We start from the raw sequence: 57,671 nt of genomic DNA, 5'->3' as shown, positions 1-57,671 counted from the left end.
CACCTGGGATCCGACCAACTACGCCCTCAAGACGTATGTGGACGGCAAGATCCAGGCACTGGTTGGTACCGCGCCCTCGACCCTGGACACGCTCCAGGAAATCGTGGCGCAGATGCAGTCGGACGAGAGTGGCTTTGCCGCCCTGACGACCACGGTTTCGGGCAAGCTCACCGCGAGCATGAACCTGAACGACCTGGCCGACAAGGCTCAGGCTCGCATCAACCTGGGCGTCACCTTCGCCAACCCGACCAGCAAGTCCGGAATGACGGCGGTCAATGGCTCGGCCGTGACCTACATGCGGTCGGACGCGGCTCCCGCGATCGATCCGGCAATCGCGCCGACTTGGACTGGCAAGCACATCTTCCAGTACAACTCTGGACAGACCTACAGCTTCAACTCATCGACGTATAGCGGACTCACGGTCTACTGTACTGATGGTGGGGCGGCGTTCATGAGCTTCCATCGCGGCGGTTATGCGCTGCAGGTTGGTTTGGATGGTGACAACTGGTTCAGGTTTGGTGGTTGGTCGGACGGTGCGACGTATCGATTGGCCATCGGCGCTGGTGGTCTGATCTACACGCCTGGCGGTTTTGGCGCTGCGACCACGGCTGTAGCCGGGCAGGTTCGCGCATCAGGCGACATCATCTACGGGCTGTCGGATGAACGTCTGAAGGACGACATCCAGATCATCGAAGATGCGCTGGAGAAGATCGAGCAGCTCGACGGCGTGACGTGGCTTCAGAATGACCTTGCGCGTGCTGTCGGCGCACCCAAGCAGGACGGGCGCAAGTCCGGTCTGTTGGCGCAGCAGCTCAAGAAGGTCTTGCCGGAAGCCGTCTGTCTCGCTCCGTTCGATTCGGACAAGAACCTGAAGAGCAAGTCCGGCGAGAACTACCTGTCGATCCAGTACGAGCAGACCGCCGGCCTGTTCGTTGAGGCCATCAAGGCGCTGAAACGCAGGAACGACTCGTTGGAGGATCGTCTCGCTAAGCTCGAAGCGAAGCTGGGGGTCTAAGAGATGGCCGTTCCTGCATCAGGAGCGGTCGCCTTCTCGACCGTCAACTCCGTCTTCGGCTACGGCATCGCGATGAGCAGCTACGTCGGCCGGGTCTACTACTACTACGATTCGACCTGGGGCGTGCTCTCTGGGACTTTCCCCGGCTCGAACTTCCCGATGTCCCTGTTCTACGGGAAATCGAACCACGACGAATGGAACTGCGCCTGCGACTGCAATTGCGCGTGCAGTAAGTGAGGATCAATGACCAAGGCGCCGAGCAGCATCTTCAGCTACCGAGTCAACCATTGCAGCCCTGATGGGTGGGCTCTGGTCGAATACCGGCACGAGACGCTCGGCAGCCTGGTCAAGAAGGTCTTCATCCCGCTGAACCATTCGGCCGAGGAACAGCGCGGCGCCATCGTCATGCAGTTCCCCTCGCAAACCTTCCACGCGAGATACCTCGAAATATTGGCGCGGGATGCAGCTCTGGCTCCCGCGTCAATGGAAGGACAATTCACGCACCGCATCGATCGTCCAATGGAAGATCCGGTCGGTCTGCCCATGGAAACCCCAAAGGTGTAGCGATGCAGTTCAGGCGCATCCGTTTTGAGAACTTCACCGTCACGATCTTCACGGCGCATGCCGGCGAGGAGCGCATCTGCCCGCCGTCCGAATTGACGCGAGGCATGACCGCTGCCGACGCTCCGGCAATCGCCCATCTGCTCGAAGGGAAGGATGACGCCCGGCCGCTCCACACGATCCCGGTCTACACCAAGGGCGGCTTCGAGGCCCTCGGCGGCGATCACGCGCCGGACCCGCGGCCCGCTGGCAGCGGCGCCACTCAGTTCGTGAGGGGCATCGACAACTATCGCCTCCGCTCTACCGCGGAAGGTAGCGAATATCACTGCATCACCCCTAAGAGCAAAACGCCCGTGTTCTGGGAGCGCTCATTCGTCTCCGGCAAGTCCGGCGACACGTTCGAGATGCTGCCGAACCAATTCATCTACATCGCGGAGGGCTCCATCGAGCTGGCCGGCCAAACCTTCGTCGGCCCAACGATGCTGGAGATCACCAAGCCTTACACGGCCAAGATCACCGAGCCGGTGATGGGCGCCAAGCTCTGGTGCTGAAAGGAGCACAATGCCCACGATCCGCTTTTTGACGCCTGCTGACTTCGGCGACATGTGCGACATCATCGACAAGCATAGCAGCGGAATGGGCGCCTGGTGCAACGATCGGACTGCCCCAGAGAGGCAGAACTTCCGCCAGCTCGCGAAGGACCATGTGGATCTTTGCTTTGAGCACGCGATGTCGAACTTCTGGGGCTACTTCGACGACGCCGGCAAGCTCGTCGCCTGGGTCAACTGCACTCGCTGGGCTGACCCCATCAACATCACCATCCGAACCGTGATCGAGGACCCGGATGCAGACCTGCCGCGCCGCGATGGCGCAGTCTGGTCGGATGCCGCCGTCGATCTCGTGAACTGGGGCATCGGTTTCTTCTGGTCCGAAGGAGTCGAAAGCTTCTGGTGCAGGCTCTTCGCTGGCAAGGAAGACCGGCATATCTCGGCTCACCCAAACTGCATGCTGACCCAGTACCAGCGGGAAAAGGTCTACTTCATCCGGGCGGGCGAGCAGCCGCCGCCCGAGTACCGGAGGGTCAGCTGGTCGCCGTTCGACGATGCAACGGCGATCTACCGGTTCTCCGACCCACTGCCGCTGCTGGCCTACCTCGAACTCGAAAGTGCAAATGATCCGACTGGAAATGCTGAGTAGGGACGGAGAGGTCGTGCCTCTGTTCTATGACCAGCACACCTCACGTCTGCTCGACCAAGACGGATTTCAGGCCGTCGACTTCACCAACAACCCGCTCTACGACCCCGAGCCCGTGCAGGCCCGGCCGTTCATCGCGGTGGACTACGATCAGCCAGGCCGCAAGGTGCGCCAGGTCAAGAAGCTGAAGATCCAGCTCGGCCTCGGCTGCAACTATTCCTGCGCCTACTGTCTCCAGGCGGCTCAGATCCACAAGGCTGCGGCGTCCTCGACAAGGGACGCGAGCGAGTTTCTCGCCAACATCGACAGCTGGATCGCCGATCCGGAGGGGATGGAGAAGCTGGAGTTCTGGGGCGGAGAGCCGCTGCTCTACTGGAAGAAGATCGAGATCCTGGCTCCGGCGCTGATCGAAAAGTTCCCGAACTCGAGGTTCTCGATCATCACGAACGGCACGCTGCTCACGCGGGAGATTGTCGATCAGCTCAAGGCCTGGAATTTCTCCATGGCCATCAGCCACGATGGTCCAGGCCAGCAGGTGCGCGGCGATGACCCCTTCGAAGACCCGAACAAGTTCGCGTTCATTCAGTATGCCTACCGGACCTTCCATCCGCGGTTTTCATTCAACGCGGTGCTGACGCCTGCAAGTCATGACGTCAACGCCATCATCGACTGGTTCGAGGATTACTTCCCGGGCTGTAACGTCGGATTTGAAGGCGTCGTTCACAGCTACGCCAGCGATCCGTCATCGATTTTCTCGATCGATCAGTTGGGCCAGTTCAGCGATTTGCTGTCCCGCCAGCTGACTGACGGATCTGCGCTGCGTTCGCCGGCCATTCATGACAAGCTGAAGCGTGCGGTCAGCTCGATGGTCAACGAGCGCTCCTCGGAGTCGCTGTTCCAGAAGTGCGGCATGGATATGCCGGAGTATCTGGCGGTCGACCTGAAGGGCAACGTGATGACCTGCCAGAACGTGGGCGCCAACGGCAATCACAAGATCGGGCACGTCGACGATTTCGAGAACATCGCGCTCAACACCTCCAAGCACTGGAGCAAGCGGCCGGAATGCCAGAGCTGCCCCGTGCTGCAGCTTTGCCAGGGCGCCTGCATGTACCAGGGCGGAGATAACTGGACGCACAGCTGCAACGCTGAGTTCTACTACAACCTGGCCTTCTTCAGGGCTGCTCTCTTTATCCTAACCGGACGATGGATGGTCGGCTTCAGCGGTGACATCGTCAGGCCGAAACTGAAGAAGGATCGAGATGTCGAAGTTCGTTGATCTGGCTCAAAAGCTGGCCAACATCCCGCACCTGTACCTCAGGTCGTTCGACGTGCATCAGCTCCAATCCGAGCTGAACTCGATCGACCCGGCTTTGTTCGTGCCGTTTCGGTCCAAGAGCCGACACACGAAGCATCTTGCGAAGTTCTGGCACGGCCTGTCTCTGATCTCGCCGGGCGGCTCCGTCCACGACGATCTGACCGAGGAGGAATACGCATCCAGGACAGACTCGAGGTGGACGCCTATCGCCGAGGAGTGCCCCTACATCAAGGATGTGGTCACCGAGCTTGGTGGAGAGGGACAGCGTGTCAGGCTGATGTGCGTAAGGGCTGGCGGAAGCTTTCCCTGGCATCGACACGGATCGGAAATTTCGATGATCGCTGGGATCAGGAACGGGACGATGCGCCCGAACTGGTACGAGGTGGTCGTTCATGTTCCGATCAGGTCGAACCCTCAGGTCAGCTACGAGGTCATCGAGACGTCGGTCTACGAGTTGAGCGATTACTCAGCCGGCATCGATATTCACAAGCGCAACTATCCAGAAGGTGAGGCCTGGTCCTTCAACGCCGCCCACTACCACAACGTATTCAACAGGTCCGCGACCGAAGACCGCTACTCCATCATGCTGACGCTGGACCTCAGGATGAGGAAGACATTCGACATCGTGTCGAAGGCGGTCGAGCGCTACGAGGGGCCGATACTGACAGGGCTCTGAAATGGAAACCGTCCTTGCTTCGGGACCGCCCGACGTTCTCGAAGACTCTTTCCGAGCTGCCACTAACGAGGATTGGACTCGTGATTGGCAGATCAAAAACGATGGCGTCATCGTGCCGATCCAGTCGGGCTGGAAGCTGTACATGCAGCTCCAGGACACTGTGACGGGCGACATCGCCATCATGTGTTCAACCGACAACGGTCGGCTCTTGGTCATCGACCAGGACGCCGGCAAGTTTGGACTGAGAGTGAAGCAGGCCGACGCCGGCCAGGTCCCTCCCAGCTCCTACGTCTATGACATCGTCCTCGTCGCTGGCGATGGCATCTACCGCCTCGTCGCAGGCTCAATCGCGGTCGACGCCGGCATCACAATCGTGCCCGGCCAGGAGAAGTGGACTCACTATCCGCTGATCCAGCGACCGTAACCACCGCCAACAACTCCACCCTTCCAGCCGCCCCTTCCGGGCGGCTTTTTTGTTTGGGAGCAACTACGTGACTGTTCAATATCTCCACGGCATCGAGACGATCGAACTCGATAGCCCCTCCGGCCCGGTCGAGACCGTCAAGTCGAACGTGATCGGCTTGGTCGGTACGGCGCCCGACGCAGACCCGGATATCTTCCCGCTCAATACTCCGGTGGCTGTGTTCTCTGACGCGCTCAAGGCCGGCCAGCTCAAGAGCGCCGGTACGCTGCTCGATGGCGTGGACGCAATCTTCAGCCAGAAGTCGGCTGTCGTCGTCGTGGTCCGCGTTGCCGAAGGCGTGAGCCAGGAAGAGACCTGGTCGAACGCTGTCGGTTCGCCGACCGGCAAGACCGGCGTCTGGTCGCTGCTCAAGGCGCGCCCGATGCTTCAGGTCATCCCGAAGCTGCTCGTCGCTCCGGGCCTCACCAGCGGTCGGCCGACCAACGGTGTGAAGAACCTCGTCATCGGCGACGATGGCGACGGCTACGTCCTCGCCACCACGTCCATCAACATCGCCGCTCCCCCGGCGGGTGGCCGTCAGGCGAAGGCCGTGCCCCAGGTGGTCGGCGGCAAGCTGACCGGCGCGATCATCACCGACCCGGGCTACGGCTATACCGGAGCTGCTCCGGCTGTGACCGTCACGGGCGCCGGCACGGGCGCTGCGGTCACCGCGACCCTCGGCCACGTCGCCAACCCGGTTGGCGTGTCGCTCGCCTCGATCGTCGATCGCCTCCGCGCGGTGGCGTTTCTGGACGGTCCGGGCACCAACTACGACGATGCGGTCGAGTACCGCAACGACTATGGCAGCCAGCGCATCTTGATCGTCGACCCCGGCGTTCTGAGCTGGGATACCGAGAACTCCATCTACGTGACGAAGCCTGCTTCGGCCTACGCGGCCGGCATCCAGGCGCGAATCGATGAGGAGAAGGGCTTCTGGTACTCGTTTTCGAACGAGGTCATCCAGAACATCGGTGGCCCAGGCCGTCCGGTCGACTTCATGCCGAACGACCGCGACTGCGAAGCGAACATGCTGAACTCCAACCAGGTCACGACCATCATCCACGATGATGGCTTCCGGTTCTGGGGTCTGCGTGGCACCGGCACTGACCCGCTCTGGGCGCAGCTCTCGGTTCGCCGCACCGCGGACATGGTCTACGAGAGCCTGGAGCGCGCTGAGCGTTCCCGCCTCGACAAGCCGTTCAGCTACCAGCTGCTCTCCGGCATCCAGGGCGACGTCAACTCTTACCTCCGTCTGCTCCGCTCGCGCGGCGCGCTGATCGGCGGCAAGTGCTGGCTCGATCCGACCGTCAACACCCCGGCGACCTTCGCTGCGGGCGAACTGACTGTCGACTTCGATCTCGAGCCCCCGGCCTGCTTGGAGCACCTCCAGTTCCGCGCTCGCCGCAACCCGCAGTACTACACGGACTTCATCGAGGAGTTCGCGCGGGCGATCACCAACGCCTAAGCGCTGGTCACCAACAACCACCACCAAAACCAAGAGCTAGTCACGAGCCGCTCGGTCCTACGGGGCCGGGCGCGCTCAGAGCTGGCCCCGCAAATTCGGACAGTAGCTTGAGTGGATTTTCTGCCTGACAGCGGCGAGGATTCTTGCTGCGAATCAGGAGCGAAGATGACGAAGAAGAGCCGCCGGACGCATTCTCCGGCATTCAAGGCGAAGGTTGCTTTGGCTGCGGTCAAAGGCGACAAGACACTGGCGGAGCTGGCGCAACTGTTTGATGTTCATCCGAACCAGATCACGATCTGGAAAAACCAGCTCCTGGAAGGCGCCGCCGGCGTGTTTGGGCATGACAAGACATCGGCCGAGACGCCGGTCGATTTGAAGGCGTTACATGCCAAGATCGGCGAGCTGGCGTTGGAAAACGATTTTTTGTCCGGCGCGCTCACCAAGGCGGGCCTGCTGAGCGCAAAGCGATGATCGACCGCGATCATGATCTTTCTATCGTGCGCCAGGCGAAGGTCCTGAAGCTGGCTCGCAGCACGGTCTACTATGAACCTCGGCCAGTTTCGGCCGAGGACCTTGCCTTGATGCGTCGGCTCGATGAGCTGCATCTCGATTATCCCTTCGCGGGAGCGCGTATGCTGCGATCGTTGCTGCGGCGGGAGGGCGTATACGCCGGTCGCCGCCACATCGCGACGCTGATGAAGCGCATGGGGATCGAGGCGGTCTATCGTCGCCCGAACACGAGCAAGCCGGCTCCGGGTCACAAGATCTACCCGTACCTGTTGCGCGGATTGAAGATCGAGCGGCCCGACCATGCGTGGGCAATGGACATCACCTACATTCCGATGCGGCGTGGCTTCGTCTATCTCGCGGCGGTCGTCGATGTGTTCAGCCGACGGGTCCTGGCCCATCGCGTCTCGATCACAATGGAGGCGGCCTTCTGCGTCGAAGCGGTCCAGGAGGCGTTGGCGAAGCACGGCAGGCCCGAGATTTTCAACACGGATCAGGGCAGCCAGTTCACCAGCCTCGAGTTCACCGATGTGCTGCTGGACGCGAAGATCGCCATCAGCATGGACGGCAAGGGCGCCTGGCGCGACAACGTGTTTGTCGAGCGGCTCTGGCGCACGGTCAAATACGAAGAAGTATATCTCCGCGCCTACGACAGCGTGTCCGAGGCGCGAGCGTCAATTGCCAAGTATCTGGCCTTCTACAATCAGGGACGCCCTCACTCGAGCCTTGACGGGCGCACGCCTGACGAGGCTTACTTCGGCACGCAAGCTATGGTGATGGCCGCATGACCGTCGCCGACGGTTTTGTCGTCGCTCTGGTCGGGCTACGCCCTCCCGACGCAACGACAAAACCGTAAAGCCCCGCGTTCAGCATAACCCGGCAGGAATCCACTTAAATCCAGCGGGGCGCTGTCCAAACAACCGGGGCCAGCTCTCTCTGGCTTGGCTGGAGACATCTATGGCTAACCTTCGCGACTCCAACATTTTCCAGGACTTCACGGTCTGGATCCAAGACGTGGGCAAGATCGGCGAGGCCCCCGAGTTTCAGCCCCCGGAAATAAACATCGCGGTCGAAGAGTTCCGCGGTGGCGGCATGGACGGCACGGTCGAAATCCCGTTCGGCGTCGAAAAGATCGAGTTCGACTTCCAGCTCCACACCTGGGACGAACAGGTCTGGCAGAACCTCGGCTACGGCCCTGGCTCGCTCGACGTGCCCGTGACCTTCCGCGGCTACCTGATCACTCCGGGCGGTGCTGAGAAGGGTCTGATCATCACGACCAGCTCGCTGATCAAGTCCGTCAAGCCGGGCAAGGTCTCCGCAGGCAAGAAGGTCGAAATGACCATCAGCCTCGTGGCGAACTACTACGCCCAGTACATCGACGGCGACAACGATCCGGTCATCGAGATCGACGTCTTCAACAAGGTCACCAACATCGGCGGCACCGATCGCAGCGCGAATGCGCGGCGCCTCCTGGGCTTCACCTACTAAGCCCTGACCCCACACGCCAACCAACCTGAGGCCTCGCCATCCCGGCGGGGCCTTTTCTTTTACCCCACAACATAGGTGTGCAAACCCATGACTGAGAACCTTTTCGAACTGAAACATCCCTTCGAGTATCGCGGCGCGAGCTACAACAAGTTCACGCCCCGCCGGCCGAAGGTGCGTGACCTCCGCAACTTCATCAAGAACGTCGACAAGGACGGCGTCGGCGCGATGGAGAAGGTGCTCGCTGACCTCTGCGAGATCGACGAGAAGGTCATCGCCGAGATCGACATCGAGGACTTCGCTCCGATGAAGCACTGGTTCGAGGGTTTTTTGAAACCCATGCTGAGCGCATCGGACGAATAATCCCTGACGCTTTCCCGATCTTCGAGCGGTTCGGATGGACCCTCGAAGCGGTGGAGAACATGGAGTTCTTCGACTTCTGTCTGGTGGCAGACGGTGTCGCAGAACTCAACAAGCGAGACGCTGAAATAGCGGCAAAGGCTCGGGGCGGGAAATAGCCCCGAGCTTCTTTTTTGATTCCACAGGGAGCGGTTTGTGTCCGACAATCTCGACATCAAGGCAAAGGTAGGCCTAGAAAACGACCTCTCTCCCGAACTGCGCCGCGTCGTCGAGGACATCAAGCGGTTCGAGAAGCAGGTCAACAACCTCAAGAAATCCTTTGCCAACCCGCTCCGGGGATCGATCATCGACCCGAAGACGCTCGGCGATGTCCAGGCCTCCCTCGGCCAGACCGGCAAGAAATTCAACAGACTCACCCGCGACCAGATGGCTTGGGCGCGAGAGCAGAAGCGCATCGGTCAACTGACGACCGACACGTGGGTCGATGTCACCAACCAGATCAACGACACGGTCAAGGCCTTCGATAAGGCGACCGGCAACAAGAAGAAGGCTCTCGCCCGCCAGCTCAAGGAAGACATCGGATACGCCCGCGCGTTCCGGTACGTCTATCAGGGCGAGCACGAGCGCTACCTGCGGTCCGTCGAGCGGCGCGATGCTGCGGAGGCCCGCTACGGTTTGATGCGCCAGAAGCGTGAGGAAGCGCAGGCCCGCGTCAGGCAGAGAGCGCAGGACAAGGAAGCGAAGGCCCAGCTCCGAGAGGCTCAAAGGCAGGAGCGTGAGGCGAGGCGGCGCGCTGAGGAAGCAGCCAGAGAAGAGCGCCGCCAAATGCGTATGCGTGAGCGCGAGCAGCGCGTTCACATGGAGAACATGGTCAGGGCTCGTCGCGCTGTCTTCCGCAGTATCAGCCGCGTCGGCAACGCCGTAAGCCCCTGGAGTCCAGGCGGTCGTGGCGGTCTCGCCGCAGCCGTTGGCATCGGAGGCTTGGTCATGGGTGGCCATTCGGCCATCGCGTCGGCCAACGACCTCGATCGGGCGGAGATGAACGCTCGCATCAACATGCAGAGCACCGACGCCCGAAAGCTCCGCGACGAATGGGCTCTGCCCAAGGCTGTAGAGCTGGGTGAGAATCCGGCGAAGCTGATGACCGGCGCCGTGGAAGCGGCCAAGGCCGGTGTCCCGGAAAACCTGGCGGCTCAGACTTCCGAAATGGTCATGGCGCTCTCGAAGGCCTTCGGCATCGAGCAGGACCAGGCCCTCGAAGGTATGGGCTACGCCATCGCGCAGGAAATCGGTGCCGGACGTATGGGCACCGACTCGATCAATCCGATCCGCAAGCTCGGCAACATCACCGCCTATCTGGCGGCCAAGACCAACGCTCGTCCCGACCAGATGATCAGCTTCATGCGAACCGGCATGGGCTCCGGTGCCATGCTCGGCATGAACCAGGAGTCGACGCTGGCGTTCGGTGCGGCGGCGATCATGGCCGGTGCTCAGGGTTCGCAGGCTTCGCGTGCGCTCCAGCACTACAACGAGCGCATCGCTGGGCTGACCAACCGGGCTGACGCGATCCGCCACAAGAGCAATCGCTCCAAGGAAGACCGCGAGTTCCTCGCGTTGCCGGGCCAGCTCGGCTACGGCTCGTACAAGGACATCGAGGACAAGGTCCGAAAGAACCCGAACACCGAGCTGTTCAACCTGATCAAGTCGTTCGGCAAGATCAGCGATCCGCTGAAGCGCATTCAGGGCATGGATGAAATCTTCGGTCAGGAGTTCGGTCGTATCCTCGCCAACCTAATCTCGTCTCCCAAGATGATGGATGAGGCGCAGAAGTTCGTGAAGGAAGCGTCTGGCCAGACAGCTGACAACGACTTCCTCAGCCACACGATGACCGAATACATGCGGAGCTTGGATTACTTCCTATCCCGCGTGAAGGCGGTCTGGACCATCATCAAGGATGAGCTGGGCGACACGCTTAAGCCGTCTTTATCGAGGAGTTCAGCAACTGGGTTGCTGACTGGTACAAGGCGGTCGGCACTTCGGGCCTCAAGGATCGGTTCAAAGCCATCCTGCAAGGCCTGACCGAAGGCTTCCTCGGCCGGCCTGGCTCGTTCCGCGACCTGCTCGAGTCCATGTTCGGCAAGCCCGGACAGGGCAGTGCCGGCGCGGTGGAGAGCTTCAAGGCTTCCGCGAAGGGCTTCGCCGAAGGCATCAAGGCGGTCTTCGACTCGGTCATGTCGGTCGGCAAGGCGATCATGGGGATGTTCGGCAAGAACTCCTCCGATCCTGAAGCTGTCGGCAAGTTCGTCGGCGAAATCGTCGCGCTCGTCGCCGCCCTGGGGCTCCTGTCCCCGGTCATCGGCGTGCTCACCGCATTCGCAACCACCATCACGTCCATCGCCGCTGCACTGGCAACCATGTCGGCTGCCGGGTGGTTCGGTGGCGGCGCTGCTGGTGCTGCCGGCGCTGCCGGTGCAGCTGGCGCTGGTAGCCGTCTCGGCCTCCTCGGCCGTCTGGGCGCGTGGGGCGGTGGCTGGTGGCTCGGAAGCAAGATCTTCGGCCCGAATGGCGAGAACAACCAGTCCATCAAGGACCAGAATGCTCTCCAGGATCTCTATCGATCCGAGCGTCTGAAGAACGACAAGGATCGCGGCGCTTACGAGATCCAGAAGCAGATGCGGCGTAACGGCCTGCCGACTGTCGAGGGGCTCGACCCCTCGCTGCTGCACCGTAGCTCCTACTCGGGAGCGACCGACTTCTCCGGTCGTCGCCGCAGCCAGGTCGATGACCTCGCCGAGCAGCTGAAGAAGTTCGGCGGCAACGTCGAGCGCGCGGCGTTCATCTCTTCGCCGATGGGTAGCTTCTCGCGTCTCGGCACTGGATCGGGCGGCGGTGGCGTCATCGCCTCCGTTCCGTCATCGCTGTCGGCTGGTGGCGGTGGCGCTTACGACCTGTTCAAGAGCACGCCAGGTGGAACGTTGCCCAGCTTCGGTGTCGGCCGGAGCGGCAGCATCATCCGCAATCGCGGCAGCGGTGCTGGCGACAGCTTGGGGTCAATCGCGGTGCCTTCGGGCGGCGCAGGCGACATGAGCGTCGGCCAGGGCCTCAGCGGCAACGCTTTCCTCGCTGCGCGTCGGTCCAAGTTCGATGAGGAGATCAAGAACGATCCGACGTTGATGACTCACCTCGCGGCCATGCAGATGACCGAGGGTGCCAGCAAGGGCGCTACCATCGAGAGCATGATGAACCGCGCAGACATGCGTGGTTGGACGCTCCGACAGGCGCTCGGCTACAGCGCCGATGGCAGGATCAACCCGAAGAGCTTCTACGGACCCGTCCGTCGAGGTGAACTTGGACCTGCAATCGCCAAGCTCCAACGGAATCCGAAGCTGCTTGAGCAGTACAACGCCTACACCAGGGCGGCTCTCGCAGGCAGCCACCGCATCGGCGGCTTCACCGACCAAGGCTTGCCCACCGATCCCAACGGATCGTTGCGCGAAGGCCGCGGCCGGGAGATGCTCAAGATCGGCGGCAACGAGTTCCTCGACTGGGGCGCAGGCAAGTGGGGCGGCAAGTCCGGCCACGCCGGCTCGGAAGCCTATCGCAGGTTCATCGAGCAGGGTATCCGCGGCAGCAGCGACTCTCCGATCGGAGGTGTTCCGGCATCCTCGGACGCGATCAGGAACGTCCCGCCGCCGGCCATGTCGCCGATGGGAGGTGCCGGTGCTGGTGACGCTCGCGTCCCTGGCAACGTCGCGATCCACATCAACGGAGCCCAGGACCCGAACGCGCTCGCAACGCTGGTCCAGCGCCGCATCGACGAGTCGATGAACTGGCGCGCTCACGACAGCGAGTCCGAATATACCTAAGACTATCCCGGCCCCTACGGGGGCCGGGCTTCCCCTTCAATTCAGATGAGAGGATTCCATGGCATCTGTGCTCATGGGTCTGGGTTCGCTCGACCCCAAACAGCCTGACAACCAGATCCTTTTCTACGTGCCGTTTCCGAACAGGGACACGCCTGGCTTCGAGACGATGCAGAACGATGCGCAATACACCTGGGTCTCCAATGACCGTCTCTCGCGCGATCCTGCAATGCAATTCACGGGCCCCGGCGAGCAGAGCTTCACCGTCGAAGGCCGGATGTTCCCCTATCACTTCGGCGGTCTCTCGACCATCCAGCGCCTGCGAGATGCGGGCCGCGCCGGCAAGCCGCTCATCCTCGTCCGCTTCTATCCCCTGAAGGGTGAGCTGGACGCGAGGGAGAGCATCGCTCAGGCCGCGCGTGACGGCAAGGTCGGTTGGGGCGCCGAGAACTACGGCAATGTCGTCATCAAGCGCGTTCGAACCGTCGAGACGAAGATCGGTGCGATCGGTATCGCCCACAAGATCGACTTCACGCTCGAACTGACGCGATACGGCGATGACCTTGTGTCAGTCACCCCTGGCGATTGGATCCCGATCTGATGAGCACCTACGTCACCAAGATGTTCGATCGGGTCGACCGCATCGTCTACGACCGGTACGGGTCCAACAACAACCAGATCACCGAGTGGGTCATGGATCAGAACCCCGGCATCGAGCTGTGCGGCATCCTTCTGCCGCTCGGGATCACCATCAACCTGCCGGACCCTCCGCGCGCCATCACCGCGGCTCCGGTGCTAAAGCAATTCTTCCTCTGGAAGTAATTCCCCCTGGTTCAGTCAGTCATAGCTGCTTTTTCTGAGGAAATAAGCCCCGTGTAATCGTGGCAGGCAGCTACGCTTGAGTCAGACAGGCCGTCCTTCGGGGCGGCCTTTTTCTTTTTGGAGGCCGCGCGTGTCTACAGGCTACACCCCGATCTACCGGATCCATAAGGACGGGGTCGACATCACCGATCGATTCAACGATCGGACCGTCCAGATCAAGGTCGAACTCATCGCCGGCGGGGGCGAGGGCGACCGATGCGAGATCGTCGTTGACGACCGCGACTGGCTCATTGCCAGACCATATGGCGGCCAAAAGCTCCAGATCTGGCTCGGCTATGACGAGGTCGGGCTCGCCTACATGGGCACCTTCGAGATCGACGACGTCATCTTCGAGGGCATGCCGCGGTCGATCCAGATCACCGGCACCTCGACCGGCTTCAACGACATGAAGAAGTCGCCCCAGATCGCAAACTGGGACAACAAGAGCGTGGCCGAGATTCTCGGCGAGATTGCAGGTCAGGCCGGACTCGGAATGTCGATCGGCGAAGAAATCGGCAGCCTCAAAATCCCCTTCAAGAACCAGGTCGTCAGCAACCTCCATCTCATCCACGAGCTGGAGCGCATGACTGGCGCTGTCGGCAAGATCGTTGATGGCAACCTGATGTTCGTCAAACGCGACTCGACCAACAGCGCGAGCGGCGTAGCACTTCCGACCCTCGTCCTTCAGCCGGAGCATTTCGGCACGTGGAAGGTTCGTCACACCGCGCGTCCGGAATTTTCCGGCGTCAAGACGCGGTGGTGGGACGAGGCAAGCAAATCATTCAAGTCCGTCGAAGCAGGCATCACCGGCCTGCTCGAAGGCGGCGCTGGCGATAAGCCATATCCGCTCGTTGGGAACTTCAAATCTGCGGCTGAAGCTTTGGCAGGTGCGCAGGCGAAGGCCCAGGCGTTCAAACGAGCGGAGATCCAGGGCAACTTCGACCTCGCGAAGGGCGATCCCTGGATCAGAGATCAACAGACCATCATCGTCACCCGCATGCGGGACGGCATCAACGGCTCCTACGTCGTAGACAAGGCGATCCACACGTACATCAAAAGCACGGGCATCAGGTCGACGCTCGAATGTCGCTCACCGGGCGACGGCGTCGATTACAGCGACCGCGGCCCCGATTGGCTGCTTTCGCCCGATCCTGGCGATGTGATGGGCACGGTGCTGCGCCTGACGCCGGACGACCTCTAAGGAAAGTCCCCAATGTTCAGTCAAGAGATCATCGACGCCATCGTTGTGGCGGCGAACAAAGAAAGCTGGCCCGCTTCGGCGCTGCTGGCTGTGGTCGAATGCGAGACGTCGGGCAAGCCGTTCGAGACTGACGGCCACACCCCGACGCTCCTGTTCGAGCGCCACAAGTTCTATTCCGAACTCCAGGAGCATCAGCCGAGCAAGCTGAAGGCGGCAATCGCCAAAGGCCTCGCGATCCCGCACTGGAGCCGGAACACCCAGTACAAGGACCAGGGCACTTCGTCCGGCCGCCTCAGCGTCATCGCCAAGGCAAGAGCCATCGACGAGGAAGTCGCAAACAGAGCGGCGTCCTGGGGCCTTGGCCAAACCATGGGCTTCAACGCCGAGCGTCTCCACTATGAGAGTGCCACGGACATGGTCGAAGAGCTGTCCCGCGGCATCGCGGAGCAGATCGACGCTCTCGTCCGCGAGATCAAGTCGAGCCGTCTGGATCGCTACCTGAAAGCCAAGAACTGGGCCGCCTTCGCAAAGGGCTACAACGGCACCGGTTACAAGCAGAACAAGTACGACACCCGGATGGCAGCGGCCGACGCCCAGTGGGCTCGCCGACTCGATAGTGGTGAGATGCACGCCAAGCCCGGCAAGGCCATCACGCTGATCTATCAGTCCAAGCTCAAGGAGCTGAACTACCCGGTCGGCAAGGTCGACGGTGACTGGGGTGACCTCATCACGGGCGCGACTTCCGCGTTCCAGCGGCGCGAGGGCCTCAAGATCACCGGTCATCCGAACGACGAGACCACCGAGCACCTCGACAAGGCCACAGAGCCGCGTCCGGTGTCGCAGGCGCGCTCCGAGGCGACCGTGGATGATCTCCGCGCCGCCGGCTCGGAAACGATCGAGGCGGCAACCAAGGGCTCCACGCTGACGAAGATCATCGTCGGTGCCGGCGCGCTCGGTGGCGCTGACCAGACCGGCGTCCTCGATCAGGCGCAGGAGGTGGTTGGCAAGGTCCAGAGCGCGAAGGCGGTCATGGACTCCATCCAAGACCTGGCCATCGGCCTCAAACCCTACTGGTGGGTCGGCCTCATCGTGCTCGGCTTCGTCATGTGGCGTTGCTACGGCAGCGTCATCAAGGCGCGGCTCCGCGACGAGCAGCTCGGCCTGCACCTCGGAAGGTAATCATGTCCATCATCGAAAAGATCGTGGGGGTCCTCCCCACGGTCCGGGAACGTGCGCGCACGATCCTGGACTTCGCATTGTCCACCAAGGGCAAAGTCATCCTGGCTCTCGCCGTAGCGGTCATCGCCATCGGTTATGCACACCACCGAGGGGTCGAGAGCCAGGAACCTGCCATCGCCGCGCTCCGCAAGGAGCTGGGAGAGACCAAGCTCAAGCTGGCTGCTGCACAGCAGCCCAAGGAGCAGGTCCCCTTCTACGAGTGCAATGGCCCCAAGGAGACCCGGCATCCGCGCTGCCCTGACGAGAGTCAGCCGGTGCCGCCCAAGGTGAAGAGCTGGCTCGAAGAGCAGGCTCGCATCAACGAACAGCTCGACCTGAAAGTGAAGAAGTATGAGAAAGATCTGGCGAAGCGCCCTGCGCGCGGCGGTGATCGCCTCACTGCCGCTGAGTCTCGCCGGTTGCTTGACATCCGGTAACGAGACCCTGGGCGATGGCCCTCCCACCCTGGGGGACTGCATCAAGGCGGCACAGAAGGTGCCCGTGCCGCCGATCAAACCGGGCATGAGCAAGGTGGCGCTGATCGCGCAATACCGAGCGGCCCTCATCAAAGCTGATAACCGCATCGAAGGGGTCGCTGAGTGCCTCGCAGAGATCGATGCTCTGGGAGCAACCAAGTGACCACCACGCCGGGAGAAGTCCTGTCCTACCTCGCGAGCCTCGCAGGCCCGCTCATCGCCGCCGCCGGCTTCGTCAGCGGCGTCTGGTACCGCATGGAAAGCCGCGTCGAGAATGCCCGCAAAGAGGCGCGTGACGGGGTCGAGAAGGCGCGTACCGAAGCCACCAACAAGAACCACGCCCTGGAGAAAGAGATCAGCGACCTGAAGCTGAAGCTCGCGGAAGAGTACGCCTCTTGGGAAACCGTGCGCTCGATCGAGAGCCGTCTGACCGAACGAATGGACCTGCTCTCCGAGTCGGTCATGAAGATGCCCGATGCGGTGGTCGATCGCATCATGAAGTACTTGGCCTTAAAGCCGGCGGGATAAGACCGGCGATCTGAGACTTGCCCCTGGCCTTCGGGCTGGGGGCCCCCTTTTTTTGCGCCCGATTTGCAGTCAAATTTGCATGAATGCAAATTCTGTGGTAGGGCGTCAACCAGAATTTCCATTCATCCATGGGGTTCCATGACACTGTCCACCGAAGAACGTGCCCGCAGAAAGAAGGTCGTCGAAGACCTCTTGCAGCTCGGGTATCACCCCCAGGGTCAGCGCGGGGGCCTCGCCTCTGCCACCAAGACCGCCGAGCGCCGCGAAGGCATCAACTACCCCAACTGGGTCCGCGCCGAAGAGGCGCTGAAGCGCAAGCGCAAGCCGCACTTCGCGGTCGATTGGTCGCTCTACATTCCGCCGCAGCCCGCCGCCACCGTCACCCGGGGCGCCAAGGAAGTCGGCGAAGAACTGTCCGCCGAAGACCATGCCCACGCGCGTGCGGTCTCCCTGTCGTCGGAAGTCACCTCCCTCATCACCGCCTCGAAATATCCGGTCATCAACTCGGACGCCATCATCATCGACTCCTACCTGGTGCACCGCTACGACCGAACGGTCGGCAACTACGTCATCAAGGAAGGAACCCCGCGGACCTGGATGACCGACACCCTGCGTGTCGCTCCCGTCGCAGACTGCCGCAACCGCAACATCATCTTCACGGGCGCGCAGAACGATGCGCCGATCCATGAGGAGTTCTGGGCCAACCTCCAGGCCTATGCCGCCTACCTCAACGCCGAGATCGTTGTGGGGCCGTGGACCTACGAGACCCAGTGGTGGGCCGAGAACAACCCGACCGCGCGTGCCTACGCCACCGAGCTGACGCCATATCTGTGCTTCGGCCAGATGAAGTTTCGGCGACAACTTCGTGTTCTGCGGCGAGATGAACACGCTGCCGACCGCCTCGCAGCCGATCTCGGACCTCGTGACCTACAGCCGCGGTCGCTGGGCTGTGTTCCCGCACGCCAAGCGCCAGCTGAAGTCCGTACCCTCCGATGATCCGACAATCCAGGCCCATCAGGTCATGACGTCGGGCGCAGTGACGCGGCCCAAGGTCATCCCGCGCAAGGCCGGCGTGAAGTCCATCTTCCACCAGGTGGTTGGCGCCACCGTCGTCCAGTTCGACGAGGACGGCGACGTGTTCTGCCGCCAGATCACTGCTGGCGATGACGGCTCATTCTACGACCTCGACGCCCATGTGGCGAACGCTGAGGTCACGGTCGGTCATCGCGTGAAGGCGATCACCATGCCGGACATCCACGTCCGGAAGATCGACCAGACCAACTGCATGGCCATCTTCGGATGGGACATGCGCGGCGGTCGCGCTCAGTATCTCAACAGCATGATCGACGTCCTCAACCCCGAGAACGTCATCGTCCACGACATCTTCGACAATGAGGCGCGGAACCACCACCACGTCAATGACAACGCCTACAGCTACGAAATGGCGATCCGTGGCCGCGACAGCGTCGAGAACGAGGTCGAGGGCGTCGGCGACTTCCTGATGTTGGCCGCCCGCCATGATCGGAAGATCATCGTGGCGGAGGGCAACCATGACCTGGCTCTGGAGAAGTACGTCCGCGAGGGCCGGTACCGCAACGACGGCACCAACATCCGCTACGGCCTCCAGCTGGAGGATGCGTATCTCGGCTACGTCGAGGCGCGCTCGCATGCGCTCGACAATGACCTGCCGGTGCCGAAGTTCTCGCTGCTCGAACACGCGATCCGGATCAAGCGCCCCGAGCTGGGCGAATTGGTCGAGTGGTGCGTGGACGGCTACAGCTACCTGATCGACGGCATCCAGGTCGGCAACCACGGCTTCCGCGGCTCCAACGGAGCGCGTGGCACCGTGCGCGGCTTCGCCAAAGCCGGCCGCAAGATGTCGATCGGCGACAAGCACAGCCCGGAGATCGACGAGGGTGTCTACGTCTCGGGCGTGATGAACCTGCGCCACGGCTACAACAAAGGCCTGTCGGGCTGGGCGGTGACCGTGACCATCCAGTATCCGGATGGGAAGCGCTCGCTCGCCACTATGCAGAAGGGCAAGTGGCGGCCAGGGAAGCGGGTGATCCGCGTGCCGGCGCCGTCTTTGGCTGCCTAGTGATTTGCGTGAATGCAAATATGCTAGTACAACAAAGACTGAAGGAAGTTCTGAGCTACGATCCTGAGGGCGGAGAGTTCACCTGGATCTCTCCTCCCCAATCCGTCGCTTGGATGGTTGGAAGGAGGGCTGGCTGCAAGTGGTCGCACGGCTACCGAGTGATCGCGGTCGATGGTGTTCGTTATTACGAACACAATCTGGCCTGGCTCTACATGACTGGAGAGCTGCCACCAGCGGGGTTCACGGTCGATCATGAGGATCGGGTTCGCAGCAACAATCGCTGGTCCAATTTGCGACTGGCGAGTGACGCTCAGCAGAACGCGAACCAAGGTGCGCGGTCAAATAGCAAAACTGGATTCAGAGGCGTCCATAGCAACGGCAAAGGTCGCTTCAGGGCACGCATCAAGATCAACGGCAAGTCTGTAAGCCTCGGCACGTTCGATACGGTCGAGGAAGGAGCTGCAGCCTACGAGGCGAAAGCCAAGGAGCTGTACGGCGACTTCGCTTGCCAAGCGGCTTGCATGAATGCAAATTGAAAGGAAAGAAAATGACAGTTGTTGGTTTGGCGGGATTTGCTCAGTCGGGGAAAACGACTGCAGCGCTCTATTTGGAGAAGAAATACGGGATCAAGAGACGTCACATCGCCGATCCGCTGCGGGCGATGCTCGCGGTGCTGCTCAAGGCGAACGGCATGTCGAGCGACATGATCACGCGCTACCTGGAGGGCGATCTCAAGGAGTGTGTGATCCCAGAGCTGGGCGTGACCTCGCGCTATGCCCAGATCACCCTGGGGACGGAGTGGGGTCGCAAGCTGATCGGCGATAACCTCTGGGCCAACACCTGGGAGCGCGGCATCGAGGACGGCGATTCCGTGATGAACGATTCCGTCCGCTTCCCGAACGAGGCTGACGCGATCCGTCGCCGCGGTGGCGTGGTCATCATGATCAAGCGTCCGGGCACCAAGCCGGCGAAGTTCAAGTGGGGCAAGCTCGGCGAGTTCCTGTACGACAAGTTCGGGCTGATGTGGGGCGTCCACGACTCTGAGCGCACCGATCGTCTCAAACCGGATTTCACGATCCACAACGACAACACCGTCGGGCAGCTCTACGCTGACATCGACGAGGCCATGGCGCTGCATTTCAGTAGGGTTATGAAGACCATCGAAGGCGGCGTCAAACGCTGCTGTAGGCCTGGCGCTGGCCAGCGTAGCGGGTCTCTGATGGCTCAGTCGAAGCTAATGTCTTTGGTGGAGGCGCTCGCGAGCAACGCGGTCGCCTTCATCATCTCCATCCTGGCTAACTTTGCCGTGCTCCCGCTGTTCGGGTTCCACGTCAAGTTCGGCCAGAGCGTCTGCATCACCATCATCTTCACGGCGATATCGATCATCCGGACCTATTTGGTCCGCAGAGTGTTTACTTGGTGGGAGGGGAGAGAGCTTCTGATGCGCGTTACAAGCAGCCGGCGCTCATGCTGCCTGGAAGGACGATACGCTGTTACAATCTGGCCATTGACGACGACAAGCCGCCACTATTTCAACAGCCGCCGAGCGGATGACGCTGTCAATCCTGGCTCCGTTCTTAGCGCGTAGTTGTACCGCGCCTTTGGTTTAAAGCCGATCCGCTTGTATGGCGCCAGCCGGCGCCAGACGTCACTGGCCTGGACCTGGAGTTTTCGGGCCGTTCTTGAAAACGGGATGGAATCCTCTTGGTCGCCAGCCGAGCTCTCGGACGGCTGTTGACGCATCAAAATCAAGATCAACCAGCATTCTCGTCCCCCATGCGCTGTTGGCTCCTGGAAAGAGCGGCTTGGCAATTGCAAATAGCAGCTTCCAGACGGGCGCCGGAACTGAAACAATACGCCGACGCTTGCTTAGTGCATCAAAGATGCGACCAACCATTTCGCGGTAGGTGATCACTTCGCTCCCAGAGAGTATATATGTTTTGTTTGCTGCGATGCGTTCTCGAGCGGCGGATACTGCCGCGATGGCAACATCCTCTGCATGAACTGGCTGACGCAGCCCTTGTGCGGCTCCGACTACTGGCATGAAGCCGAAACGTTCGATCAAACGGGCTAACGGAGTGATATTTCCGTCGCGACCCTCAGCGTAGATCAAAGTGGGACGCAGGCACGTCCATTCGATGCTGCTCTCTTCACATGTTCTGATAATTTGGTGTTCGGCTGATGCCCAAGCCCTAACGCTTTCTCTTTCGCTCTCGACCTCCGAGTTTATTTTCGTGATTATGCTGGTCGACGTTATGAAAACGACGCGTCTCAATCTCGGATGGATAATGCAAGGCATTGCCGGAGCAAGATGGCGCGCGTCAGCAGTGCAAATCAACGTTTCAAACGGCGGAAGGTTTAAATCCTGAATTTGGGCCAGATCGCCCTGGTACCAATCAATGGCAGCGTCCGATTTTGATTTTCGGGATAGCGCGAGCGGCATTTCACCAGTATCCGCCAGGATATTCGCGATAATCGAGCCGACCACGCCCGTCGCACCGACGACCAAGGTCTTCTGCATCATAGACTTCTCCTCACAGATTCAGATAGGCTCACTTCGTTGGAAAATCGCGCCGCGCAAATTCCAACCAATCCTGTGCGGCACCTGATCTGAAGGGATCACATGTCCGGAAATTGCGCCCCTGAGGCTGTTTCCACGATTTCAAAGAGCAAACTTGGCGCCATCCGTTGGTTTGGAGCAGAACTTTCACTTGCATGTACAACGTGGAGCGGTCCGGACGCCGCTCGAGCGAATAACGCACGACTTCGAAATATTGACCTTGCTGTAGTGGCGCTTGCAGCAGCATTGCCCTGGTCGACCAGCGTAACCGGCATCCTAGGCATCGTCATTTTCTTTTTGATTTTGCCAACAGTTCGACGTGAACCACTACTGTCCACTCTCAAGCGACCTGCCAGCACGCTTCCCCTTGCACTCGCGCTCCTTGCGACGGTCGGGACGCTTTGGGCCGATGTTCCGTGGCAAGCGAGCCTTCTTGGTATCAAGCCGGTTGTTAAGTTGCTCGCGATACCATTCTTACTTTACCATTTTCAGCGATCGCAGCGCGGCGAGTGGGTATTTATCGCCTTTCTTGTTTCGTGTGCATTGCTGATGGGCCTTTCATGGATTGTGCTATTTGCGCCCGAGCTGAAACTGGCAGCCACTGTAAGTGCCGGAGTGCCGGTAAAGAACTATATCGATCAGAGTCAAGAATTCGCGTTGTGCATGGTGGCACTCGCGCCCTGCGTCGTCGTCTTATATAAACAGCATCGCTATGCGGCAGCAGCAGCATGCGCAGCGTTGGCGCTCGGCTTTCTCGCTAATATGGCGTTCGTGGTGTCGGCACGCACGGCACTCATCTATGTCCCGGTCTTGCTCATTGTCTTCGCATTAAAGCATCTCGACCGCCGCCAATCCGCGTTGCTGTTCGCTGGCACTATAGTGACAGCGATGACAGTCTGGTTCACCTCGCCATATTTGCGCACCCGCATCGCGGACATCTCGACTGAATACCAATACTACAAACAGAATATCCCCTTCTCGCAATACTACAAACAGAATGTCTCCCCCTCGACTGGGCAGCGGCTGGAATACTGGCAAAAATCGCTAAGATTTTTCGCGGACGCGCCGGTTTTCGGCAACGGGACTGGCTCGATCAAGACATTGTTTGAGCGTGACGCGGTCGGAGAGACCGGACTTGCTGCCGACGTCACGCGAAATCCGCACAATCAGACACTCAATGTGGCGGTCCAATGGGGCATTACCGGAATCATCGTGCTGTACGCGATGTGGCTGTCCCACCTCTTTTTGTTTCGTGGAGATGGATTCGCGAACTGGATAGGATTGCTTGTCGTGGTCCAAAATCTGTTCAGTTCGCTCCTCAATTCGCACCTGTTCGATTTCCACGAGGGATGGATGTACGTCCTTGGTGTGGGGGTCGCGGGCGGCATGAGTTTAAGATCTAGACAGCAGGCCGGAACACGTCCCAGTTGTCGCCACGAAGCCGGAAAAGAAGGGAGATCCGACGCTGAAGGCCTTCATTGAGGTCTTCAAATAGCCGAAGGTCAAGACGGAATCAGGCTCGCCTGTCAAGCCTATTTGAGCGAATCGAAGCGGGAGCAGAAAATTATTCTGCAAACATGCGATGGCAGAGTAGCGCGTACTCGACAAAGCCGTGGCCGCGCTTTCTGGCGGCTTAGCGCGAGTTGCCCTATAATTCCCAGAACCGTGCGGCTTCCGGAAATGCACGCGCGTGCTCCGCCGCGCCATTGGCAGGAGCAGCCTCCCGATCTTCCTATTCGGTATTATCACAATGGCTTTCTCAGTTATGCGCTATGCGAAAATCAGCTAAAAACGTAAGCGGGGCAGCGTGGCCGCATCTCCGTTGAAACGTCGTCCCGCGATGCCGCGCGCCTCGCAAATGATCGGATGGTTCGTCATTGGGGCTGTGGTGCTCGGCGGGTCCTTTTTTGGGTCCCTGCGTCTGATCGATTGGTACTTTCCGGGCCTCGGATACGATGTTGCCAGTCTCCCACGTCTTGAGATTGGACGCACGGTGACATTTGGAAACGGCGAGAATAGGGGCGCGCTGATTCAGGGTTGGTCGAACCCGGAGTCTTGGGGGGTATGGTCGGACGGCAATCTGGCCGAGCTCGGCTTTGTTGTTCTTGGATCTGCTGGCGAAGATGCAAGGCTAGTCATTGAATACAAGGCGTTCATCAATGACAGAATGCCCCGACAAGAGGTCCAGTTTTGGTCGCGTAATACGGAACTGAACGATGTTACGCTCGCAAAAGCGAGCGGTACGATTACGGTCCAGCTCGCGGGGTTACGCCTCGGTCCAGGTTATCCCCTAATTCTTCAACTCAGAATCCCACTCGCGACATCGCCTCGGCAATTAGCCCTATCTCAAGACGCTCGTAAACTGGGACTCGGGCTCGTGAGCGTACGATTTGAGAAGTGAGCCGCAGTGCAGGAGAAGCTTGAGACGACTTCGACTTTCAAGTCGCTCTCCCCAAAAAATCGGCGTACGCTTTGGCGATTCCGTCTTTAAGCCCTGTTCTAGCCTGCCATCCCAATCCGCGGATGCGGTCAACATTCAGAAGCTTGCGCGGCGTTCCGTCGGGCTTGCCAGAATCAAACACAATCTCTCCTTTGAAGCCGATGACCTCGTTCACGATTTCGGCCAGTTCACGAACAGTGATATCCTTTCCCGTGCCGACATTAAATAGGCCGTCGCGGATGTCCGTGCACTCCATCAAAAACACGCAGGCATCCGCCACGTCGTCCACGTAGAGGAACTCCCGTCTTGGCGAACCAGACCCCCACACTGGATACGTCGCCTCGCCCCGCTGTTTAGCTTCGTGAGCCTTGCGGATGAGCGCCGGTAAGACGTGACTGGTGTTCAAATCATAGTTGTCGCTTTGACCATAGAGATTGGTCGGCATTGCCGCGACGTACTGCGTTCCATGCTGCCGGTTGTAGCTCTCGCAGAGCTTGATTCCGGCGATCTTCGCGATCGCATAAGGTTCGTTGGTTTGCTCCAAGGGGCCCGTCAACAAATACTCCTCGCGGATCGGCTGGGGGCAATCGCGCGGGTAAATACAGCTTGATCCGAGGAACAGGAGACGCGTCACGCCGGCTCGCCAGGCGGCATGAATGATGTTCGCCTCAATCATGAGATTCTGATATATGAATTCGGCTCGATAAGTATTGTTGGCATGTATACCGCCAACCTTCGCTGCCGACAGGAAAATGTAATCCGGCCTCTCATGAGCCAGAAAGTCGGTAACGGCCGCTTGATTGGTCAGATCCAACTCAGGATGCGAGCGGACCAGCAGATTACTGTAACCTGCTGTTTCGAGCCGCCGCACGATCGCGGAGCCCACCATCCCGCGGTGCCCCGCAACATAAATCTTGGCATGCTTGTGCATTGTCTTACTCGTGATAGTTGAAGGTGCTAAAGCCGTGCCGCTTGATCAACTCATCCCGCTGCGCCGCCCTGAGATCCGCAGCCATCATTTCCTTCACAAGCTGCTGGAAACTGATTTTTGGCTCCCAGCCGAGCTTTGCCTTCGCCTTGCTGGCATCACCCAATAACGTTTCGACCTCGGTAGGCCGGAAATACCGCGGGTCGACCGCGACAATGCAGTTGCCTGACGCGTCATATCCTCTCTCGCTCACGCCGCTGCCCTTCCAGTCGATGGGGAGGTGTATTTCATTCGCTGCTGCTTCCACAAACTGGCGCACGCTGTATTGTACGCCGGTCGCAATGACAAAGTCATCGGGTTGATCTTGCTGCAGCATCAGCCATTGCATTTCGACGTAGTCCTTTGCGTGCCCCCAATCTCGCTTGGCATCTAGGTTGCCTAGGTATAGGCAATCCTGCAAACCAAGCTTGATTCGAGCCAACCCCCGGGTAATCTTCCGCGTCACGAAAGTTTCACCTCGCAGCGAACTCTCGTGATTGAACAAAATGCCATTGCAGGCGTAAATGCCGTAGGCTTCTCGGTAGTTGACAGTTATCCAGTACGCGTAAAGTTTCGCTACGGCGTAGGGACTCCGGGGATAGAAGGGCGTCGTTTCCTTCTGCGGGATTTCCTGAACAAGGCCGTAGAGTTCAGATGTGCTGGCCTGGTAGAAGCGAGTGTTTTTCTCAAGGCTGAGAATGCGTATCGACTCGAGCACCCGCAGCGTTCCGAGCGCGTCGGAGTTGGCCGTGTATTCGGGCTCCTCAAAGCTCACCGCAACGTGGCTTTGTGCGGCAAGGTTGTAGATCTCGTCTGGCTGCACTTGCTGAATGATGCGTACGAGAGATGATGAATCTGTCATATCGCCATGGTGGAGGATGAAGTGACGATCCTTCTCGTGCGGATCCTGGTAGAGATGATCGATGCGATCCGTGTTGAAGAGCGAAGTACGGCGCTTGATGCCGTGTACTTCATAGCCCTTGGATAGGAGGAGTTCAGCGAGATGGGCGCCATCCTGTCCGGTAATACCGGTAATAAGTGCTTTTTTCATTTCGATATTGTCCTTCATTTTCGTGTGTCTGGTCAGGTCGTTTATTGCGCCGGCATAGTAGAGCCGAGCATCTGCTTGAGATGATAGTCGGCGCTATAGCGATAAGTCGTTTTTGGCGGGAAAGACCTGTGATAACCGCCATTGCCATTCCCTCGCGACGTGGCGGAGCAGATAGGGCGCGACGGCGAGCCTCAACGCCGCCGTTGATGGAGCATAGCCCAAACAACGAGCGCGGATTCTGTTCATTTCCGTCCTGCCCAAACTGATCTGGGCTGTTGTCTTCTGGTCGGAATGCGCGCGGAAAGCGCCGATATAACGGGGCAAGTGACGAAAACGAGCGCCGAATTCCCGGAAGCGGACCAACAATTCCCAATCCATCGCAAAATTGAAGGAAGTGTCGACATATGGCCCAACTCGTTCCCAAAGGCTGCGCCGCCAGAAAAGCGTTTCTTGAGGGATATAATCGACCCACGAGAGAACCCAGTCGGAGTGGCTCGGCAGAATCCAGCGTCCGATTTCGTTCCCTTCGGCATCGATGATGATCCGGTCGCCGTAGACCACATCCACGTCCGGATGCGACGCGAAAAAGCGGGCGACGTACTCGAGAGCTCCGGGAAGCAGCAAATCGTCAGCATTAAGCCAACCAAGAATATCTCCTGATGCGCGCGCGAAACCTTTGTTGATCGCGTCCGCTTGCCCCTCGTCTTTTTGGCTCTCGAAGTGAGACAAATGCTCGTCGTACTGCGCAACAAGCTCGGCGGTCCCGTCAGTTGAACCGCCGTCCATAACGATGTATTCGAGCGGAGAAAAGCGCTGTCTGATAACGCTCTCGATCGTCTGACCAACGAAATTTATCTGGTCTCGCACGGGCGTAACGAGCGAAAACTTGAGTGGACTCGTGTAGGGCTCGGTGTCGAGGTCGGAAGGGAGGCCGATCGGACGGGGAGCATAGGCCTCAAGTTGACCGAGCCGGTATCCGCTGAGTTGACGAAGGATCCTTTTCAGCCGAGAGATATTCTGAAGATTGGCGAGCCGGTCCAATTGCAATCATCCCTCCTCTAGAGCTCGAGAAACCCCACGAGCTGCTCTGCTTCAGCAACCGGATCGGAAAACTGGTAGCCGAGGGACACGTAGAGTTTGCAAGCCGAGACATTTTCTGGATACACTTTTAACCGGATCCGCTTAGCGCCTGATAGGCGAGCGGTCAGATGCAGGTGCTCCATCATGAGCCGTGATGCGCCTGATCCGCGGAGCTCTTGCGCGACATAGATCCCAAGGCTCGGAACCGAAAAGCCCTCATCCCAGCCGCGCAACATTCCATAAGCCAAAAATTGATTGTTGACCCGGAGCGCCAAGTATCGGTCCCGTCCCCCGTAGTTGCAGATGCGATCAGCCTCGGCCGCGGTGAACGGATGCGGATGGAAGTGGCCGCCCAGCGGGTCAGCGGCGATACGCCCAAAGAGCTCGGTGAGCATCGGCGCATAATCCGGTCGCAGCACGAGAATTTCCAAGCTCATCGTCCTTGCGCTACTCGCGGTCGGCCGATTGCCTTCAGCAGGCCGCGCCAGTAGTCTCGGGCCATAAGCTTATCGCCGACGAGAGGACCGGACTTCGCGATCGTCTCGCAAAACAGCCCACGCAAGCAGTAAAGCGGCCGTCGGACGTTGAACCACAGCCAGACTGCCTTGAAGTAGAGCACGCGATAAAGCACATGATGCTTGTCACCATGGTGGTTGCCATGGAAGGTCTGGTAAAGGTTGTCGCTGATCGCCTGCACGAAATAAGGGGAAACCCGGCCAAAATACCGTGCCTGCACCGCCGAAACCTCGGCCAGCAGATCGAGCGTCTGACCCGCCGTCTTGGTCGTGGCGTACCAACGATTACCCGAAATGTCGGCGTCGCACCCGACAAAGCGACATCCCGCTAGCGCGAAGCGGGCCCACAGATCGTAGTCCATACAAAACCGCAGCGTAGGATTGACGCCGCCGATTTTGACATAGGTGGACTTACGGAAGAACACCGAAGGCTGGGCGAGATAACCTCTCTCGAATATCTCCCTTACGACATCGATCTTCGGACCAACCGAGATCGTCGGATATGGCCTCGGGTTGCCACCATATTCGTCCATATAATGACCTTTGCCAACGACGACTTCGGCATCCGGATTGCGCGCCACGACCTCATTAATCTCCCAAAGAGCGCGATTGCACTGCACGTCATCCGAGTTGAGCCAAGCGAGCCAACCGTCGCGAGCCCTTGCGAAGCCCTTCGCGATCGCGTCCGATTGACCATCATCCCTTTCGCTGACCCAGATAATGCGGTCTCGATAGCGCTTGAGCCGTTCGACGGTGTCGTCGGTCGATCCTCCATCCATTACGATGATCTCGAGCGCGGGATAACTTTGGTCAAGCAGACTAGACAGGGTCTCGTCGATGAAGCGACCTTGGTTGTAGGACGGTACGACGACGGTGATCGGGACTGGTACCTTATTCATGGAATCTTTCTCCTCAAGCGGCGATGCGCCGCGCTTGGGCAGCCCAAGCCCTGAAGTAACGTATCGAGCGTGACGCGAGGCGCGGCGCCCAGCGCAAGTTCATCACCATCCAATGCCAGCGAGCCATAAGCTGAACTTTACGTCCCGCCGCTGGCGATTCACCGCGGGCCCATGCGGCCCCGTGTTCGACGGTGTAGGCGTACTTGAAGGCCCAGCTAAACGGCACGATGCCGTAATAACGGTGCACGGTTTCGCAAATGCCGCTCAGCAGCCGATGGTCGGCATTCGCCGTAATCGCGTCGTCGTGCAACCGCGACAGTGAAAAATAGTCATCGCAAAAATAGAAAGGTAGATCCTTCTGCCATCTCATCCAGAGCTCGTAATCGAGGATCTTGGAGTCGAGCGCGCCGCAGAGCGTTACCGCCATTCGCTTGAAGAATAGCGATGGCTGCGGTACCAAACAGAAGTGCATCATGCGCCGCCGCTGCTCGGAAAGCAGCGGACTCCAATCGACCGGATAGTCGACGACCGGCTTGAGATCGCGGTCCGCATATCGATTGCGACCATAAACCACCATCGCCATTTGATTGTAGTGAAAGAAAGTGGCTACCTTCCAAAACGTATCCGGCAGATACACGTCGTCGGAATTGATCCAGGCTATGACGTCGCCCGTCGTATTCGCGATGCCTTTGTTCACCCCATGATGATGCCCCCCGTCGGGGCGGCTGTCGTAACGCAGGACCTCCGGATGAGCTCGCGCGTATTCTTCAAGAATTGCTGCGGACCCATCGGTCGAACCGCCATCGGCTACAAAGATTTCCACGTTCGGGTAGTCTTGCGCGAGTACGCTCTCGAGCGTCCCCCTGAGAAAGGCTGCTTGGTTGAAGGACGGCACAACGACCGAGAACCGGGGCAGCTCCGCGCGCGGCAAGCTCCGGACGTAGGAGAGCTGCACTGCACTAGGCGTGAAAGCGAGACTACGCTCAAGATCGTTCATAGTGGCGTTCCACAAGTCTTCGTTTGAATAAGTCCAGGGGCTAGATGAGCGTTATTGTTTGCACCGGACCCCATAATCGAGATGACGTCGGAGACTAGTAACATTTCGGGGCGGAGCCAGACGATCAAACATTCCGCGCGAGGTGTGCGATCGCGGTGCAGATCTCGTCAATCTCGCCGTCGTGCAAGCCTGTATAAGTCGGAAAATTCATGCCGTGCGCCGATAAGAAGTCCGTGTGCGGGAGCGACTGGCCCGACGCGTACATCGGCAGGCGATGCATCGGGACAAAAAATGGCCGTGTCTCGATGCCGTAATCTGAGGCCAAGTCGCGCATGATAGCGGCGCGCCGCTTCTCGCCACCGGTCGGTAGCACGGCCGAGAATAGCCAATAGGTGCCCTCGTAACCCTCGATTTGTACTGGGAGCTTGAGCAACCCCTCGGCCTCGAGCGGCCGCAGTTGCGCGAAGTAACGCTTGGCGATACGCCGGCGCTCGGCGAGATGGAAGTCGAGCATCTCAATCTGACCGAGACCGATCGCTGCCGCAATGTTGGTCATTCGATAGTTGTAACCGATGATCGGATGCCAATACCTCCTGTTCAGATCCATTCCTTGACCGCGCAGCATCCTTGCGTGGCGGCGACGCTCGGGATCGCGGACGTACAATGCGCCGCCTTCTCCGGTCGAGATGGTCTTGTTACCGTAGAAACTGAATGTCGATGCATCGCCACAAACTGCCGGTCGGTCTCCCGAAAACAGTCGCGCCTAGGCTTTCGGCGCAATCCTCCAATAGCCACGCTCCGCGTTCCCGGCACAGCCTCGCGATCCTCTCGATATCGGCTGGCATCCCATAAAGATGAACGGCGAGAACGCCGACGGTTCGCGGAGTCCAAGCCTCTTCGATGAGTTCGGCCGTTGCGTTCCATGTTACCGGATCGCAATCGGCGAACACGGGCGTCGCTCCGCAATAACGCACAGCATTTGCCGAAGCGACATAAGTGAGGGAAGGCACGATGACTTCGTCGCCTGGCTTCAAACCAAGCGCCAGGCACGCCAAGTGAAGCGCCGTCGTTCCGTTGCTGGAAGAAAGGCATTCATCGACCCGCAGCGTCCGGGCGATGGCCTCCTCGAATTTCTGCAGGTAGGCACCGTTACTTGAAATCCAGCCTGAATCGAGAGCATCGACTACATAACGCTTCTCATTGCCGCACAACACCGGTTTCGAGACTTGGTATCGAATATTCATTCGGTTCGCTCACGGTATATCGATGATATTTCAACGTCTAGAAATCGCTTCAACTCTTCGGGGGCGCCAGGACTAGGACAGATGTTGTGAGCCCCGGATTCTGGACCTATTTTTCCTGCTGCGGCGGCATAATCATAAACCCGCGCGAGGCCAGCGACGTAGTTTTCAAGGCTATGTTCCTGGCGTGCCTTCGATCGCGCCCGGTCGGCATGGGCTCTGCCATCTTCAGGATTATCAAGCCACAGCAGCATTTTGGCCGCGATATCCTCCACATCAAAAGGATCGAACAGGAGGCCCGCCCCGTCACGCATCAGTTCCGGCAGTGAAGTGATGTTGGAGCACATCGCAGGCACCCCCAGGACTTGCGCTTCAATGACCGGATAGCTTGAAGCCTCGAAGATTGACGACACAATGCAATAAACGGCGCCCTTATAAAGGGCGGCTAGGTGGCCCACGGGAACATGATCGAGGCAAATCACGTCCCCTTCGAGTCCAAGCTCTTCGATCGTAGCCTTCACCGCGGGCCAGCCGGAATGGCCGCGATAGCCGGTGAATACGAGTTTCAAATCGATGTCGGGCCGTTTGTTACGTAAGATCCGCAATGCCCGAACGAGCCTGACATGGTTCTTGTGCGGCCAGAACTGCGCCGGGTAGATCGCATATGTCGACGGCAATTTGTAATGCGCGGTAGCATCCTGCAAGCTGAAAGTATCTAGGCCCGCAATCACCATGGGATCCCAGGTGACAGGCACCGTAAACACTTTGGCCGCCGGCACCTGCATTTGGTTGATGAGATCGTTGCGAACAAAATCGGAGGAAACCACGATCGCATCGGCGAGTGAGGCCGACAAGCCGTAGAGCCGGTTGCGCGCGTCGATGTCTGACGGCGTGAAGTTCTCGGGGAAGTGAAGATGTTGCAGGTCGTGCAGGTTCAGGACGGATGGAACGCGGAAATCAAGTGTCGAAAATATCTGAACCGGACTATGGAGGATATCGACGCCGATGTCTTCGCGAAGATGTGCGAACGTGGCCAGCGAACTCGCTGCAGTCAGGCGGCTTGATCGACCGCGCAGGCGGTTCGAAACCTCGATTGACAACCCGACCGCGCGGCTCTCACGCATCACGAAGTAACCGACCCGAGTATCAAAAAGTCGGCGCAGGGATGCCACTTGATCTGGCAGACAAATGAGTGTGATCCGTCGGCCGCCTTGGAGCAATGCACCAGTTAGCATCTTCATGTACGTCTCGACTCCCCCCGAGACACCAAAGACGATTTCGAGCGTGTCGATCGCCACATGCACGCCTTGCGCGACGCCTTCGGGGGGGAAGTAGTCCCCGTAAACAGGGGTTACGTGCTGTCTCCGCACCAGAATGTCGGGGAAGCCGCCAAGCAGCGCTTTGCTCTTGAGTCCGCGACTGGCAATTGACTCGATTACTTGGTCCTTCGCGGCCAGCTTGCGTCGTTGGATGGCGCTGGTAACCGCAGAATGCTCAAGGTCAGCGGTGAGCCGCTCGACAATCCGCGACATCTCCGCGCGATCCGACTCAACCGCTCGGAATTCGGATTCAAGCCGCAGAGCGCCCTTCAAGACATTCTCGCGATCGTCCATCAATGCCTGACGCGCGATCTTCAACTCGGTTAACTCCCTGACAAGGCGTTCGACTACCTGTGATTTTTCGGTCCGGTCCGCTTCGACCGAGCGCAATTCGGTCTCCAACCGCTGATTTGCCTGCAAGATTATCCCGCATTCATTCATCAGCGCCTGCCGATTGCTTTTCAGTTCGGCGACTTCACCGACAAGACGCTCCACCACATGCGATTTCTCGTCCCGGTCGGACTCAATCGCATTTAGCGCAGTCTCCAGACGCTGGTTGGCGCTCAGGACATCCTCGCGCTCCTTCATCAGCATTTGCTGCTTGCGCTTGAGCTCGTGGACTTCCGCAAGCTCGAACCCATCATGAACGCAGGGCGGGAGGGAAAGCCGTCTTCGCAGACCTTCATCCTCGTTGCGCAAATAGAATCGGCTCAAGCCGTCGTACCACGCGAGCTGGTAGCCCGAGGCAAGCAGGAGGGGTTCCCAGCTATCCCAGTTGCGAATGTCGTCAACCCGGTCCCAGTCCTCGATCTTCACCGAGGGCAAGGTTGCTTCTACCACGAGCGCGCGGGGACGACGTCGCTGCCAGTCAACACCGCGCAGCACCGCCGCTTCGAAACCTTCGACATCAACTTTGAGAAAGTCGACGACGCGGTCCCCACAGGTAGCGAGGACATCATCGAGAGTTATCACTGGGACTTCGTAGTTTACGACTTCGTGCCCGGCGGCTCGCAAGGCTTCAGCTTGAGCTTCGTTCGCTGTTGAGAGCGACGTCAGGTCCTTACATTCGAAAAAGCGCAGCCGTCCGGTCGTGTCGCCCACTGCAACGTTGAGGTTGCGATCGCGCGGTCTCTCTTCAACAAAAAGCTGATGTTGCCGCAGAACCGGTTCGATATTAACGCCAGACCAGCCGAGATCGTAAAAATGCCTCGTCACCGAATGCAGCGTCGGATCCCAAGCGCCGACGTCGATGTAGAAACCGTTCGACTGCCCTTGGAAAAGCCTCGCGAGGAGCACATCCTCGAAGTTTTGGGAGTAGGAGATCATTTTACCGGATCGGACTCTCGCGTGGCCGCTTAGGGCAGAAGGGTTAGGTGCTGGTGACTGGGTAGATCGGCAACCCCGTAGTGGGTGAACAAGCATGGGTTCCCGTGATGCCGATAGATGACTGAAATCGCCGCAATCCCAGTTACGTGGGACAGCAAACGGATCTGTGGGACTATCTCGGATGGCGGATAAGATTGCCGGCGTTGAAAGACCGCCTTCGGCAACTCGGCGAGCCCGGTCTCGAGAGTATATTCGCCGACATCAACATCCAGCTTAAACTCTTGCATGCAGCGCAACGTCATGCCTTCGCCTGCTATCGAAGGAGGCACTGCCTCGAACTGCAGTGAGTTGCGCCCGTGAACGAGAATACCTTTCGCGTTGATCAACTGAACGCCGACCAGGGGGACCTCGACGCGCTCGCCAACGAAGAAGTCCACGTAGATCCGTAGCCAATCGCCTTGTTGGAAAACGCGCCGCGGTTTGTTGTCGCGCCCTGTGATCACTGCTTTAAGCGCTTGGATCGACGGCTGGCCGAACTGCTTGACAGCGGTCAAGTCGATCGTAGCCTTTCGATCGACTTGAAAAGGATCCTGATCCTGATCTTGGTTTGGCTGGACCGTCGCGTCCCGGCTATCGGACGTGCCTGGGCTTGCCGATTGCGCGGCAATTTTCCCGCGGCCAGTCGGTGTTCCGTATTCGTGATGAAAATAATATTCAACCGCTTCCTTGCCTAAACCCTCAAAGACCACCCGTCCTTGCGAGAGAACAATACCCCGATTGCAGAACTCGGCTGCGTCGGCCATCGAGTGGGTAACGAGCAGTACGGTCATTCCGCGTTTTCGGAGTTCGTTCAGCCGCGCGTAGCACTTCTGCTGAAAGAACACGTCCCCAACTGTCAACGCTTCATCCACGAGCAGCAGGTCGGGCTCCGCATGGATCGCCACGCTGAACGCGAGGCGCAGGAACATTCCGCTTGAGTACGTTTTGACCGGTTGGTCGATGTAGTCGCCGATGTCGGCAAAGGCAATAATGTCTTGGAGTCGGGCACGAATCTGGCGTTCGGTCAGGCCAAGTATGGCTCCGTTGATAAACACGTTTTCACGCCCGGTGAATTCGGGGTTGAAGCCGCTGCCAAGCTCGAGCAGACCGGCGACGCGTCCCAACATGTCGACCGAACCGCTCGAAGGCTTAAGCACGCCCGAAAGAATCTGTAGCAGCGTGCTCTTGCCGGCGCCATTGCGGCCGATAACCGCGAGCGCGTCGCCAGGCATTAGATCGAAGTTTACGTCCTCAAGCGCCACGTAGGCCGGCGGCTCCCGGAGCATCGATCCAAGCAGCGCCTTCGCTAACAGGTGGCCGGGACTGCGATAAAGAGCATATCGCTTGCTAATGGATCGGACGCACAAGACGGGGGCGCTGTCGCTTCCCTCCGGCGGCACGTAATCAAGAGCGACGGCGCTCATGCCAGCAACCCGTACTCGGCCAACAGACTGTGGTAGCTGCCAGCAAGATGGATGGTATCGACCTCTCGGCAACGCGCCAAGCAAGCCATGGCAATGTCGGAGGCACCGTAAACTGCCTCCATCGTCCAAGCGAGGCGAACCAAGTCGCGACTCGATAGTTGGTCGAGCCGCGGCAAGGACGGAATGAAAACGGCGTCGGCCCAGAGCGTCTGTGACGGCGCCCGACCGACCGTATATCCCCCGTGCATCATCCGCCGGCCTTCGATGTTGTGGAAATGGTGGAACATGAACCCTCTGCGGCGCAGGAAGATCTCGCATTCGGAGAACAAGGGCTCGCCAGCATAAATCTGGGCGAATTCCGTTTCCGCGTGCACCACGAGGGTGCGTGCCAGCAGTCGCTCGGCGTTCTCAAGCGCGAGGAGCGTTGCGCCCTGGATATCGATCTTCAGGAAATCCACGGCGCCGATTTCGCGGATATCGTCGAGGCGGACCGTCTCGATCGGGATCTCCTCCGTGACCTCGCACATCTCCGCGAGGCCCTCGAACTCTGCGAGCACAGGCCGATTGGGCTTTAACAAGGAGGAGGTGAGCGGCGTCCGGCAGACGTGAAAGATGCCGGGCGTTCCATTGCCGATGGCGTAAGGGAAGAACTTGCGGCGTTCAGACCATTTTGCGTTGAGATCGGCGCACTCAAGCGCGTTGGGCTCGAAGCCGATCACGATCGCGTCCTTGGCGTTGAGGGCCGGGACATAAACGTCGGCTCCGTCGGTGCCATGCGCACCCACATCGACCACCGTGTAGCTCTCAATGTGCGGCGAAAGCAGCCCGGCGAGCGCGCGTCGATACGCTTGCGTCGGGTCGGGAGCGCTCATAGTCACAGCAGGTCGGCGAAAGAGCGCCGCGTTCGTTGAAAGAAGGCGAATGCCGCGAGCGCAAATACGAGGCACGCGAGCGAGTGGACGGCCCAATCGCCGATTGGCAGGGCGAGACCGTCTAGCACCAAATTTCTGAACGCCGTCACGAACCACGTGATCGGATTCAGTTCGATGATTGTGGCGAACGCCGGCGGCACCGCTGAGGTAGGATAGCAAACTGGCGCCAGGAACATCGCCAACTGTGCCAACAGCGGACTGACTTGCGCCAGATCGCGAAAAAAGACGCCAAGAACGCCGAACAGGAAAGCCAGTCCGAGCCCCAATGCCGCTAGCGGCACGAAGAGCATCGGCAACATCAGGACGGTTCCCGGCACTGCGTGCCAGATGAGACCGACCGCACCAACGAGTATCAGAGCGTTGATTGCAGCGAGTACAAGCGCACTGTTCACAACGACCATCGGCAGCAGGGCCAGCGGGAAGCGGATCTTCTTGACGAAATTCGGCACCCCGGTAATGCAGGTCGCAGACCGAGTAAGGACTTCAGCGATAAACAAGTAGGGAACCAATCCGGCGAAAATCATCAGCGCGCCCTCGTTCGGACGCACCTCGTCGGCCGGCGACCAGCGCACCTTCAGCACGAGCGAAAACACGAAGGTGAACATGGCCAGTAAGAGTCCGGCATATAGAAAAGGCCATAGGGGACCCAACACAGTGCCTCGATAGCGCTGGGACAGCTCTCTTCGGGTTAACACGAAACCAAGCCACAAGGTCTGTGTCATCCCTTATTGCCTCACTTGCAGATCAAGCAGCGTGTCCGCGAGCAACGGATTCTCTAGTCGAGCGCGAGATGCAACAAATATGCTTCGGTAGAGGCCCGTCGCATTGGCGGGAGGCGTATTGAGCCAATTGGTCGGAAACTCCTCGTGCCAAGGTTGCGTCCGCGGAACATAAACATGCTCAAAAAGGCGCCGCAACGAGCGGAATACCCAAGGGCGGGTCGGGCGACAGCCGAGTCCGTGCGCAGCTTGTGTCGGATCGTTCGTATTCTCGACTATGGGGTTAATCGCCTCATGCGCGCCGAACGAGACACACGTCTCGAGAAGAAGCATGTTCGTGGCCACGGACGCAATGCGGTTCAGCGCTAGACTAGGATCTGCGAGATGATACAAAATCCCATACGCATAGACCACGTCATGCGGCGGCAGATCCAGCGGAAGATCGGCCTCAACATCGATGACCTGCGTCGTGACCGAAGGAAAGCGTGCGCGCAAATGGACTAGGTTATCCTCACGCGCATCCGTTGCCGTAACCTTGCAATTCCGATCGATGAAGAAGCTCGTGTGGTCCCCGACGCCGGCACCTAGTTCGAGGACTGTCTTGTCGGCAAGTGGTAACATCAAACTCGCCAAATGCTCTTGGCGTCGCCTGTTGTGCCGCTGATAGCCATCATGGGTGAAAAATTCTAAGGACATCGTCACATACGCAGCAAAAATCAGCCAGCAGCAGGGGGCTGGTGTTGCCGGGGAACTCATCGTCCCCTTTTCCCAAAGTGGCGGCATGGATCTGTCCCCAATTCGATCCGATGGGTTATTGGACTGCCCGGGTCGAGAAATCAAGCTTGGGCCCAGCCAACTTCGCCCTGACGTTGTCCGAAACTGTTGAATAGGCTCCCCCTCGGTTGTAAAGCGCCCCTCAGTTGTCAGTACCCACGCCCTAGCCCGTATGCCCACAAAGATGTCGCGGTGTCAGAACGAAGTAGCGATTGGGTGCGCGAAAAGCGGCGGGCGCCTCGCTCGATGACCGGACACCGTGTGTCCTGCCTTCCGGTCCGTTCCGCTAGCGGGCCAAATTGATTACCCGCAACGGGATAGCGAGTCAACTATTGTCAACCGTAGGGGGCGCCTTAAATGCCTGCGGCAACACGACTTTTGTGAATTGCCTGCTATAAATCGAGAGTCAAAGATGAATAGTTTGATTGTGCCATTGATTATGTGCGGCGGCGCGGGAACGCGCCTATGGCCTGCATCCCGCAACGGCCGACCGAAGCAGTTTCTGCAGCTCTTCGGTGAGCATTCGACGTTTCAAGAGACGTTGAAGCGGGTATCGGATGCGACGCTGTTTGATAAGCCGATTGTCGTTACCAACGCAGCCTATCGCTTCATGGTGCGCGAGCAGCTCGCTGAGATCGGTCTCGAAGCCGACGTGCTGCTTGAGCCGGCACGCCGCGATTCCGGTCCAGCGATCGCTGCCGGAGCGGCGTTCGCTCGCATGCGTAACGCGCACGCGGTCGTTCTGGCGCTTGCGGCCGATCACATCGTGCAGAATGCCCTGGCTTTCCTGGCTGCTTGCCGGCGTGCGCTTGAAGCGGTGCAGGACGACCGTATTGTCACGTTCGGTGTATGGCCAGAGCGGCCTTCGACCGAATACGGGTATATCCAGCCAGGTGACACAATCGCCCTCAATGTGAGCACGGTTGCCAAATTCGTCGAAAAGCCGGATGCGACGCATGCACAGACCTATGTCACCAGCGGGTATTTGTGGAATTCTGGAAACTTCCTGTTCAAAGCCGATACGCTGCTTTCCGAATACGCCGCGGTGGATCCTGATACTGTCGCCGCGGTTACCGCAGCCGTGGCAGAGGCAGGGCGTGATCTCGGTTTCGTCACCCTCAATCAGGAGAGCTTCGAGCGTGCGCGGGCACTCTCCATCGATTATGCGCTGATGGAAAAGACCTCATGCGCGGCGGTGGTCCAGGCCGATTGCGGCTGGTCAGATGTCGGCTCCTGGCGCTCGGTCTGGGAGTTGTCGGCCAAGGACGCAGAGGGCAATGTGGCCAAAGGACAAGCGGTGTTCGAAGGCGCGCGGAACTGCAATGTCAGCAGCGAAAAAGCGCTTGTGGCACTGGAAGGCGTCGAAGATCTTGTCGTCGTGGCCACCGAGGACGCGATTCTCGTGTCGCGGCAGCAGGACCCCGATGCGCTAAAGCGCCTCGTCGGCAAGCTGTGCAAGACGGCGCCGCAGGTCACTGAGGACCACCTTACGGTCCACCGGCCTTGGGGCTCATATCAGTCGCTCGACATGGGCGACCGCCATCAGGTTAAGCGAATCGTAGTGAAACCTGGCGGCCGCCTATCACTGCAGAAGCACCATCATCGCTCAGAGCATTGGATCGTGGTGCGGGGCACAGCATTAGTGACCATCAATGACGCACAGAGAGTGGTTCATGAGAATGAATCGATCTACGTCCCTATCGGTGCCATCCATCGCATGGAGAATCCCGGCAAAATCCGGCTGGAGCTGATCGAGGTTCAGACCGGGAGTTATCTCGGCGAGGATGATATCGTCCGTATCCAAGACGACTACAAGCGGTCTTGAGAAGGTCCGGTCTCAAGACCGCTTTGATCGCGCATCGTAAGCGGCGATGAAGTCAGCATCAACGGGTTGTTTAGTCGTCCCTGGAGAAGGCCGATTTCACGCTGGATTCATCAGAAGGCCGGCAAAGAGCGCGGTTAGGAATAGGCGCAGCTCGCTTCTGGCCGGAGAGGAGGACCCTGAACTTTGTAGTCGGACGGCGCGTTGTGGCCGCGATATCCCCTTGTCGGCGAGGATGCGCGCAATGGTGCTGCCGACGAGCGCCTCCATGTCCGGGGTCAGGTTCTTGAGCGTGTGACCGTCGTAGGGATTGCCGGGCAACGCCTTCACATGGGTGACGAACTGGCCGCCCTTGGCGTGGTTGATCGTGGTGGCGACGGAGATTCTGGCGCCGAACTCGTAAGGCCGACGGGCCTTGCCTTTGCCGATGCACTCGACTTCCGGCGCATGCAAGGACTAGACCTTCGGCCCGCGCTGACGCTGCTGCTCACGCACGCGCCGCGCCAGCGGCAGCAGGTTTGCGAACGCCGCTTCGAGCCCGCCGTTACCCTCGACCTTGCGGCCAATGTCCCGGATGACGCGGCCGAGATAGGTCCACAGCGCCTTGAGCTATCGGTTACCGCTCTTGAACCCTAGAATTGCAATCACGAACAGCATTGAATTCGACACTTTCTCGACGGAGCCATCCCGCTTAGTCGAAACCAGTGACGCCCCTTGACGGGGGATTGCGACCAGCACCAATTCGACCCCTGGGTTGCATTATAAGTATCAAGCGGCTAAGTCGTAATCTCGGTACCCACTGGGAGGGCCCGCCTGCTTGGAGCGGAAGCACATGAAGGGGCAAATTAGTCCGGCTGCGCCGATCGACACGGCCGCTACAACAGCGAACGCCGGAGCACCGCAGGTCACAGTAGTGGTCCCGTCACTCAACCAAGGCCGTTACCTTGCGGACGCGCTGCACTCGATCGCCACTCAGGACGTTATTACTGAAATCGTCGTTATGGATGGCGGCTCGACGGACGGTTCCGTTGGCGTGCTCGAGCGCTGGAGCGATCGGCTCACGCATTGGCGCAGTGGTCCTGACGGCGGACAGGCTGCGGCCATCAACGAGGGCATCCGGCACGGTGCTGCGCCGTACGTCGCCTGGCTCAACAGCGATGATATGCTAGAGCCCGGCGGCCTGCGTCTTCTGATCGATACGCTCGAAGCCAATCCTGCCGCGCCGGCTGCCTACGGCAAGGTCATCAATCTCGATCCGGACGGCGGTCGCAGCGACGTCTGGGTCCAGCAATTCAGCGAGCGCGCGCTGGCGCTCCGCTGCATCATCTCTCAGCCCGGAACGCTGATCCGCCGGACAGCGTGGGAGGCGGTTGGCGGGGTCGACCCGAGCCTGTTCCTGGCCATGGACTATGACCTGTGGTGGCGTCTTTACCGGCGGTTTGGACCGCTCCTGCACGTGCCTCAGGTGACGGCGATCAACCGCAGGCACCACGAGACCAAGACGCGAAACAACCGCATGGCGCATTACGCGGAGGCGATCGCGGCGGTGCGGCGCCATCGCGGCCGCATACCGATGAAGTGGTGGCTCGCGCAGCCTTACGCCGTGTGGTGGAAAGCGCTGATGGCGCGGCTCGGCGGCCTGACGACAGCCGATTAGTTCACGTCGCGCCGTCCGGCAACGCGACGCCATTCAGGTCCCAGCCAATATGTCTTCGTATAGCTGGAGATATTTCTCCACCATCATGTCGGCCGTGAACAGCGTCTCATAGCGCTGGCGGGCTCTGTGGCCCATCTGCGCCGCTTCATCGGGATGCTCGACGAGATAAGTCATCGCCTGCCTGAGAGCTTCATGATCAGACGGCGGGACTACGAGCCCCGTTTCGCCAGCGACATTAACGAATGTTGTGCCAGTACCGATCTCACTAGAGATCATCGGCTTGCCAAACATCGCTCCTTCCAGCAGCGAAATTCCGAATGCCTCTGATCGAAGATGGGATGGAAAAACAACTGCGAAACAAAGGGTAAGAAGAGCAGCCTTATCTTCCTCTGGCAACGTGCCAAGGAACAGGACGTTCGATAGATTGAGTCTCTGAGCATGCTTACGTAGTTCCTGCTCTACGGGACCCGATCCCACGATGACGACGGGAAGATTCGTGCCGCTGATGGCGTCCAAGAGAATGTGGAGGCCTTTGTAGTATCGCAGCATGCCGACAAAGAGGAAAAATTGGCCACCTACACGAGCCCGCCATCGATCAAGGCTTGCGTCAGAAGGCTCGGGATAGACTGAGCGGTCGATCCCGATCGGGATAACGCTGGTTTTTGATTGATATCGCCGCAAGACCTCACTAGTAGCGAAATAATTCGGTGATGTGGCAACTATGCGATCGACGCTTTGTAGAAAACGTCGCTTCAATGGACGATAAAGCTTGAGCGCATGGCGCTGCCGGACAATATCCGAATGATACGTGACGATGGACGGCTTAGATATTCGCGTCGCGAAATGAACGACGTCCATAAACGGCCATGGAAAGTGATAGTGGATGACATCCGCTTTGTTGGCCAGTTCAGCAAATCTCTTGAAGACAGATAGCGAGAAGCCGGTAGAAGCCACCTCAAAACTTAGAGATGCCGGATGGACTGTGTAATTTGCAACGGTTAGCGGACGAGGAGGTAGTTCGCGACTTAAAAAAAGGACGTCGACTACGTGACCGCGTTGGGCAGTGCCATATGCCAACTGATGTATGAAAGACTGAGTTCCACCCCATGAATCTGGCAGATGAGTTTTGAAGAAATGGAGAACCTTCATCGTTAATCTTTGCGCCACCATCTCCGATTTTGACAACAGCAATGCATCATCAACCCGTTCGGGATGATGGCCAATGCAGGCAGCCCTGCACGCGTCTGCCGGAGAAGAAAACACCGGTAGACCTAACCAATTTTCAAAATCTTGAACCCATCCAGAGTAATTGTCCGCACGCCCCGTTACGGCTCGTCCCTCACCCCTCGCAGCTCACGCCCCCAATCGATTTATCAATGCGGCTCAAATGGGAATCTTCCATCAAAAGACGAGCAGAATACCCCTATACAATTCTTACGATGGTGACAAGTCTCGACGCGTTTTGAACTCAACTTGAATACGCTACCAAAGTTGGAGGCGTTATGCGGAATAGAGATGGCTGACTGCCCTCAACCGCATTGCAGCACCGGCTGGTGTTCTTCCGATCTTAGATGCTGATGAGACCTTTGCAGGCCGCAAGTGCCAACACGCCAAGGTGCGTCTGCTCAGCGAATTCCCCCGAGACGATCAGATCGCGCAGTTCGGTGGGAGTAACGGAGGCGACTGAAACACCTGGCTCTTCGACAAAGTCCGACCTGCGTTCTCCGGCCTGGATGAAGAACGAATACATCATGTTACTGATGCGGCTGCTACAGGTTGCCGTCTTACCGATTAGCTCGATTGATCTACTCGAACATCCGGTCTCCTCCAACAGTTCGCGGACCATCGCTTTCGCCGGATCTTCGTTATCCTCGAGCAACCCCGCGGGCAATTCGAGTGAGTAACGTTCGATGGCTGGCCGATATTGCCTAACAAGTAGAAAGCGCTCCCCAGGTGTGACCGCCACTGCGGCCAGGTAAGACGGCTGGCCTATCGCATAGTAGGTGTCTGAGCGCGCTTGAGGAAAAAACTGCACGTCGCGCTCGATCACTTCGAGCCAAGGGGACACGACAGTGCGCTTGCTCCTGACCACCTTCGGCCAATAATCGTCCATATCGTTATATGCCCTTCATCTCACGTAGCCGATTGGGATATCGTCGTAGGTTAAGATGCTTATTGTCATCCATGCCAGGAGGATCGCCAGAGCCATGCCCATTCTTAGCCAGCGCTTCACAGGCCGAATCTCCTTTGAACCAACCCAGCTCGATGCGAGCCGGCCGTCGGCGGTCATTCCCGATCCGTCTGTCCTGGGCAGCCAGGGCGCCACCGACTGCTACAGACGGAACTCCTCGCCGAGGTAAAGGCGGCGCACGTCCGGGTCATTGACGATCTCATCCGGACTACCCTCGGTCAAGATCTCCCCAGCATAGACGATGTAGGCGCGGTCGGTGAGGCCAAGCGTTTCCCTCACATTATGATCGGTGATGAGCACGCCGATACCGCGGTTGGTCAAGTGGCGAACCAGGTCCTGGATGTCGCCGACGGCAATCGGATCAATGCCGGCGAAGGGCTCGTCGAGCAGCATGTAGTTCGGGCTCGTCGCCAGTGCGCGCGCAATCTCGACGCGGCGCCGTTCGCCGCCGGACAGCGCAATCGAAGGCGATTTGCGGAGCCTTGTGATGTTGAACTCGTCCAGGAGCGCATCGAGGTGGGCCTCGCGCTTCTTCTTCGACGGCTCAACTACTTCGAGCACCGCGCGGATATTCTGTTCGACCGTCAGGCCGCGAAAGATCGAGGCTTCCTGCGGCAAATAGCCGATGCCGAGCCGGGCGCGCTGATACATCGGCAGCTTGGTGACGTCGTGGCCGTCGAGTTCGATCGCACCCCGGTCGGCCTTGATCAGCCCGGTGATCATGTAGAACACGGTGGTCTTGCCGGCCCCGTTCGGTCCCAACAGACCGACCGCCTCGCCGCGGCGTAGATAAATGCTGACGCCGCGCACCACCTGGCGGCTGCCAAAGCTTTTCTCGACGCTATGCACAGCCAGAAAACCCGGGCGCCGCAACAGCTGCGGCCCAGCCGAACCGTTGGTGTTGGCGACGGCATGGCCTACCGATCGTGGTGGCATCGCGATAGCTTCCATTCCTGTTGTAGTAGTCCTTCGATTTTAGAAGGGGCTGGGCGGGAGAGTCCCCCACTATCCGCGGCCATCAGTGCCGACGCCGGTCAGACAATCGCCGGTTCGCTCAAGTGGGATCTTCAGTCCATATCGCTGCCCGTCGTCGGCGCCGTCAGTTGTGTAACGGTATGACCTTTCCGGCAGTGGGTCGTGGGGAATGGCTCGAAGGTAGCTACCCTCAACCAGCTGGGGAATAAGATCATCTACCGGATTATCGGCAAGTCGTCCTGGTGGGAAAACGCCCTTCATGGCGTGGTATCGATCCAACGCTCTTTTCACGACACGCGATTTCGATTGCAGCATCATCATCCGCAGTGTGGTGTTCCACCGACTAGTGCCTCATCGATTACAATCCTTCAGATTCGGCTGCAAGTGGGGTCGATTGTCGTGAATGAGAGAGCTGGCCCCGGTTGTTTGGACAGCGCCCCGCTGGATTTAAGTGGATTCCTGCCGGGTTATGCTGAACGCGGGGCTTTACGGTTTTGTCGTTGCGTCGGGAGGGCGTAGCCCGACCAGAGCGACGACAAAACCGTCGGCGACGGTCATGCGGCCATCACCATAGCTTGCGTGCCGAAGTAAGCCTCGTCGGGCGTGCGCCCGTCAAGGCTCGAGTGAGGGCGTCCCTGATTGTAGAAGGCCAGATACTTGGCAATTGACGCTCGCGCCTCGGACACGCTGTCGTAGGCGCGGAGATAAACTTCTTCGTATTTGACCGTGCGCCAGAGCCGCTCGACAAACACGTTGTCGCGCCAGGCGCCCTTGCCGTCCATGCTGATGGCGATCTTCGCGTCCAGCAGCACATCGGTGAACTCGAGGCTGGTGAACTGGCTGCCCTGATCCGTGTTGAAAATCTCGGGCCTGCCGTGCTTCGCCAACGCCTCCTGGACCGCTTCGACGCAGAAGGCCGCCTCCATTGTGATCGAGACGCGATGGGCCAGGACCCGTCGGCTGAACACATCGACGACCGCCGCGAGATAGACGAAGCCACGCCGCATCGGAATGTAGGTGATGTCCATTGCCCACGCATGGTCGGGCCGCTCGATCTTCAATCCGCGCAACAGGTACGGGTAGATCTTGTGACCCGGAGCCGGCTTGCTCGTGTTCGGGCGACGATAGACCGCCTCGATCCCCATGCGCTTCATCAGCGTCGCGATGTGGCGGCGACCGGCGTATACGCCCTCCCGCCGCAGCAACGATCGCAGCATACGCGCTCCCGCGAAGGGATAATCGAGATGCAGCTCATCGAGCCGACGCATCAAGGCAAGGTCCTCGGCCGAAACTGGCCGAGGTTCATAGTAGACCGTGCTGCGAGCCAGCTTCAGGACCTTCGCCTGGCGCACGATAGAAAGATCATGACCGCGGTCGATCATCGCTTTGCGCTCAGCAGGCCCGCCTTGGTGAGCGCGCCGGACAAAAAATCGTTTTCCAACGCCAGCTCGCCGATCTTGGCATGTAACGCCTTCAAATCGACCGGCGTCTCGGCCGATGTCTTGTCATGCCCAAACACGCCGGCGGCGCCTTCCAGGAGCTGGTTTTTCCAGATCGTGATCTGGTTCGGATGAACATCAAACAGTTGCGCCAGCTCCGCCAGTGTCTTGTCGCCTTTGACCGCAGCCAAAGCAACCTTCGCCTTGAATGCCGGAGAATGCGTCCGGCGGCTCTTCTTCGTCATCTTCGCTCCTGATTCGCAGCAAGAATCCTCGCCGCTGTCAGGCAGAAAATCCACTCAAGCTACTGTCCGAATTTGCGGGGCCAGCTCTTCTGCTTCCTGAGGCTCTCTCCTTTGAGTTCGATGCGGTAGGCATTGTGGACGAGGCGATCGAGGATCGCGTCGGCGATGGTGGGGTTTCCGATGATTTCGTACCAGCGATCGACGGGCAGCTGGCTGGTGACGATGATCGAACGGGCTTCGTATCGATCCTCGACGATTTCGAGCAAATCACGGCGCTGGTCGGCGTCGAGAGGTTCTGGTCCCCAGTCGTCCAGGATCAGCAGATCAAGTCGTGCGATCGCCCGCAGCATCCTGGTATAGCGTCCGTCGGCGCGTCCCAGTGCGAGAGCGGCGAACAGACGCGGGACGCGATGGTAGGCAACGGCGAAGTCGTCCCGGCAGGCCTTGTGGCCGAGGGCGCAAGCAAGCCAACTCTTGCCGACGCCGCATGGCCCAGTGACGAGGAGATTATGCCTCGCTCGGATCCAGTCGCCGGCGGCGAGTTTTAGAAAGAGCGTGCGGTCGAGCCCGCGGATGGCACGGTAGTCGACATCCTCGACGCAAGCGGCATGACGTAGCTTGGCGGCGCGAGCTCTGCTCTCAAACCGCTTTTGCTGTCGCTGCGTTTTCTCCTGTTCCAGGAGCAGGGCCAGCCATTCGGCATGTTCGAGGCTGCGTGCTTCGGGCTGGGCATCAAGCTCCTTGAAGCCTTTGGCCATGCCGTGGAGACCGAGATTTTGCAGCAGGTCGAGCGTGGGATGGGTCAGCATGCTGGATTTTCCTTTCAATGGAAGTAGCCGGGGCCGCGCAGATTGGGATGGTCGACGACGACGTCATCGGTGGGGCGAGCGCTGCGGTCGAGCTTGTTGGCGATGATCGAGGCGATGCTCTTGTAGGTCAGCGCGCGGACCGCAACCGCGCGGGCCGCGATCAACTCGGCGCGTTCCGGATCGAGATCCTTGAACAGCCGAAGCACACCCAGACAGGTCCGGAATCCTTGTTCGGGATGAGGCCGATTGGCCAGAATGGCGAGGACGAGACCCTCAGTGTTTAGCCCGATCGATCGTCCCCAGCGACGGAACCGCTCGGGAGTCCACTCGGCGTAACGCCGATGCGCGCTGGGCATGTGGTCGGGATCGGTGCCGTGCCGGCGGCCGCCGTAGCGGCGCTGGTGAGCCGCAACACGCGAACCCCGATGGAACAGCTCGATGGTCCGGGTGGTGGCGCGGACGTCGACCTGCTCCCGGATCAGGCCGTGTGGAACTGAGTAGAAGAAGCCGTCGATCTCGACATGATAATCGAGCGAGACGCGGGCCACGCGCCATTCCGCAAACTGATAATCGGCGTCCGGCAACGACGCCAGGACCGACATCTCGACCGTCTCGAACAATTGACGGCGACTGACACCGAGCCGGCGCATGATGTGCGCGTTGATCCGCTCCAGCGCAGCGGCAATGGCTGCGTTCGCCTCGGCCAACGAGAAGAAGGTCTGGCGACGAAGCCGCCCGAGGATATAGGTCTGGGCAAACCGAACCCCGGCCTCCACTTTTGCCTTATCCCGCGGCTTTCTTGGCCGTGCCGGAAGGACGCCAACGCCGTAATGGGACGCCATCATCCCGTAGCTGCGATTGATTTCAGGGTCGTAGAACGAAGCCCGGTGCACGCCGGACTTCAGATTGTCAGGGACGACGAGGCGCGGCACCCCGCCAAAGAACCGGAACATCCGGACATGGGCCTCGATCCAGTCCGGAAGTGTCTGCGTCCAGGTCGCCTCGGCGTAGGTGTAATTCGAGGCGCCAAGCACGGCGACGAAGATCTCCGCATCGCGTACAACCCCGGTTTCGCGATCAACGATCATGATCTTCTTGCCGGAGTAATCGACAAAGACCTTGTCGCCGGCCGGATGGTCCTGCCGCATCGTCGGAGACAGCCGCCGGTCGAATTCTCGGAATAAATCGCAGAACCGGCTGTAGCCATAACCTTCCGGGTGGACCGCCCGGTACTCCTCCCACAGCACCATCAGATTGACGCCAGGCCGCTTCAGCTCACAGGCCAGCGAGGCCCAATCCGGCTCCCGGCGCCGGCGAAAGCCGCGCCTGACGCCGGCATGGGCAAACAGACGTTGTTCAAGAACGGCGTCGGTCAGATCGCCCGCCAAAGGCCACGCCAGCCCGGCAGTCGAGGCACGCTTGAGGTTGTCCTGGATGGTGCTGCGCGCCACGCCGAGCGTGCGCCCAATCTCCCGGGCGCTCACCCCATCACGGGCAAGCCGCAGCATCTGTCGTATCTGTCGCATGGTCAGTTCTCTCTTGGCCGGCATCCGCTTCCCCACGTTGATCAACGCGGGACTTGATGCCTGAGGGACTGATCCAAACGAAAACGCCGACTTCCAAAAACCCGGCCGACTTCAAATCGGAATGCCGGCCGGTTTCATTTCGGAATCGTGGCCGGCTTCAAATCGGAACGATGGCCGGCTTCAAGTCGGAATACCCGGCCGGAATAAATCGGAATCCGCACTCTAAATTAAGCGGATTGCCGCGCCCTTGCGGGCCAGGTAGCCACCGGACTATTGCACGCTGATCTTGACCACCGGGGGATACGGGTCAGCGTGCTCAACCCCCATCACTGGGGATTACGTTGCTGCCTGCGCTTCTCGACGCCGGCCATGATCATGCTCATGATCTCGGCGACCTCGATGCTAAACTTGCGTTGTTCTCGGACAGCTCGCAGCCGACAGACGCGGCCGAGCCGATCGAGCTGGATGACAGGGACATCCTCATAGCCGTGGCGATAGCGCGGAGCGTTGGCTACGCTGTCGATGATGGCGCGCATTATCTTGAACCACGGGTCGTTGATGTCAGGATCGGAGGGCCGGTCCTTGTATTGCTTCTCCAGCTCGTACTGCCGGTTCGAAGCGGCAGTGAAGACGTCGCGCAGAAAGCGCGATGGAATGCCGGAAAGGGTCGACGTTCCGTTGGGGTGATGCTTTACCCGGATGGCGAGACGGGTCACAGGATGCCTCCCGAGTTGGGAAACGGGAGACTGACGTCGGACACAGACGAGGTACAATCAACGAGGTTCGATCCACGACACACGATCGCTCATTCAGCCGGTAGCGAGGGACGAAGCCCACAAATGGGAGCCATTGTGTTTGCCGGTTAACGAGGAGCGTTTGCGAACTACGGATGTAGGGCGCTGCCAATGATGATCTGTTGATCGGGTTCGTGTCTTCGGTTCAGCCTCCCGCCCATTGCCTTAGTGAGGCCTTGCTGCTGGAGCAGCTCGGCGTCACCCTCGGCAAGCTCGATCTTCACCGACGCATTCGTGCCGGTGCGGCTATCCTCAAGCGACTCCAGAGAGCGCTTCCAGCCTGTGTAGTTCTCCGCGGCCTTCTCGCGCAGCTCGGGCAGTACGACCGACACGTTCACGGAACGATCCGGCGGATTTTGTGAGCCAAGGTTGGGCGATTTAGATTGCCGCGGAAAATGCTATTTGAAGGTTGCTGCGTTGAGTTAAGCATCGTCAGACACTTCTTATCCGCGATCCAATACGGCTGCACCGTAATATTTCAGGCCGGCTCCTTGCGATTTCCGTTCTATTTGGAAATTTGAGCGAATAACTCTGGCGTTATAGCTCCGACAAAGAAGTCGCCGTCGACCCCCGGCTTACCAACGTCTCCGCGAGCATTCGTAGCACCAGGAGTGCCGCCGCTTCCGCCGGGACCGCCACCGCAGTAAGGCTTGGCTTCCTGACCTCCCGCGCCTGCAGGGCCAGGATTTCCTCCTGCACCTGGCGGCCCTCCGTTGCCGGGTTGCCCTCCAGAAACAAGAACGCGAAATTTCTGACTTAAACTCGGAAGCAAATCTGGTGGGGCGATAATAGTAACGGAGCCCCCATCACCACCATTACCACCAACCCCGCCCTTTCCGGCGGTGCCTCCTGTGCCTCCGTTGCCACCTCGACCGCCTCCGGCTTTACAATCGACCATGCTTAGCGAAGCGGGTGACCCTTGCCGCCCCGCACCGCCGTCTCCGCCTTTTTGCCCTTGCCCTCCCTCGCCTCCTTGGCCACCCCTCATATCAATTGCCGGACCGGAACCCGGCACCTTCATCACCGTAATTGTAAGTGCTGGAGCTGAAAACCCCTTCGGTCCCGGGTTACCGGGCTCGCCCGGACCGCCTTGATGGCCGGAGTCGCCGTCACCTGCGCCCGGCGGGCCGGATGGACCTTGCCCGGGCTTTGCTGACGCGGCGTCGACCGGAGCTTGTTCGTAAGTTATAACGCCTGGACTGTTCGAGTCCTCAGAAACAAGCTCATTCGCCACTATGAAAAAATTGCGACGATTCTGTAGGGCTTGGCGAGTAAAGATCAACTGCGACCCGGACTTGAATACAACCCTGTCCGCGACAATAAACCAGCCATCGAATCGCGTATTAACCGAAACCTCAAATGGCTTAGCCAACTTGAGCAAGCCAGCTTGCTTTATTGTTTGTGCTTCATTCAGGACTGATGCCTCAGACAATTGCTTCGGTGCTGCCTGCCCATAAGCTAACGAACTTGCCGATGAAAGAACGGCGGCTCCAATACAGGACATTAGGCGAATTTTGACCATGTTCATTTGTATTCTCCTAAACCCCGGCCTGACATCTTTGATCCCCACGCGGTGACCGCCGATTGTCCCCAATTCTACCGGTGGAGGCGGTAGAACGCCTCAGTCTCATCTAACAGCAATACACATTGTCCAGTGAAGCGATCGGCCTGGCTTTCGGCCTGCCAGCACCCCAGGGAAAGATACTACCTAAGTACATCACCAGGGTCGCATCGTCGCCAATCTCCATGCTCGTTTTGGGTGTAAAGCCCAACCGCGTCGGCCTTTGCAGCAATTGTGTCCTTGGCGCATTCGGAAAAGTGAGATGTGAAGTCGCTAACCATTGAAGAAGGGTTAGTGATAATTTTCAATAGTCCGATCTTTCCAGCTGATACGCTGCCGCAAGATTTTATTACATTGAAGGCTTCAGTTTCGAGTCTGACATTCTTCAGATCAATCTTGCTATACGCAACAATCCGAGCCTCCCTGCAGTAGAGTTGGAAGTTTTCAATTTTGGTTTGCGTGGGTAGTTTTGTCCAACCGATTTCGAAAGAAGCTTCTGTTTGGGCCTTTGCCACAACGGGCATTTGGAGCAGCCCGGCACCCATCCATAAAACTATCGCCACTCCGCGGAGTACGTGCATTGTTTTGCGTCCCTTCTCGGAAGCACGCCCAGACTTCAGACCGCGCGCGCCTAAACCCGCCCAGACGAGTACGCCTCATATTCAATGCTCATCGATAGTGCGACCACCATTGAGATCAGCAGATGCATCCGATGGCGCACTCACCATCCGGCGCTAAAAATGGTCGCGATCCAAAACACTGGGCTCTATCTTGTCGATCTTTGATAGCCGCATGCCGTAGTGCCACTTGCGCCCGAGGACCAACAATTCGGGCCAGTATACTGGCTGGTGCCCCTTTGCTGCGTGTTCTGCCGATCACGTTCAGCTTGTTGCCGCCTAGACACTTCGTCGGCATTTCTCATATTTTGACAAAACTGCGAATTGCTGGTTCGGCAATCCTCTGCACGTGCAGTTAACGCAGTCGTAAGGAGGACTGTGGCAACCACCGGTACTGTGGAGCAAATTATATAACGGATCGTACGCATCGAAGTTCTCCCTCTCAGCGTTCGGAATCCGACCTCGATCTGTAGACAGGTTCGGGGCTTAGTCGACGCCCGCTGCCCACATTTACAGATTCCGAGAGACAGATGATTTGCCTAAATCTCTCTCGAGATTTCGGTTCAATGTAAACATAGTGCGCCCTAGGCGGAACGGAGTCAATCGACCGATAGAAATATAATGAAGCGCTACCCTATGTTGCAGCGCAGCCAGAGCGCGATAGCTGCTGTCACAACGGCGAGAAAATTCCTCGCCGCTTTTGCGTAACACGTCGAAAATGCTTGAGCCTGTTCAGCGTCGCTCGCTGTAGAGCTTGCCGTCGACTAGGAACCCATTTCTCGGCCTTGTCGCTGTCGCGTTTGGCCACGACACCGACCTCGCATTTGGGCACCCAGTGCGCCCAGTCACCCCAGGCAGCGGTGACAACGAAGTTGTTCTCGTTCTCAAACTTGAACAGCCGCTCGTCCTTCACGATGGACAAGCCGCGCTCGATAATGGCGCCTGTGAAGCGCTCGTACGGGACAGGATGCCAGTTGCGGAGCGTCTCCATGGCGATGTCGAACTCGGTCCGGCCATTGACGACGCGCTGGAATCCGACCGGGTGGACGACGGCGGCTTTCGCCCACTCGCAATCCTCCTCGTACCAGCCGCCCTCGTTGCGCATGTAGTCCGGCATTGCCGCATTGCGCTCGCGGGACAGCTTGATGCCTGAGCTATGCGGGATTTTGGGTGACGAGGCGATCAGGCGGCGTGGTTTTCCGGCACTTGGATGACCTCGATGCCGTTTTCGAATCTGACACCTGCGCTGACCTTCGGCAACTGATTTGTGCCTTTCAGCCGCCGCCAGGTCTTTGATGCGGCGCAGAGCAGCTTGAACACCATCAACTTGGCAGTCGTTGACGATAACGAACCTTTCGTGCGCACCGTTCTGTGCCGGACCGTCGCGAACACGCTTTCGATGGGATTCGTCGTCCGCAAGTGGTCCCAATGCTCGGCGGGGAATTCGTAGAACGCAAGCATTGCGTCGCGATCTTTCGTCAGGCACTCGACCGCCTTGTCGTACTTCGCTCCGTATTTCTCGGCAAAGACATCGATCGCCACTTCGGCCGAAGCTCGGTTGGACGCCAAATAGACCTCGCGCAGATCCTTCTTCATGCTGGCCTGTACCGACACTGCGACTTTGTTCAAGATATTCGCGGTTTTGTGCACCCAGCACCGCTGATGTCGCGTGGCGGGAAAGACCTCGTCGAGCGCCTTCCAGAAGCCGAGCGCGCCGTCACCGACGGCGATTTCCGGGGCGATCTTCAGCCCTCGGGTTTTCGCCTCGACGAGCAGTTCGTGCCAGCTCTGCGTGCTCTCGCGCACGCCGACCTGGAAGCCGATGAGTTCCTTCTTGCCTTCCGGCGTCGCGCCGATCAGCACCAGCATGCATTCGCTGTGGTCTTCCATGCGAGCCTGCAGGAAGACGCCGTCCGCCCACACGTATACGTACCGGCGCGCCGACAGATCGCGCTTCTGCCAACGCTCGTACTCGAGCTGCCACTCCGTCGTCAGTCTGGAAACCACCGCCGGAGAAAGATTCGGCGCATCCTTGCCCAAGAGCGCCGCCAGCGCCTCCTGGAAGTCGCCCGTCGAGATGCCTCGCAGGTACAGAACCGGCAAAAGTGCATCCAAGCTCTTCGTGCGCCGTGCCCACAACGGCAGGATCGCCGAGGTGAAGCGGATCCGCTCGCCATCGCTGGTCACCGCGCGATCGCGAATCTTTACCCGGGCGACTTCGACGGCGCCGATCCCCGTCTGGATCGTCCGCACTGGACCATGGCCGTGTCGCACGAGGCGGTCGCGGCCATCGGGAAGCTTCAAGCCCTTCATCGCGGCGAGAAACGCCTCGGCTTCCATCTCGACAGCCTGCGCAAGCAGCTGCCGAGCTCCAGATCGCAAAATATTCGTCAGTGGATCGTCGATCTCATCGGGCTGACGCAGTGGGACAATGTTGCTATGCTCGTTCATGGCGTATCGCTCTCCTTGAGGTTCTGGCAGGCTCGACACCCGCCTCGATACGCCGCCTATCTCATTCCGTCATCACCCAGTTTCCCGCATAGCTCTTGATGCCTCCATGGCCGGCGGTTGAAACCTGCCAGATGCCAGGCGCCAGCTCCTGCTTGTCCTGATTGCGCCCCACGGAGACGTTCGGGGGCACGGCGATGACTTGTATGCGCTCACGCTGCTTTCGTCGCAGGTTCGGCGCATGCACCGCATTCAAAGCGGGGCTGGCCTTTCGGTTGAGGACGGGTTTGCTGCAGCAGCGGCAGTTGAAGTAGAACGCGACCACGGCTCAGAACTCCGCGATGTGGCGCTCGTAATAGGCCTTGGTGGACTCGGACGCCTCGCACAGGACGCGAGGCGTGGCGTGAACGTTCGATCTGCTTGCAGTCGAGCGGCAGCACGGCAAACTCGAAGTGCTGATCCCACACGCCGATTGGGTCGTGGTCGCGTGCCATCGCTAGGTGCGCTTGGTAGAGCGAGCCGGTGTTGATCGCGAACAGGTGCAGGTCGTTGGCGGTGACGATGCTTGGCACGGTTACTCCTCCAGCGAGTCGAGATAGGCCTGACCGGCAGGCGTGATGTACAGTTCGCCGTAGATCATGATCGCGAAGCCGGAGCAAACAGCGCTCCATACCGGGCTGAGGAATCTCAAGGCCTCGTAGGTCGCAGCTTGTATTGCGAGCATGGTTCGTCCTGATCTGGTGTGAATTGGGTTGGTTCGTCACCCGCCCCGCCGTTGCCTCAATGCGCATTTGCACGAAGACTAAAGCAAATACAAGGCAAACTTTCGCCATGCTTCTGTGAGACAAATGGGGTGTCGGACGGGGAAAATAATTCCCCGAAAAATCCCTCAGAAATTCCCGGATGGGAATTTCGGCCTCAATTTTCGAAGGCCGCCCGGAGCGTGTCGATGGCCGCCCGGACCATGTGAGCCGGACGATGCTGAGCCCCCAAGAGGTAGGCAGCATTGGCCAGAGCGTAGCACTGGTTCAGGCCCTTGCCGGGGCGATGACGACCCTCCCGGTAGAGGGTATTGAGCAGATCGAGCACGGGTTCCTCCGTTGCGTTGCCGACACCAAATCCCTTGAAAACAGCAGGGAACGAGCCGCCCGGATTTCGCGGGCCGCCGACCATGCACACCATCAAGGGGACTAAGAGACAGGGGGAGACACACAGAGAGAGGGGAAGGGGCTACAGGGGGATTTGACCCAGGGGGAAGCAAACGCCTCCAGCCGGTCATCTCTCTCCGTTTGCACGCCATTCCACGACAAACCCAGCAAGACGCTGAGGGCCGTCAACTCGTCCGTTCTGACCCCATAAAAAGCAAATTTGTCATTTCAGACCGGATTTGCACTGCTCAGACACAAGATCTAGTGCAAATCGGGTGCAAAATGGTCCCGAAAGGGGGGTGGAGACCCCGAATTGAGGGGGTCTCACACCAGATATTGTGTTCACCACTTCAGCGGACGGTTCTGTTCGATCAGGTCATCGACCAGCCGGACCGCTTGCAGGCCGGACTCGTGCTTCTGCATGGCCTCGTCGAACATGGCGCGGTACTTGCGCTTCTGCCGCTTGGTGAGACGGCAGCGGATGTGCCGGCCGAGGTGCATGATCTTGCGCTCGGCTTCGGGAAGGCGAGGGTGCATCATGCCAGTTCCGCCCAGATGGTGTTGATGACCTCCTCGGTGTCCTTGAAGAGGTGATCGACGTTGCCCTTGAGGACGTGCATCGAGTGCTTGGTCTTGCTGATGCGGTCCCAGTCGATGCGGAGCCAGGTCTTGACCCAGTGCTTGTCGAGGTGGAGCGAGGCGACCTCGGCCGCCATCTGGATCATTTGCCAGCCGGTCGAGATGTCAGGCATGGAAGCCTCCCACGATCCAGCCGCCAATGGCGAACAGGGTGAGGATGAACACCGCGAGGGGCATCGGCACGGTCAGCTCGAACAGGTATCGCATGGCGCTTACTTCCTCGTGGTAAGACCGAAGCCGCCGATGGTGATGCGCTTCGAGTAGGGGTTGATCTGGATGGCGCCACGGGCACGGCCTTCGCCGTCCTCGACCGTGAAGGTGCGATGGCGCCGGTAATCGGGGATCTCGCAATCGGTGCCGACCGCGTGGGGTCGCGGGGTTTGCGCTTGGCGGGGCGCTCGAAGCGGATGGGGGACTTCGGCGCCGGGGAGTAGATCGACTTCGGCTCGTAGTTGCCGGTCTTGCCGAGCTTGTCCGGGATGTCGTTGTGCTCGTACTCGTCGGCGAAGCGCTGGAACATCGCGTAGTCATCGGCCGCACGCTGGTCCGCCTTCGAGAAGCGGGTGGGCGCAGCCTTCGGGGTGGGGGCGTAGTTCGACGCCAGCCAGTCCGCGTTTGCATCCCGAGCCCGCTCGTATCTCGCCTCGCGTTCGGCACGGTCGACGATTTGGCGCGCGGTGGGGCGTTCGATGTAGCGCTTGGCCATCGTGGGTAGGCTCCAAAAATGGGGGTGGGGGTCGCCCGTGGGGCTACGAAAATTTCCAAATCGTCATGACTTTCCGAGAGAGGCGCGAGTGACGCCCCCCGGAAAAAGTTCAAAAAAAAGCCAGCCGAAATCCCCCCGAGGGGAGACCCCGGGAGGTTTCAGGTCAGGGATGGGCGGGGGATTAGGCCGCTTTGATCAGGCGCGGCGCTTCGCTTTCCGTTTCGCCCTCGCCCTCGCCCATGAAATCTTTCATGGAGTCGTCAGACTTGGCACGCGCGCCGGTCATGTCGTTAATCCGCGACATGAGGAGGACAAAATCGGTATCGGTCAGGGACTCGATACGCTTCATGAGCGAGTCCAGAACGTCCGGCTTTTCCTTATCGTCCTTTGACTTGGCGAGTCGGCCGGTCAACTTGGCGAATGACGCGCCATATTCACGCTTCACAAATTCCGTGAAGGAGTCGGCCAAAACTTGACCCGACGCGCCAGCGGCTTTCTTGGCGAGAATGTCGCGGATTGCGTCAGCATGGTTAGTGCAGACGTCCGCCATAAGCCGGAAGGACCATGTCCGCAGTTTCGCGAGTCCCTCCACAAGCCGCGCGCCCTCCGGCTTGGCGAATTGCGTTTTGCAATTCTTGCCGCCGTCAACGTATTCCGACGCGGCGGACTCGCGTTCCTTCCGGTCCTTAATGGCCATGAAGCCGGAAACCAAATGGTCCGAGTCGCGCCACACAACGCCGCCCTTTGCAGCGTAGAATTTCAGGAACGCGCGGAAAGCCCGCTTGTTTTCCTTTTCCGTGATATCCTTGTCAGTCTCCGCCCTCTCGACTTGGCGGTTTGCCATGACGAGTCCGAGTGCAACGGTAGCAGTGAAGGCGGCCGAGTCGTCATTCTTGACGGCCTTTGCGGCGGCTTCCAAAGCAATGGTTCCGAGAGACTTTGCCGGGGTGGTATTCTGTGCCGTGGTCATTTGCTCTAGTCCTTTCCAGTTTTCCGGGGTGGCGGAGAAATTTCGACGTTTGGACATGGCTCTCCCGTTCCCTGCGAAGGTGCCTTCGCGTGGTTCACAGAACGCGAGTCAAAAGACTCGCTATGAAAGCCAGAACCTAAACCGTCTCAATCACTCCGTTTGCATTTCCCATGAACACAATAGCAGAAAGCAAATAGCTTGAAAGAGAATTATTTGCACGGATGCAAATTTTTTTTGTTGACCTAGCCCCGGTCGTGGCCGACCGGTCCATACTTTCCACGCCCAAAAGGGCCTTTTTCGACTGCTGGGGGAGGATCCCCGCCAAAACGAGTCGCTGGCTTGAAATCCAGGGGCTGGATGCGTTTGCATTCCTGGGGACTGGCTTGTCTACCCTGTCGGGTGAGGCCTACAGGCGGCCCGCGCTGCGGCTCCTGTCAGAAAAACACCTACAAATTTCTGACAGGGGTGGCCCGAATAAAAGACCCCCTCGATCGGGAGGTCATGGCGGCCGAGCGCTATACTAGATCCGCGAGGACAGTATAACCGGCGGCCGAG

At 59.3% G+C, this 57,671-nt stretch carries 59 protein-coding genes and 2 pseudogenes (1 of these 61 cut by a window edge); 29 read left to right on the top strand and 32 right to left on the bottom strand.

The window, feature by feature from the left end; genetic code table 11:
- The 25 genes from ABIF91_RS07865 to ABIF91_RS07745 all read left to right on the top strand — a co-directional run.
- Positions 1–1,015 carry the 3' portion of a tail fiber domain-containing protein gene (locus ABIF91_RS07865; protein WP_424578967.1) on the top strand. It extends 647 nt beyond the left edge of the window, so the window shows 1,015 of its 1,662 coding nt (coding positions 648–1,662); its start codon lies beyond the left edge, outside the window; the stop codon is at positions 1,013–1,015.
- Between the two features lie 3 nt (positions 1,016–1,018).
- A complete protein-coding gene (locus tag ABIF91_RS07860) occupies positions 1,019–1,252 on the top strand; it encodes a hypothetical protein (RefSeq protein WP_424578966.1) in 234 nt (77 codons plus the stop codon).
- A gap of 6 nt (positions 1,253–1,258) precedes the next feature.
- Positions 1,259–1,579, top strand: a complete 321-nt coding sequence (locus ABIF91_RS07855) for a hypothetical protein (protein ID WP_424578965.1) — start codon at positions 1,259–1,261, stop codon at positions 1,577–1,579.
- Positions 1,580–1,581: 2 nt separating this feature from the next.
- Positions 1,582–2,127 (top strand): hypothetical protein, encoded by a 546-nt coding sequence (locus ABIF91_RS07850; protein WP_424578964.1) that lies wholly within the window; start codon positions 1,582–1,584, stop codon positions 2,125–2,127.
- 10 nt (positions 2,128–2,137) lie between these two features.
- The gene (locus ABIF91_RS07845; protein WP_424578963.1) at positions 2,138–2,773 is read left to right on the top strand and encodes a hypothetical protein; all 636 of its coding nucleotides are present in this window, start codon (positions 2,138–2,140) and stop codon (positions 2,771–2,773) included.
- 13 nt (positions 2,774–2,786) lie between these two features.
- Entirely contained in the window at positions 2,787–4,046 is a 1,260-nt protein-coding gene (locus ABIF91_RS07840; RefSeq protein WP_424578962.1) for a radical SAM protein, read from the top strand.
- Positions 4,030–4,761 (top strand): hypothetical protein, encoded by a 732-nt coding sequence (locus tag ABIF91_RS07835; RefSeq protein WP_424578961.1) that lies wholly within the window; start codon positions 4,030–4,032, stop codon positions 4,759–4,761. Before ABIF91_RS07840 ends, ABIF91_RS07835 begins: the two co-directional genes overlap by 17 nt.
- A gap of 1 nt (position 4,762) precedes the next feature.
- Positions 4,763–5,185 (top strand): hypothetical protein, encoded by a 423-nt coding sequence (locus ABIF91_RS07830; protein WP_424578960.1) that lies wholly within the window; start codon positions 4,763–4,765, stop codon positions 5,183–5,185.
- 67 nt (positions 5,186–5,252) lie between these two features.
- Complete coding sequence (locus tag ABIF91_RS07825; protein ID WP_424578959.1) at positions 5,253–6,689, top strand: phage tail sheath subtilisin-like domain-containing protein; 1,437 nt, start codon at positions 5,253–5,255, stop codon at positions 6,687–6,689.
- Positions 6,690–6,854: 165 nt separating this feature from the next.
- Positions 6,855–7,984, top strand: a protein-coding gene (locus ABIF91_RS07820; protein ID WP_129557670.1) for an IS3-like element ISRj2 family transposase whose coding sequence is annotated in 2 segments (ribosomal slippage) — positions 6,855–7,107 and positions 7,107–7,984 — 1,131 coding nt in all. Because the reading frame shifts where the segments join, the coding sequence is not laid out codon by codon here.
- A gap of 169 nt (positions 7,985–8,153) precedes the next feature.
- Positions 8,154–8,684 carry a phage major tail tube protein gene (locus ABIF91_RS07815; protein WP_424578958.1) on the top strand — a complete coding sequence of 177 codons (531 nt, stop codon included), beginning with the start codon at positions 8,154–8,156 and terminating at the stop codon, positions 8,682–8,684.
- Between the two features lie 87 nt (positions 8,685–8,771).
- Positions 8,772–9,044, top strand: a complete 273-nt coding sequence (locus ABIF91_RS07810; RefSeq protein ID WP_424578957.1) for a phage tail assembly protein — start codon at positions 8,772–8,774, stop codon at positions 9,042–9,044.
- A gap of 192 nt (positions 9,045–9,236) precedes the next feature.
- Positions 9,237–11,120, top strand: a complete 1,884-nt coding sequence (locus tag ABIF91_RS07805) for a phage tail tape measure protein (RefSeq protein WP_424578956.1) — start codon at positions 9,237–9,239, stop codon at positions 11,118–11,120.
- 50 nt (positions 11,121–11,170) lie between these two features.
- Entirely contained in the window at positions 11,171–12,907 is a 1,737-nt protein-coding gene (locus ABIF91_RS07800) for a hypothetical protein (protein WP_424578955.1), read from the top strand.
- A gap of 58 nt (positions 12,908–12,965) precedes the next feature.
- Complete coding sequence (locus ABIF91_RS07795; protein ID WP_424578954.1) at positions 12,966–13,505, top strand: phage tail protein; 540 nt, start codon at positions 12,966–12,968, stop codon at positions 13,503–13,505.
- Positions 13,505–13,726, top strand: a complete 222-nt coding sequence (locus tag ABIF91_RS07790) for a tail protein X (RefSeq protein WP_424578953.1) — start codon at positions 13,505–13,507, stop codon at positions 13,724–13,726. Before ABIF91_RS07795 ends, ABIF91_RS07790 begins: the two co-directional genes overlap by 1 nt.
- Positions 13,727–13,802: 76 nt before the next feature.
- The gene (locus tag ABIF91_RS07785) at positions 13,803–14,966 is read left to right on the top strand and encodes a phage late control D family protein (RefSeq protein WP_424578952.1); all 1,164 of its coding nucleotides are present in this window, start codon (positions 13,803–13,805) and stop codon (positions 14,964–14,966) included.
- Positions 14,967–14,978: 12 nt separating this feature from the next.
- A complete protein-coding gene (locus ABIF91_RS07780; protein ID WP_424578951.1) occupies positions 14,979–16,145 on the top strand; it encodes an N-acetylmuramidase domain-containing protein in 1,167 nt (388 codons plus the stop codon).
- Between the two features lie 2 nt (positions 16,146–16,147).
- Complete coding sequence (locus tag ABIF91_RS07775; RefSeq protein WP_424578950.1) at positions 16,148–16,621, top strand: hypothetical protein; 474 nt, start codon at positions 16,148–16,150, stop codon at positions 16,619–16,621.
- A 64-nt stretch (positions 16,622–16,685) separates the two neighbouring features.
- Positions 16,686–16,823: a hypothetical protein gene (locus tag ABIF91_RS07770; RefSeq protein ID WP_424578949.1), complete on the top strand. Its 138-nt coding sequence runs from the start codon at positions 16,686–16,688 to the stop codon at positions 16,821–16,823.
- Positions 16,820–17,188, top strand: coding sequence for a hypothetical protein (locus ABIF91_RS07765; protein ID WP_424578948.1), 369 nt, complete (start codon positions 16,820–16,822; stop codon positions 17,186–17,188). Before ABIF91_RS07770 ends, ABIF91_RS07765 begins: the two co-directional genes overlap by 4 nt.
- A 138-nt stretch (positions 17,189–17,326) precedes the next feature.
- Complete coding sequence (locus tag ABIF91_RS07760) at positions 17,327–18,184, top strand: hypothetical protein (protein ID WP_424578947.1); 858 nt, start codon at positions 17,327–17,329, stop codon at positions 18,182–18,184.
- Entirely contained in the window at positions 18,069–19,286 is a 1,218-nt protein-coding gene (locus ABIF91_RS07755; RefSeq protein WP_424578946.1) for a hypothetical protein, read from the top strand. Before ABIF91_RS07760 ends, ABIF91_RS07755 begins: the two co-directional genes overlap by 116 nt.
- Before the next feature lie 158 nt (positions 19,287–19,444).
- Positions 19,445–19,822, top strand: a complete 378-nt coding sequence (locus ABIF91_RS07750) for an HNH endonuclease (protein WP_424578945.1) — start codon at positions 19,445–19,447, stop codon at positions 19,820–19,822.
- Between the two features lie 11 nt (positions 19,823–19,833).
- On the top strand, positions 19,834–20,874 hold the full coding sequence (locus ABIF91_RS07745) for a DUF7220 family protein (RefSeq protein WP_424578944.1): 1,041 nt from the start codon (positions 19,834–19,836) through the stop codon (positions 20,872–20,874).
- A 60-nt stretch (positions 20,875–20,934) separates the two neighbouring features.
- On the opposite strand, the gene ABIF91_RS07740 is transcribed toward ABIF91_RS07745, so the two are convergent.
- Entirely contained in the window at positions 20,935–21,810 is an 876-nt protein-coding gene (locus ABIF91_RS07740) for an SDR family oxidoreductase (protein WP_424578943.1), read from the bottom strand.
- Between the two features lie 99 nt (positions 21,811–21,909).
- Between ABIF91_RS07740 and ABIF91_RS07735 the strand changes: the two genes are divergently transcribed.
- Both ABIF91_RS07735 and ABIF91_RS07730 read left to right on the top strand, forming a co-directional pair.
- Positions 21,910–23,328: an O-antigen ligase family protein gene (locus ABIF91_RS07735; RefSeq protein WP_424578942.1), complete on the top strand. Its 1,419-nt coding sequence runs from the start codon at positions 21,910–21,912 to the stop codon at positions 23,326–23,328.
- A gap of 358 nt (positions 23,329–23,686) precedes the next feature.
- The gene (locus ABIF91_RS07730; protein ID WP_424578941.1) at positions 23,687–24,247 is read left to right on the top strand and encodes a DUF7024 domain-containing protein; all 561 of its coding nucleotides are present in this window, start codon (positions 23,687–23,689) and stop codon (positions 24,245–24,247) included.
- Between the two features lie 37 nt (positions 24,248–24,284).
- Here ABIF91_RS07730 and ABIF91_RS07725 read toward each other — a convergent pair whose 3' ends face one another.
- The 13 genes from ABIF91_RS07725 to ABIF91_RS07665 form a co-directional block, all read right to left on the bottom strand.
- Positions 24,285–25,217, bottom strand: a complete 933-nt coding sequence (locus ABIF91_RS07725; protein WP_424578940.1) for a GDP-L-fucose synthase family protein — start codon at positions 25,215–25,217, stop codon at positions 24,285–24,287.
- A 4-nt stretch (positions 25,218–25,221) separates the two neighbouring features.
- Positions 25,222–26,304 (bottom strand): GDP-mannose 4,6-dehydratase, encoded by a 1,083-nt coding sequence (gmd, locus tag ABIF91_RS07720; RefSeq protein WP_424579091.1) that lies wholly within the window; start codon positions 26,302–26,304, stop codon positions 25,222–25,224.
- Between the two features lie 93 nt (positions 26,305–26,397).
- Positions 26,398–27,351: a glycosyltransferase family 2 protein gene (locus tag ABIF91_RS07715; protein WP_424578939.1), complete on the bottom strand. Its 954-nt coding sequence runs from the start codon at positions 27,349–27,351 to the stop codon at positions 26,398–26,400.
- 11 nt (positions 27,352–27,362) lie between these two features.
- Positions 27,363–27,815 (bottom strand): GNAT family N-acetyltransferase, encoded by a 453-nt coding sequence (locus tag ABIF91_RS07710; protein ID WP_424578938.1) that lies wholly within the window; start codon positions 27,813–27,815, stop codon positions 27,363–27,365.
- Positions 27,816–27,817: 2 nt separating this feature from the next.
- Positions 27,818–28,798 (bottom strand): glycosyltransferase family 2 protein, encoded by a 981-nt coding sequence (locus tag ABIF91_RS07705; RefSeq protein WP_424578937.1) that lies wholly within the window; start codon positions 28,796–28,798, stop codon positions 27,818–27,820.
- Positions 28,799–28,811: 13 nt separating this feature from the next.
- The gene (locus tag ABIF91_RS07700; RefSeq protein WP_424578936.1) at positions 28,812–29,795 is read right to left on the bottom strand and encodes a glycosyltransferase; all 984 of its coding nucleotides are present in this window, start codon (positions 29,793–29,795) and stop codon (positions 28,812–28,814) included.
- 124 nt (positions 29,796–29,919) lie between these two features.
- Positions 29,920–30,483 carry a DegT/DnrJ/EryC1/StrS family aminotransferase gene (locus ABIF91_RS07695; protein WP_424579090.1) on the bottom strand — a complete coding sequence of 188 codons (564 nt, stop codon included), beginning with the start codon at positions 30,481–30,483 and terminating at the stop codon, positions 29,920–29,922.
- Between the two features lie 7 nt (positions 30,484–30,490).
- Entirely contained in the window at positions 30,491–31,039 is a 549-nt protein-coding gene (locus tag ABIF91_RS07690) for a DegT/DnrJ/EryC1/StrS family aminotransferase (RefSeq protein WP_424578935.1), read from the bottom strand.
- On the bottom strand, positions 31,036–33,681 hold the full coding sequence (locus ABIF91_RS07685; protein WP_424578934.1) for an FkbM family methyltransferase: 2,646 nt from the start codon (positions 33,679–33,681) through the stop codon (positions 31,036–31,038). The genes ABIF91_RS07690 and ABIF91_RS07685 overlap by 4 nt, the downstream gene beginning before the upstream one ends.
- 29 nt (positions 33,682–33,710) lie before the next feature.
- On the bottom strand, positions 33,711–35,144 hold the full coding sequence (locus ABIF91_RS07680) for an ABC transporter ATP-binding protein (RefSeq protein WP_424578933.1): 1,434 nt from the start codon (positions 35,142–35,144) through the stop codon (positions 33,711–33,713).
- A complete protein-coding gene (locus ABIF91_RS07675) occupies positions 35,141–36,016 on the bottom strand; it encodes an FkbM family methyltransferase (protein ID WP_424578932.1) in 876 nt (291 codons plus the stop codon). The genes ABIF91_RS07680 and ABIF91_RS07675 overlap by 4 nt, the downstream gene beginning before the upstream one ends.
- A gap of 2 nt (positions 36,017–36,018) precedes the next feature.
- On the bottom strand, positions 36,019–36,798 hold the full coding sequence (locus tag ABIF91_RS07670; RefSeq protein WP_424578931.1) for an ABC transporter permease: 780 nt from the start codon (positions 36,796–36,798) through the stop codon (positions 36,019–36,021).
- 3 nt (positions 36,799–36,801) lie between these two features.
- The gene (locus ABIF91_RS07665; protein ID WP_424578930.1) at positions 36,802–37,578 is read right to left on the bottom strand and encodes a class I SAM-dependent methyltransferase; all 777 of its coding nucleotides are present in this window, start codon (positions 37,576–37,578) and stop codon (positions 36,802–36,804) included.
- Between the two features lie 403 nt (positions 37,579–37,981).
- Here ABIF91_RS07665 and ABIF91_RS07660 point away from each other — a divergent pair, with 403 nt between their 5' ends.
- Positions 37,982–39,394, top strand: coding sequence for a mannose-1-phosphate guanylyltransferase/mannose-6-phosphate isomerase (locus tag ABIF91_RS07660; RefSeq protein ID WP_424578929.1), 1,413 nt, complete (start codon positions 37,982–37,984; stop codon positions 39,392–39,394).
- Between the two features lie 151 nt (positions 39,395–39,545).
- Here the strand turns inward: ABIF91_RS07660 and ABIF91_RS07655 are convergent.
- Positions 39,546–40,000, bottom strand: a pseudogene (locus ABIF91_RS07655) (IS5/IS1182 family transposase); the annotation flags it as partial.
- A gap of 223 nt (positions 40,001–40,223) precedes the next feature.
- On the opposite strand from ABIF91_RS07655, the gene ABIF91_RS07650 reads away from it, so the two are divergent.
- Positions 40,224–41,048 carry a glycosyltransferase family 2 protein gene (locus tag ABIF91_RS07650; protein WP_424578928.1) on the top strand — a complete coding sequence of 275 codons (825 nt, stop codon included), beginning with the start codon at positions 40,224–40,226 and terminating at the stop codon, positions 41,046–41,048.
- A 33-nt stretch (positions 41,049–41,081) separates the two neighbouring features.
- On the opposite strand, the gene ABIF91_RS07645 is transcribed toward ABIF91_RS07650, so the two are convergent.
- From ABIF91_RS07645 to ABIF91_RS07565, 17 genes and pseudogenes are all read right to left on the bottom strand, one after another.
- A complete protein-coding gene (locus ABIF91_RS07645; RefSeq protein ID WP_424578927.1) occupies positions 41,082–42,197 on the bottom strand; it encodes a glycosyltransferase family 4 protein in 1,116 nt (371 codons plus the stop codon).
- Between the two features lie 418 nt (positions 42,198–42,615).
- Entirely contained in the window at positions 42,616–43,161 is a 546-nt protein-coding gene (locus ABIF91_RS07640) for an NUDIX hydrolase (protein ID WP_424578926.1), read from the bottom strand.
- A 219-nt stretch (positions 43,162–43,380) separates the two neighbouring features.
- Positions 43,381–44,145 (bottom strand): annotated as a pseudogene (gene lptB, locus ABIF91_RS07635) (LPS export ABC transporter ATP-binding protein); the annotation flags it as partial.
- 623 nt (positions 44,146–44,768) lie between these two features.
- Positions 44,769–45,898 (bottom strand): IS3-like element ISRj2 family transposase gene (locus ABIF91_RS07630; RefSeq protein WP_086023025.1). Its coding sequence is split into 2 segments (ribosomal slippage): positions 44,769–45,646 and positions 45,646–45,898, totalling 1,131 coding nucleotides; the frame shifts between segments, so codons are not numbered across the junction.
- A 59-nt stretch (positions 45,899–45,957) separates the two neighbouring features.
- Positions 45,958–46,707, bottom strand: a complete 750-nt coding sequence (istB, locus tag ABIF91_RS07625; protein WP_424578925.1) for an IS21-like element helper ATPase IstB — start codon at positions 46,705–46,707, stop codon at positions 45,958–45,960.
- 14 nt (positions 46,708–46,721) lie between these two features.
- Entirely contained in the window at positions 46,722–48,257 is a 1,536-nt protein-coding gene (istA, locus tag ABIF91_RS07620; protein WP_424578659.1) for an IS21 family transposase, read from the bottom strand.
- Between the two features lie 302 nt (positions 48,258–48,559).
- Positions 48,560–48,949, bottom strand: coding sequence for a hypothetical protein (locus tag ABIF91_RS07615; protein WP_424578924.1), 390 nt, complete (start codon positions 48,947–48,949; stop codon positions 48,560–48,562).
- A gap of 167 nt (positions 48,950–49,116) precedes the next feature.
- On the bottom strand, positions 49,117–49,365 hold the full coding sequence (locus tag ABIF91_RS07610; protein ID WP_424578923.1) for a hypothetical protein: 249 nt from the start codon (positions 49,363–49,365) through the stop codon (positions 49,117–49,119).
- 1,366 nt (positions 49,366–50,731) lie between these two features.
- A complete protein-coding gene (locus ABIF91_RS07605) occupies positions 50,732–51,133 on the bottom strand; it encodes a hypothetical protein (protein ID WP_424578922.1) in 402 nt (133 codons plus the stop codon).
- 742 nt (positions 51,134–51,875) lie between these two features.
- Positions 51,876–52,346 (bottom strand): DUF7007 domain-containing protein, encoded by a 471-nt coding sequence (locus ABIF91_RS07600; protein ID WP_424579089.1) that lies wholly within the window; start codon positions 52,344–52,346, stop codon positions 51,876–51,878.
- 41 nt (positions 52,347–52,387) lie between these two features.
- Entirely contained in the window at positions 52,388–53,656 is a 1,269-nt protein-coding gene (locus ABIF91_RS07595) for an IS256 family transposase (protein ID WP_014497957.1), read from the bottom strand.
- A gap of 61 nt (positions 53,657–53,717) precedes the next feature.
- Entirely contained in the window at positions 53,718–53,978 is a 261-nt protein-coding gene (locus ABIF91_RS07590; RefSeq protein WP_424578921.1) for a hypothetical protein, read from the bottom strand.
- Between the two features lie 249 nt (positions 53,979–54,227).
- Positions 54,228–54,377 carry a hypothetical protein gene (locus ABIF91_RS07585; protein ID WP_424578920.1) on the bottom strand — a complete coding sequence of 50 codons (150 nt, stop codon included), beginning with the start codon at positions 54,375–54,377 and terminating at the stop codon, positions 54,228–54,230.
- Positions 54,378–54,571: 194 nt separating this feature from the next.
- A complete protein-coding gene (locus ABIF91_RS07580; protein ID WP_424578919.1) occupies positions 54,572–54,742 on the bottom strand; it encodes a hypothetical protein in 171 nt (56 codons plus the stop codon).
- A gap of 401 nt (positions 54,743–55,143) precedes the next feature.
- The gene (locus tag ABIF91_RS07575; protein ID WP_424578918.1) at positions 55,144–55,341 is read right to left on the bottom strand and encodes a hypothetical protein; all 198 of its coding nucleotides are present in this window, start codon (positions 55,339–55,341) and stop codon (positions 55,144–55,146) included.
- Positions 55,338–55,553, bottom strand: a complete 216-nt coding sequence (locus tag ABIF91_RS07570) for a hypothetical protein (protein ID WP_424578917.1) — start codon at positions 55,551–55,553, stop codon at positions 55,338–55,340. Before ABIF91_RS07570 ends, ABIF91_RS07575 begins: the two co-directional genes overlap by 4 nt.
- Positions 55,554–56,327: 774 nt before the next feature.
- Positions 56,328–57,173 (bottom strand): hypothetical protein, encoded by an 846-nt coding sequence (locus tag ABIF91_RS07565; protein ID WP_424578916.1) that lies wholly within the window; start codon positions 57,171–57,173, stop codon positions 56,328–56,330.
- Positions 57,174–57,671 lie beyond the last annotated feature (498 nt).

It is taken from the genome of Bradyrhizobium sp. USDA 241, from assembly GCF_049739505.1.
Classification (GTDB): Bacteria; Pseudomonadota; Alphaproteobacteria; order Rhizobiales; family Xanthobacteraceae; genus Bradyrhizobium; species Bradyrhizobium liaoningense.
The sequence above is the reverse complement of the archived record's forward strand: the minus strand, read 5'-3'. Positions and strand labels throughout refer to the sequence as shown.

Coding starts and splice junctions, on each gene's coding strand:
- ABIF91_RS07795 (WP_424578954.1), top strand. CDS start 12,966: ATGGCATCTGTGCTCATGGGTCTGGGTTCGCTCGACCCCAAACAGCCT.
- ABIF91_RS07570 (WP_424578917.1), bottom strand. CDS start 55,553: ATGCCTGACATCTCGACCGGCTGGCAAATGATCCAGATGGCGGCCGAG.
- ABIF91_RS07595 (WP_014497957.1), bottom strand. CDS start 53,656: ATGAACGAGCATAGCAACATTGTCCCACTGCGTCAGCCCGATGAGATC.
- ABIF91_RS07700 (WP_424578936.1), bottom strand. CDS start 29,795: ATGAACGATCTTGAGCGTAGTCTCGCTTTCACGCCTAGTGCAGTGCAG.
- ABIF91_RS07740 (WP_424578943.1), bottom strand. CDS start 21,810: ATGATGCAGAAGACCTTGGTCGTCGGTGCGACGGGCGTGGTCGGCTCG.
- ABIF91_RS07800 (WP_424578955.1), top strand. CDS start 11,171: ATGTTCGGCAAGCCCGGACAGGGCAGTGCCGGCGCGGTGGAGAGCTTC.
- ABIF91_RS07760 (WP_424578947.1), top strand. CDS start 17,327: ATGACACTGTCCACCGAAGAACGTGCCCGCAGAAAGAAGGTCGTCGAA.
- gmd (WP_424579091.1), bottom strand. CDS start 26,304: ATGAAAAAAGCACTTATTACCGGTATTACCGGACAGGATGGCGCCCAT.
- ABIF91_RS07730 (WP_424578941.1), top strand. CDS start 23,687: ATGCCGCGCGCCTCGCAAATGATCGGATGGTTCGTCATTGGGGCTGTG.
- ABIF91_RS07815 (WP_424578958.1), top strand. CDS start 8,154: ATGGCTAACCTTCGCGACTCCAACATTTTCCAGGACTTCACGGTCTGG.
- ABIF91_RS07680 (WP_424578933.1), bottom strand. CDS start 35,144: ATGAGCGCCGTCGCTCTTGATTACGTGCCGCCGGAGGGAAGCGACAGC.
- ABIF91_RS07735 (WP_424578942.1), top strand. CDS start 21,910: ATGTCCGGAAATTGCGCCCCTGAGGCTGTTTCCACGATTTCAAAGAGC.
- ABIF91_RS07790 (WP_424578953.1), top strand. CDS start 13,505: ATGAGCACCTACGTCACCAAGATGTTCGATCGGGTCGACCGCATCGTC.
- ABIF91_RS07835 (WP_424578961.1), top strand. CDS start 4,030: ATGTCGAAGTTCGTTGATCTGGCTCAAAAGCTGGCCAACATCCCGCAC.
- istA (WP_424578659.1), bottom strand. CDS start 48,257: ATGCCGGCCAAGAGAGAACTGACCATGCGACAGATACGACAGATGCTG.
- ABIF91_RS07690 (WP_424578935.1), bottom strand. CDS start 31,039: ATGAATATTCGATACCAAGTCTCGAAACCGGTGTTGTGCGGCAATGAG.
- ABIF91_RS07660 (WP_424578929.1), top strand. CDS start 37,982: ATGAATAGTTTGATTGTGCCATTGATTATGTGCGGCGGCGCGGGAACG.
- ABIF91_RS07830 (WP_424578960.1), top strand. CDS start 4,763: ATGGAAACCGTCCTTGCTTCGGGACCGCCCGACGTTCTCGAAGACTCT.
- ABIF91_RS07810 (WP_424578957.1), top strand. CDS start 8,772: ATGACTGAGAACCTTTTCGAACTGAAACATCCCTTCGAGTATCGCGGC.
- istB (WP_424578925.1), bottom strand. CDS start 46,707: ATGCTGACCCATCCCACGCTCGACCTGCTGCAAAATCTCGGTCTCCAC.
- ABIF91_RS07640 (WP_424578926.1), bottom strand. CDS start 43,161: ATGGACGATTATTGGCCGAAGGTGGTCAGGAGCAAGCGCACTGTCGTG.
- ABIF91_RS07850 (WP_424578964.1), top strand. CDS start 1,582: ATGCAGTTCAGGCGCATCCGTTTTGAGAACTTCACCGTCACGATCTTC.
- ABIF91_RS07675 (WP_424578932.1), bottom strand. CDS start 36,016: ATGAGCGCTCCCGACCCGACGCAAGCGTATCGACGCGCGCTCGCCGGG.
- ABIF91_RS07775 (WP_424578950.1), top strand. CDS start 16,148: ATGTCCATCATCGAAAAGATCGTGGGGGTCCTCCCCACGGTCCGGGAA.
- ABIF91_RS07575 (WP_424578918.1), bottom strand. CDS start 55,341: ATGATGCACCCTCGCCTTCCCGAAGCCGAGCGCAAGATCATGCACCTC.
- ABIF91_RS07745 (WP_424578944.1), top strand. CDS start 19,834: ATGACAGTTGTTGGTTTGGCGGGATTTGCTCAGTCGGGGAAAACGACT.
- ABIF91_RS07705 (WP_424578937.1), bottom strand. CDS start 28,798: ATGAATAAGGTACCAGTCCCGATCACCGTCGTCGTACCGTCCTACAAC.
- ABIF91_RS07845 (WP_424578963.1), top strand. CDS start 2,138: ATGCCCACGATCCGCTTTTTGACGCCTGCTGACTTCGGCGACATGTGC.
- ABIF91_RS07755 (WP_424578946.1), top strand. CDS start 18,069: ATGAACACGCTGCCGACCGCCTCGCAGCCGATCTCGGACCTCGTGACC.
- ABIF91_RS07860 (WP_424578966.1), top strand. CDS start 1,019: ATGGCCGTTCCTGCATCAGGAGCGGTCGCCTTCTCGACCGTCAACTCC.
- ABIF91_RS07585 (WP_424578920.1), bottom strand. CDS start 54,377: ATGCTCGCAATACAAGCTGCGACCTACGAGGCCTTGAGATTCCTCAGC.
- ABIF91_RS07565 (WP_424578916.1), bottom strand. CDS start 57,173: ATGTCCAAACGTCGAAATTTCTCCGCCACCCCGGAAAACTGGAAAGGA.
- ABIF91_RS07650 (WP_424578928.1), top strand. CDS start 40,224: ATGAAGGGGCAAATTAGTCCGGCTGCGCCGATCGACACGGCCGCTACA.
- ABIF91_RS07780 (WP_424578951.1), top strand. CDS start 14,979: ATGTTCAGTCAAGAGATCATCGACGCCATCGTTGTGGCGGCGAACAAA.
- ABIF91_RS07855 (WP_424578965.1), top strand. CDS start 1,259: ATGACCAAGGCGCCGAGCAGCATCTTCAGCTACCGAGTCAACCATTGC.
- ABIF91_RS07605 (WP_424578922.1), bottom strand. CDS start 51,133: ATGGGTGCCGGGCTGCTCCAAATGCCCGTTGTGGCAAAGGCCCAAACA.
- ABIF91_RS07670 (WP_424578931.1), bottom strand. CDS start 36,798: ATGACACAGACCTTGTGGCTTGGTTTCGTGTTAACCCGAAGAGAGCTG.
- ABIF91_RS07665 (WP_424578930.1), bottom strand. CDS start 37,578: ATGCCGCCACTTTGGGAAAAGGGGACGATGAGTTCCCCGGCAACACCA.
- ABIF91_RS07725 (WP_424578940.1), bottom strand. CDS start 25,217: ATGCACAAGCATGCCAAGATTTATGTTGCGGGGCACCGCGGGATGGTG.
- ABIF91_RS07645 (WP_424578927.1), bottom strand. CDS start 42,197: ATGAAGGTTCTCCATTTCTTCAAAACTCATCTGCCAGATTCATGGGGT.
- ABIF91_RS07685 (WP_424578934.1), bottom strand. CDS start 33,681: ATGATCTCCTACTCCCAAAACTTCGAGGATGTGCTCCTCGCGAGGCTT.